57 protein-coding genes (2 of these 57 cut by a window edge) are annotated in these 53,560 nt (G+C 64.6%); 23 read left to right on the top strand and 34 right to left on the bottom strand.

What is annotated here, in order from left to right:
* The 5 genes from ACIQYU_RS14295 to ACIQYU_RS14275 form a co-directional block, all read right to left on the bottom strand.
* Nucleotides 1-499 carry the 5' portion of an SDR family NAD(P)-dependent oxidoreductase gene (locus ACIQYU_RS14295; protein ID WP_207836330.1) on the bottom strand. Its footprint begins 296 nt before the window's first position, so only the first 499 of its 795 coding nucleotides appear in the window; it begins with the start codon at nucleotides 497-499; its stop codon lies beyond the left edge, outside the window.
* 55 nt (nucleotides 500-554) lie between these two features.
* Complete coding sequence (locus tag ACIQYU_RS14290) at nucleotides 555-2,006, bottom strand: efflux transporter outer membrane subunit (RefSeq protein ID WP_233687063.1); 1,452 nt, start codon at nucleotides 2,004-2,006, stop codon at nucleotides 555-557.
* Nucleotides 2,003-3,064 (bottom strand): HlyD family secretion protein, encoded by a 1,062-nt coding sequence (locus ACIQYU_RS14285; protein ID WP_087500494.1) that lies wholly within the window; start codon nucleotides 3,062-3,064, stop codon nucleotides 2,003-2,005. Before ACIQYU_RS14285 ends, ACIQYU_RS14290 begins: the two co-directional genes overlap by 4 nt.
* 28 nt (nucleotides 3,065-3,092) lie before the next feature.
* The gene (locus ACIQYU_RS14280; RefSeq protein WP_343582694.1) at nucleotides 3,093-4,634 is read right to left on the bottom strand and encodes an MFS transporter; all 1,542 of its coding nucleotides are present in this window, start codon (nucleotides 4,632-4,634) and stop codon (nucleotides 3,093-3,095) included.
* Nucleotides 4,635-4,869: 235 nt separating this feature from the next.
* Complete coding sequence (locus ACIQYU_RS14275) at nucleotides 4,870-5,778, bottom strand: LysR family transcriptional regulator (protein ID WP_063913352.1); 909 nt, start codon at nucleotides 5,776-5,778, stop codon at nucleotides 4,870-4,872.
* A 270-nt stretch (nucleotides 5,779-6,048) separates the two neighbouring features.
* On the opposite strand from ACIQYU_RS14275, the gene ACIQYU_RS14270 reads away from it, so the two are divergent.
* Nucleotides 6,049-6,498, top strand: a complete 450-nt coding sequence (locus ACIQYU_RS14270; protein ID WP_063913353.1) for a universal stress protein — start codon at nucleotides 6,049-6,051, stop codon at nucleotides 6,496-6,498.
* An 85-nt stretch (nucleotides 6,499-6,583) separates the two neighbouring features.
* Here ACIQYU_RS14270 and ACIQYU_RS14265 read toward each other — a convergent pair whose 3' ends face one another.
* From ACIQYU_RS14265 to ACIQYU_RS14250, 4 genes are read right to left on the bottom strand one after another with little or no spacing between them, the layout of a single operon-like run.
* Nucleotides 6,584-7,444 carry an HlyD family secretion protein gene (locus ACIQYU_RS14265; protein WP_207836351.1) on the bottom strand — a complete coding sequence of 287 codons (861 nt, stop codon included), beginning with the start codon at nucleotides 7,442-7,444 and terminating at the stop codon, nucleotides 6,584-6,586.
* A 10-nt stretch (nucleotides 7,445-7,454) separates the two neighbouring features.
* Nucleotides 7,455-7,655 (bottom strand): DUF1656 domain-containing protein, encoded by a 201-nt coding sequence (locus ACIQYU_RS14260; RefSeq protein WP_008097766.1) that lies wholly within the window; start codon nucleotides 7,653-7,655, stop codon nucleotides 7,455-7,457.
* A 4-nt stretch (nucleotides 7,656-7,659) separates the two neighbouring features.
* Nucleotides 7,660-9,837 carry an FUSC family protein gene (locus tag ACIQYU_RS14255; protein WP_207836354.1) on the bottom strand — a complete coding sequence of 726 codons (2,178 nt, stop codon included), beginning with the start codon at nucleotides 9,835-9,837 and terminating at the stop codon, nucleotides 7,660-7,662.
* Nucleotides 9,834-11,363: an efflux transporter outer membrane subunit gene (locus ACIQYU_RS14250; protein WP_207836357.1), complete on the bottom strand. Its 1,530-nt coding sequence runs from the start codon at nucleotides 11,361-11,363 to the stop codon at nucleotides 9,834-9,836. The genes ACIQYU_RS14255 and ACIQYU_RS14250 overlap by 4 nt, the downstream gene beginning before the upstream one ends.
* Nucleotides 11,364-11,554: 191 nt before the next feature.
* Between ACIQYU_RS14250 and ACIQYU_RS14245 the strand changes: the two genes are divergently transcribed.
* Entirely contained in the window at nucleotides 11,555-12,502 is a 948-nt protein-coding gene (locus ACIQYU_RS14245; protein ID WP_015271759.1) for a LysR family transcriptional regulator, read from the top strand.
* Nucleotides 12,503-12,681: 179 nt separating this feature from the next.
* The gene (locus ACIQYU_RS14240; protein WP_207836363.1) at nucleotides 12,682-13,656 is read left to right on the top strand and encodes a D-glycerate dehydrogenase; all 975 of its coding nucleotides are present in this window, start codon (nucleotides 12,682-12,684) and stop codon (nucleotides 13,654-13,656) included.
* A 134-nt stretch (nucleotides 13,657-13,790) separates the two neighbouring features.
* Here ACIQYU_RS14240 and ACIQYU_RS14235 read toward each other — a convergent pair whose 3' ends face one another.
* On the bottom strand, nucleotides 13,791-14,693 hold the full coding sequence (locus tag ACIQYU_RS14235; RefSeq protein ID WP_233687067.1) for a DMT family transporter: 903 nt from the start codon (nucleotides 14,691-14,693) through the stop codon (nucleotides 13,791-13,793).
* A gap of 264 nt (nucleotides 14,694-14,957) precedes the next feature.
* On the opposite strand from ACIQYU_RS14235, the gene ACIQYU_RS14230 reads away from it, so the two are divergent.
* The gene (locus ACIQYU_RS14230; RefSeq protein ID WP_207836375.1) at nucleotides 14,958-15,833 is read left to right on the top strand and encodes a helix-turn-helix domain-containing protein; all 876 of its coding nucleotides are present in this window, start codon (nucleotides 14,958-14,960) and stop codon (nucleotides 15,831-15,833) included.
* Nucleotides 15,834-15,862: 29 nt separating this feature from the next.
* Here the strand turns inward: ACIQYU_RS14230 and ACIQYU_RS14225 are convergent, their stop codons facing one another.
* From ACIQYU_RS14225 to ACIQYU_RS14200, 6 genes are all read right to left on the bottom strand, one after another.
* Entirely contained in the window at nucleotides 15,863-18,265 is a 2,403-nt protein-coding gene (locus tag ACIQYU_RS14225; RefSeq protein ID WP_233687068.1) for a TonB-dependent receptor, read from the bottom strand.
* 219 nt (nucleotides 18,266-18,484) lie between these two features.
* Nucleotides 18,485-19,462 (bottom strand): FecR family protein, encoded by a 978-nt coding sequence (locus tag ACIQYU_RS14220; RefSeq protein ID WP_402800479.1) that lies wholly within the window; start codon nucleotides 19,460-19,462, stop codon nucleotides 18,485-18,487.
* Nucleotides 19,459-20,016, bottom strand: a complete 558-nt coding sequence (locus ACIQYU_RS14215; RefSeq protein ID WP_172827532.1) for an RNA polymerase sigma factor — start codon at nucleotides 20,014-20,016, stop codon at nucleotides 19,459-19,461. Before ACIQYU_RS14215 ends, ACIQYU_RS14220 begins: the two co-directional genes overlap by 4 nt.
* Before the next feature lie 22 nt (nucleotides 20,017-20,038).
* Complete coding sequence (locus ACIQYU_RS14210) at nucleotides 20,039-20,365, bottom strand: DUF3325 domain-containing protein (protein WP_207836388.1); 327 nt, start codon at nucleotides 20,363-20,365, stop codon at nucleotides 20,039-20,041.
* Nucleotides 20,365-21,942 (bottom strand): PepSY-associated TM helix domain-containing protein, encoded by a 1,578-nt coding sequence (locus ACIQYU_RS14205; RefSeq protein ID WP_402800476.1) that lies wholly within the window; start codon nucleotides 21,940-21,942, stop codon nucleotides 20,365-20,367. Before ACIQYU_RS14205 ends, ACIQYU_RS14210 begins: the two co-directional genes overlap by 1 nt.
* Entirely contained in the window at nucleotides 21,939-22,244 is a 306-nt protein-coding gene (locus ACIQYU_RS14200) for a DUF3649 domain-containing protein (protein ID WP_207836392.1), read from the bottom strand. Before ACIQYU_RS14200 ends, ACIQYU_RS14205 begins: the two co-directional genes overlap by 4 nt.
* 232 nt (nucleotides 22,245-22,476) lie before the next feature.
* Here ACIQYU_RS14200 and ACIQYU_RS14195 point away from each other — a divergent pair, with 232 nt between their 5' ends.
* Nucleotides 22,477-22,824: an HPF/RaiA family ribosome-associated protein gene (locus tag ACIQYU_RS14195; RefSeq protein ID WP_063913366.1), complete on the top strand. Its 348-nt coding sequence runs from the start codon at nucleotides 22,477-22,479 to the stop codon at nucleotides 22,822-22,824.
* 121 nt (nucleotides 22,825-22,945) lie between these two features.
* Nucleotides 22,946-23,236 carry a DUF3509 domain-containing protein gene (locus ACIQYU_RS14190; RefSeq protein ID WP_207836394.1) on the top strand — a complete coding sequence of 97 codons (291 nt, stop codon included), beginning with the start codon at nucleotides 22,946-22,948 and terminating at the stop codon, nucleotides 23,234-23,236.
* A 3-nt stretch (nucleotides 23,237-23,239) separates the two neighbouring features.
* On the opposite strand, the gene ACIQYU_RS14185 is transcribed toward ACIQYU_RS14190, so the two are convergent.
* The gene (locus tag ACIQYU_RS14185; RefSeq protein ID WP_087500522.1) at nucleotides 23,240-23,710 is read right to left on the bottom strand and encodes a phosphate-starvation-inducible protein PsiE; all 471 of its coding nucleotides are present in this window, start codon (nucleotides 23,708-23,710) and stop codon (nucleotides 23,240-23,242) included.
* A 447-nt stretch (nucleotides 23,711-24,157) separates the two neighbouring features.
* Here ACIQYU_RS14185 and ACIQYU_RS14180 point away from each other — a divergent pair, with 447 nt between their 5' ends.
* From ACIQYU_RS14180 to ACIQYU_RS14170, 3 genes are all read left to right on the top strand, one after another.
* Nucleotides 24,158-24,400 carry a hypothetical protein gene (locus ACIQYU_RS14180; RefSeq protein WP_233687072.1) on the top strand — a complete coding sequence of 81 codons (243 nt, stop codon included), beginning with the start codon at nucleotides 24,158-24,160 and terminating at the stop codon, nucleotides 24,398-24,400.
* A gap of 156 nt (nucleotides 24,401-24,556) precedes the next feature.
* The gene (locus ACIQYU_RS14175; protein ID WP_063913369.1) at nucleotides 24,557-24,820 is read left to right on the top strand and encodes a DUF3077 domain-containing protein; all 264 of its coding nucleotides are present in this window, start codon (nucleotides 24,557-24,559) and stop codon (nucleotides 24,818-24,820) included.
* Nucleotides 24,821-24,922: 102 nt separating this feature from the next.
* Nucleotides 24,923-25,186 (top strand): YebG family protein, encoded by a 264-nt coding sequence (locus ACIQYU_RS14170; RefSeq protein WP_063913370.1) that lies wholly within the window; start codon nucleotides 24,923-24,925, stop codon nucleotides 25,184-25,186.
* Between the two features lie 227 nt (nucleotides 25,187-25,413).
* On the opposite strand, the gene ACIQYU_RS14165 is transcribed toward ACIQYU_RS14170, so the two are convergent.
* Nucleotides 25,414-26,433: a Glu/Leu/Phe/Val dehydrogenase gene (locus tag ACIQYU_RS14165; protein ID WP_207836396.1), complete on the bottom strand. Its 1,020-nt coding sequence runs from the start codon at nucleotides 26,431-26,433 to the stop codon at nucleotides 25,414-25,416.
* 124 nt (nucleotides 26,434-26,557) lie between these two features.
* Between ACIQYU_RS14165 and ACIQYU_RS14160 the strand changes: the two genes are divergently transcribed.
* Nucleotides 26,558-27,364 carry a SirB1 family protein gene (locus ACIQYU_RS14160; RefSeq protein ID WP_207836398.1) on the top strand — a complete coding sequence of 269 codons (807 nt, stop codon included), beginning with the start codon at nucleotides 26,558-26,560 and terminating at the stop codon, nucleotides 27,362-27,364.
* Here ACIQYU_RS14160 and maiA read toward each other — a convergent pair.
* From maiA to hmgA, 3 genes are read right to left on the bottom strand one after another with little or no spacing between them, the layout of a single operon-like run.
* Nucleotides 27,358-27,990, bottom strand: a complete 633-nt coding sequence (gene maiA / locus ACIQYU_RS14155; protein WP_207836406.1) for a maleylacetoacetate isomerase — start codon at nucleotides 27,988-27,990, stop codon at nucleotides 27,358-27,360. The two genes, ACIQYU_RS14160 and maiA, sit on opposite strands and share 7 nt — an antisense overlap.
* A gap of 12 nt (nucleotides 27,991-28,002) precedes the next feature.
* A complete protein-coding gene (fahA, locus tag ACIQYU_RS14150) occupies nucleotides 28,003-29,295 on the bottom strand; it encodes a fumarylacetoacetase (RefSeq protein ID WP_207836409.1) in 1,293 nt (430 codons plus the stop codon).
* Between the two features lie 2 nt (nucleotides 29,296-29,297).
* Nucleotides 29,298-30,599, bottom strand: a complete 1,302-nt coding sequence (gene hmgA, locus ACIQYU_RS14145) for a homogentisate 1,2-dioxygenase (protein WP_207836411.1) — start codon at nucleotides 30,597-30,599, stop codon at nucleotides 29,298-29,300.
* Between the two features lie 174 nt (nucleotides 30,600-30,773).
* Between hmgA and ACIQYU_RS14140 the strand changes: the two genes are divergently transcribed.
* Nucleotides 30,774-31,556 carry an IclR family transcriptional regulator gene (locus ACIQYU_RS14140; protein ID WP_063913376.1) on the top strand — a complete coding sequence of 261 codons (783 nt, stop codon included), beginning with the start codon at nucleotides 30,774-30,776 and terminating at the stop codon, nucleotides 31,554-31,556.
* A 352-nt stretch (nucleotides 31,557-31,908) separates the two neighbouring features.
* Here ACIQYU_RS14140 and ACIQYU_RS14135 read toward each other — a convergent pair whose 3' ends face one another.
* The 4 genes from ACIQYU_RS14135 to ACIQYU_RS14120 form a co-directional block, all read right to left on the bottom strand.
* Nucleotides 31,909-32,823: an SDR family oxidoreductase gene (locus ACIQYU_RS14135; protein WP_207836413.1), complete on the bottom strand. Its 915-nt coding sequence runs from the start codon at nucleotides 32,821-32,823 to the stop codon at nucleotides 31,909-31,911.
* A gap of 140 nt (nucleotides 32,824-32,963) precedes the next feature.
* On the bottom strand, nucleotides 32,964-33,869 hold the full coding sequence (locus tag ACIQYU_RS14130; RefSeq protein WP_207836415.1) for an alpha/beta fold hydrolase: 906 nt from the start codon (nucleotides 33,867-33,869) through the stop codon (nucleotides 32,964-32,966).
* 176 nt (nucleotides 33,870-34,045) lie between these two features.
* Complete coding sequence (locus ACIQYU_RS14125) at nucleotides 34,046-34,732, bottom strand: LrgB family protein (RefSeq protein WP_024087732.1); 687 nt, start codon at nucleotides 34,730-34,732, stop codon at nucleotides 34,046-34,048.
* Nucleotides 34,722-35,108 carry a CidA/LrgA family protein gene (locus tag ACIQYU_RS14120; protein WP_207836417.1) on the bottom strand — a complete coding sequence of 129 codons (387 nt, stop codon included), beginning with the start codon at nucleotides 35,106-35,108 and terminating at the stop codon, nucleotides 34,722-34,724. The genes ACIQYU_RS14125 and ACIQYU_RS14120 overlap by 11 nt, the downstream gene beginning before the upstream one ends.
* Before the next feature lie 96 nt (nucleotides 35,109-35,204).
* Between ACIQYU_RS14120 and ACIQYU_RS14115 the strand changes: the two genes are divergently transcribed.
* Complete coding sequence (locus tag ACIQYU_RS14115) at nucleotides 35,205-36,101, top strand: LysR family transcriptional regulator (protein ID WP_207836419.1); 897 nt, start codon at nucleotides 35,205-35,207, stop codon at nucleotides 36,099-36,101.
* A gap of 127 nt (nucleotides 36,102-36,228) precedes the next feature.
* On the opposite strand, the gene ACIQYU_RS14110 is transcribed toward ACIQYU_RS14115, so the two are convergent.
* Nucleotides 36,229-36,684, bottom strand: coding sequence for a flavodoxin (locus tag ACIQYU_RS14110; RefSeq protein ID WP_207836421.1), 456 nt, complete (start codon nucleotides 36,682-36,684; stop codon nucleotides 36,229-36,231).
* A gap of 127 nt (nucleotides 36,685-36,811) precedes the next feature.
* Between ACIQYU_RS14110 and ACIQYU_RS14105 the strand changes: the two genes are divergently transcribed.
* Together ACIQYU_RS14105 and ACIQYU_RS14100 are read left to right on the top strand one after the other, a co-directional pair.
* Entirely contained in the window at nucleotides 36,812-37,240 is a 429-nt protein-coding gene (locus ACIQYU_RS14105; RefSeq protein WP_207836446.1) for a PAS domain S-box protein, read from the top strand.
* 59 nt (nucleotides 37,241-37,299) lie between these two features.
* Nucleotides 37,300-37,917, top strand: coding sequence for a hypothetical protein (locus ACIQYU_RS14100; RefSeq protein WP_207836457.1), 618 nt, complete (start codon nucleotides 37,300-37,302; stop codon nucleotides 37,915-37,917).
* Here the strand turns inward: ACIQYU_RS14100 and ACIQYU_RS14095 are convergent.
* Nucleotides 37,902-38,837: a MerR family transcriptional regulator gene (locus ACIQYU_RS14095; RefSeq protein ID WP_233687073.1), complete on the bottom strand. Its 936-nt coding sequence runs from the start codon at nucleotides 38,835-38,837 to the stop codon at nucleotides 37,902-37,904. The two genes, ACIQYU_RS14100 and ACIQYU_RS14095, sit on opposite strands and share 16 nt — an antisense overlap.
* Nucleotides 38,838-39,056: 219 nt before the next feature.
* Here ACIQYU_RS14095 and ACIQYU_RS14090 point away from each other — a divergent pair, with 219 nt between their 5' ends.
* The 4 genes from ACIQYU_RS14090 to ACIQYU_RS14075 are packed head-to-tail and all read left to right on the top strand — an operon-like array spanning nucleotide 39,057 to nucleotide 41,028.
* Nucleotides 39,057-39,617, top strand: a complete 561-nt coding sequence (locus ACIQYU_RS14090; protein ID WP_087503172.1) for an antibiotic biosynthesis monooxygenase — start codon at nucleotides 39,057-39,059, stop codon at nucleotides 39,615-39,617.
* Between the two features lie 33 nt (nucleotides 39,618-39,650).
* Complete coding sequence (gene folM / locus ACIQYU_RS14085; protein ID WP_063913386.1) at nucleotides 39,651-40,388, top strand: dihydromonapterin reductase; 738 nt, start codon at nucleotides 39,651-39,653, stop codon at nucleotides 40,386-40,388.
* Between the two features lie 9 nt (nucleotides 40,389-40,397).
* Nucleotides 40,398-40,694, top strand: a complete 297-nt coding sequence (locus tag ACIQYU_RS14080) for a DUF1244 domain-containing protein (RefSeq protein WP_003260708.1) — start codon at nucleotides 40,398-40,400, stop codon at nucleotides 40,692-40,694.
* Entirely contained in the window at nucleotides 40,687-41,028 is a 342-nt protein-coding gene (locus tag ACIQYU_RS14075) for a HopJ type III effector protein (RefSeq protein ID WP_207836460.1), read from the top strand. The genes ACIQYU_RS14080 and ACIQYU_RS14075 overlap by 8 nt, the downstream gene beginning before the upstream one ends.
* A 44-nt stretch (nucleotides 41,029-41,072) precedes the next feature.
* Here ACIQYU_RS14075 and ACIQYU_RS14070 read toward each other — a convergent pair whose 3' ends face one another.
* The 3 genes from ACIQYU_RS14070 to ACIQYU_RS14060 form a co-directional block, all read right to left on the bottom strand.
* On the bottom strand, nucleotides 41,073-41,981 hold the full coding sequence (locus ACIQYU_RS14070; RefSeq protein ID WP_333957018.1) for an alpha/beta fold hydrolase: 909 nt from the start codon (nucleotides 41,979-41,981) through the stop codon (nucleotides 41,073-41,075).
* Nucleotides 41,982-42,148: 167 nt separating this feature from the next.
* Nucleotides 42,149-43,360 carry an enoyl-ACP reductase FabV gene (gene fabV, locus ACIQYU_RS14065; protein WP_087503177.1) on the bottom strand — a complete coding sequence of 404 codons (1,212 nt, stop codon included), beginning with the start codon at nucleotides 43,358-43,360 and terminating at the stop codon, nucleotides 42,149-42,151.
* Between the two features lie 251 nt (nucleotides 43,361-43,611).
* A complete protein-coding gene (locus ACIQYU_RS14060; protein ID WP_207836471.1) occupies nucleotides 43,612-44,472 on the bottom strand; it encodes a LysR substrate-binding domain-containing protein in 861 nt (286 codons plus the stop codon).
* A gap of 135 nt (nucleotides 44,473-44,607) precedes the next feature.
* On the opposite strand from ACIQYU_RS14060, the gene ACIQYU_RS14055 reads away from it, so the two are divergent.
* From ACIQYU_RS14055 to ACIQYU_RS14040, 4 genes are read left to right on the top strand one after another with little or no spacing between them, the layout of a single operon-like run.
* Nucleotides 44,608-45,648 (top strand): agmatine/peptidylarginine deiminase, encoded by a 1,041-nt coding sequence (locus ACIQYU_RS14055; protein WP_207836473.1) that lies wholly within the window; start codon nucleotides 44,608-44,610, stop codon nucleotides 45,646-45,648.
* Nucleotides 45,645-46,541, top strand: coding sequence for an N-carbamoylputrescine amidase (gene aguB / locus ACIQYU_RS14050; protein ID WP_207836475.1), 897 nt, complete (start codon nucleotides 45,645-45,647; stop codon nucleotides 46,539-46,541). Before ACIQYU_RS14055 ends, aguB begins: the two co-directional genes overlap by 4 nt.
* Nucleotides 46,542-46,543: 2 nt before the next feature.
* Complete coding sequence (locus tag ACIQYU_RS14045; protein WP_402800460.1) at nucleotides 46,544-47,629, top strand: extracellular solute-binding protein; 1,086 nt, start codon at nucleotides 46,544-46,546, stop codon at nucleotides 47,627-47,629.
* 3 nt (nucleotides 47,630-47,632) lie between these two features.
* The gene (locus ACIQYU_RS14040) at nucleotides 47,633-48,730 is read left to right on the top strand and encodes an agmatine/peptidylarginine deiminase (RefSeq protein WP_233694108.1); all 1,098 of its coding nucleotides are present in this window, start codon (nucleotides 47,633-47,635) and stop codon (nucleotides 48,728-48,730) included.
* A 55-nt stretch (nucleotides 48,731-48,785) separates the two neighbouring features.
* On the opposite strand, the gene ACIQYU_RS14035 is transcribed toward ACIQYU_RS14040, so the two are convergent.
* Together ACIQYU_RS14035 and ACIQYU_RS14030 are read right to left on the bottom strand one after the other, a co-directional pair.
* Nucleotides 48,786-49,322: a cytochrome b/b6 domain-containing protein gene (locus ACIQYU_RS14035; protein WP_402800457.1), complete on the bottom strand. Its 537-nt coding sequence runs from the start codon at nucleotides 49,320-49,322 to the stop codon at nucleotides 48,786-48,788.
* Nucleotides 49,319-49,585: a PepSY domain-containing protein gene (locus ACIQYU_RS14030; protein WP_063913395.1), complete on the bottom strand. Its 267-nt coding sequence runs from the start codon at nucleotides 49,583-49,585 to the stop codon at nucleotides 49,319-49,321. Before ACIQYU_RS14030 ends, ACIQYU_RS14035 begins: the two co-directional genes overlap by 4 nt.
* Before the next feature lie 175 nt (nucleotides 49,586-49,760).
* Between ACIQYU_RS14030 and ACIQYU_RS14025 the strand changes: the two genes are divergently transcribed.
* Nucleotides 49,761-50,939 carry an acetyl-CoA C-acetyltransferase gene (locus ACIQYU_RS14025; protein ID WP_233687078.1) on the top strand — a complete coding sequence of 393 codons (1,179 nt, stop codon included), beginning with the start codon at nucleotides 49,761-49,763 and terminating at the stop codon, nucleotides 50,937-50,939.
* A gap of 146 nt (nucleotides 50,940-51,085) precedes the next feature.
* On the opposite strand, the gene ACIQYU_RS14020 is transcribed toward ACIQYU_RS14025, so the two are convergent.
* Both ACIQYU_RS14020 and metE read right to left on the bottom strand, forming a co-directional pair.
* A complete protein-coding gene (locus ACIQYU_RS14020) occupies nucleotides 51,086-51,805 on the bottom strand; it encodes an SDR family NAD(P)-dependent oxidoreductase (protein WP_402800453.1) in 720 nt (239 codons plus the stop codon).
* A gap of 173 nt (nucleotides 51,806-51,978) precedes the next feature.
* Nucleotides 51,979-53,560, bottom strand: partial view of a 5-methyltetrahydropteroyltriglutamate--homocysteine S-methyltransferase gene (gene metE / locus ACIQYU_RS14015; RefSeq protein ID WP_233694106.1) — the 3' portion only. It continues 710 nt past the right edge of the window; only the last 1,582 of its 2,292 coding nucleotides appear in the window; its start codon lies off the right edge, out of view; it ends in the stop codon at nucleotides 51,979-51,981.

Genomic DNA, 53,560 nt, shown 5'->3' with positions numbered 1-53,560 from the left:
CGCGCGACACCGCCAGCAACGCAGTCTTGGTCATGCCGTAATGAATCATCTCGGTCGGAATCTGCAGCGCCGACTCACTGGACAGGAACACCACCCGCCCCCATTTGCGCTCGGCCATACCCTGGGCATAGTGGCGCGACAGGCGAACGGCACTGAGCACATTGACGTCGAAGAAACGCTGCCAGTCCTCATCCCCGATCTCGAAGAACGGCTTGGGCTCGAAGATACCCAGGTTGTTGACCAGGATGTCGGTGTGCGGCACCTGGTTGAACAGCTGCTGCGCACCGGCCTGGGTGCCCAGGTCGGCAGCAATGCCGATGATGCGCGCCTGCGGCAGGCGCTCGCGCACGGCCTTGAGGGCTTCGTCGACCCGGGCCTGGGTGCGACCGTTGAGGACCACTTCGGCCCCCGCCTCGGCCAGGCCAGTGACAATGGCCAGGCCAATGCCGGCGGTGGAGCCGCTGACGATGGCGCGCTTGCCGTTCAGGGAAATGTGCATTTGTGCCTCCTCGGTAATCAGGACAATTGCCGGGGCTGCTTGGCAGCCCCAAAAATCACACTTTCTTCACAGGCTGCTCATCAAACGCCTGCCAGCCACCCCCCAGAGCCTTGTACAGCCCCACCAGCGCCTGCGACACCGCCGCCGAACTGTCAATCCACTGCTCCTCGCTGGCCAGCAATGCACCCTGCACCGTCAGCACATTGAGAAAGTCCACTGCCCCTTCCACATACTGGCGCTGGGCAGTTTCCAGGGCGATGCGGTTCTGCCGCACTGCCTCGGCCAAGTGATCGCGGCGCAGCTGGCTGGCGTTGTACAGGCGTAGCACATCGTCGATTTCATGCCAGGCGCCCAACACCACCTTGCGGTAGTTCAGCGCCGCTTCCTGCTGTTGCGCCTCGCGCAGTTCCAGGGTGCCCGTGAGCCGGCCACCCTCGAAGATCGGCAGCGACAGCTGCGGCCCGAAGGCGAAACGGCGCGAATCCCAGGCGCCGAAATCGGACAGCTGCATGGCCTGGAACCCGACACTGCCCGACAGCCGGATGCTGGGGTAGAAGTCGGCCTTGGCCACGCCAATGCTGGCGGTGGCGGCATGCAGGCGGGCCTCGGCCTGGCGAATGTCCGGGCGGCGCTCGGCCAGTTCGGACGGCAAGCCAATGGCGAACGTCTGCTGCGGCGCAGGCAGTTCGCCGCCCTGCAGCAACTCGGCCTGCAGGCTGCGCGGCGGTTCGGCGGCGAGCAGGCTGAGGGCGTTGATCAGGTCATCGCGCCGTGCTTCCAGGCTTGGCAGGCGCGACTCGATCGAGGCGACCTGGGCACTGGCCTGGGCCACGTCCAGGCGCGTGGCGACACCTTCGGCCTGGCGGTTTTCAGACAACTTCAGGCTGTGCTGGGCAACTTTGAGGTTGTCGCGGGTCACATCGATGGTGTGCTGCACGGCGCGCAGCTGGATGTAGTTGCCGGCGGTTTCCGCAAGCAATGCCAGCAGCACGCCACGGCGATCGTTCTCGGCCACTTCGACCGTGGCATCGGCAGCCTCGACCTGGCGCCGCACGCGGCCCCACAGGTCCAGCTCCCAGCCAGCCACCAGGTCGCCCTGCCAGAGGTTGAAGGCTTCCTTGCCCGCCTTGCCGGACGGGTCACTCAGGCCTTCGGCACTGTTGCGCGCGCGGCTGTAGCCAGCATTCACATCCACCGACGGTACTTCGTCGGCAGCCACGGTGCTGCGCAGGGCGCGGCTTTGCAGCAGGCGGGCGCTGGCCATCTGCAGGTCGAGGTTGCGCTCGGCAACGCGCTGGATCAAGGCACTCAGGCGGGCGTCGTGGAAGCTTTCCCACCAGCGCAGTTCCAGCGGTTCGGCCTGCGGCTGGCTGACTGCCGCCTCACCTTGCAGCGGCGCCCACTGCTGCGGTGCCTGGCTGTCAGGGCGCTGGAAGTCCGGGCCCAGCGTGCAGCCAGCCATCAACACGGCCAGCAGCAACGGGCTCAAGCGTAATGCCGGTTTCATCGTGCGCTTACCTCTTTGCCGTCGAGCTTGTCGCCACGGGTGTCGATGGTCGCTTCCACCGACATGCCAACGCGCAGGCGGGCAAGCAGCGGCTGGCCATCATCGAAAACGATCTTCACCGGGATGCGCTGCACCACCTTGGTGAAGTTGCCGGTGGCGTTATCCGGCTTTACGGCGGCGAAGGTCACGCCGGTGGCCGGGGCGATGCTTTCCACATGGCCTTGCAGCTTCTCACCGGCAAAGGTGTCGACGCTGATGCTCACCGCCTGGCCGGGCTGCACGTGGGTCAGCTGGGTTTCCTGGAAGTTGCCGACCACGTAGGCATGCTGCAACGGCACCACCGACAGCAGGCGAGCGCCCGGGTTGACGTAGGCACCGACACGCAAGGCGCGCTCGCCGACCATGCCGTCCACTGGTGCGGTGATGCGGGTGTAGGACAAGTCGAGCTGAGCCTTTTCCAGCCCCGCTTCGGCCCGCTTCAACTGGCCGTCGGCGCTGGCCACCTGGGCGGTAAGGATATCCACCTGCTTGCGCGCCGCGACCAGTGCCGCCTGGGCATTGGCCAGGCGCGCACGGGCCTGGTCGACCCCGCTGCGCGCCTGCTGGGCGTTCTGCACGGTGCCGGCACCCTGCTCGGCCAGGCGGCTGTAGCGGTTGACCTCATGGTCGGCGAACGCAGCTTCGGCCTGGGCCGCCTTCACCGCCGCCTCAGCCTGGGCAATCAGCGACGCCTGGCGCTCGAGGGTGGCGCGGGCATCGGCGCTTTGCGCCTGGGCCACCAGCAACTGCGCCTGTGCGGCATCCAGCGCGGCCTGGTAGTCACGGGCATCGATGGTTGCCAGCAACTGACCGGCCTTGACCTGCTGGTTGTCTTCCACCAGCACCTCCTTGATGAAGCCGGCGACCTTGGGCGCGACCACGGTGTAGTCAGCGATCACATAGGCGTCATTGGTGCTCTGGCGGTGGTCGCTGCCGAACATCCAGGGGCCGACGATGCCGGCCAGGACGGCCACGGCCAGCACCGAGCCGATGAACAGGGTTTTGCGGTTGTTGGTCATTTCAGTGGTTCTCGAATTCATCCAGGGTTCAGGCCACCGCGCGCGGCGGATAGACCCGGGTAGGCACGAAAGGAATCAGGCAGATCAGGGCTACGGCAATGCAGGCCATGACCAGATAGAGGTCGGCCGAGGTCAGCACCAGCGCCTGGTCGTGGATACGCCTGGCCAGGCCGGCTGCGTTATCGTCGACCAGCGGGGCGTTGCCCAGGCTGTCCACCAGGTGGTTGGAATGGAAGTGCCGGCGCAGGGTGCCCAAGGCGTCCAGCAGGCCACCGGCGATCACTGCGGCGATGCCCTTGACGGTGTTGAACCAGCTGGAGGCGAACGGGCCTTCCTGCGGGGTCATGCCGTTGGTGGACAGCATCAGCAACGGCAGCACCGCCATCGGCTGGCCGAACACCTGCAGCAGGTAGAACGGGTAGAAATCGCCACGGATCCACTGGCTGGTCAACAGGCTGCTGCCCACGCAGGACACCGCCAGCATCGCCAGGCCGATACCCAGCACCCAGCGGCAGTCCACCGCACGGATGTTGCACAGCGCCGCCGTCAGCGGCAGGGCGATGAGCTGTGGCATGGCGACCAGCATCATCAGCGGGCTGGTCTGCGCCGGGCGGTAGCCCTGGATCTGCGCCAGGTAGGCCGACGGGATGCTGCCCACGCCCGAGAGCACGATCAGCACGCCAGCCAGGGTCACCAGGGCGAAACTCAGGTTGCGCCGCGACAGCATGCGCAACTGGAAGAACGGCAGCGGCTCGGACCATTCGTTGTACATGAACAGCACCAGCAACAGCAGGCCACCGCCGAGCAGCCAGCAGATCAGCGGCGAATCGAACCAGCCCCAGCGGTCGCCCAGCGACAGGCCCAGCACGATGCAACTGATGGCCGGCAGGCCGAGCAGCAGGCCGCGCCAGTCGAACTGCTTGAAGCGCTCCAGGCGCAGCGGGTCCTGCGGCAGGCCCCAACCGACGCAGGCAGCGGCCAGCGCCGAGGGCAGGATGATCTGCCAGAACGCCCATTGCCAGCCGACGTATTCGGTCCACAGCCCTGCCAGCGGTGTGCCGAGGTTGGGGCCGAAGGTAGCGGTGAGGGCATAGCAGGCCAGGCCATAGACCTTGATGCCCGGCGGCAGGAAGCGCAGCGCCACGCTCATCAGCATCGGTGGCAACGCGCCAGAGGCGAAGCCCTGGAGCACACGCAGCAGCATCAGGCTGTGCAGGTTGGGGGCGAACGGTTGCAGCAGGCCGAGCACGGCGAACAGGCCGATGGCGCCCATGGTGAAGCGCCGCAGCGAGAACGTGGTGGCCAGCCATGGCGCGAAGGCCATGGCCGAGACCGAGGCGGCGCTGTAAACCGCCAGCAGCCAGGCGCCTTCGTCGGCACCGATGCCCATGGCCCCGCGGATATCGGCCAGGGAGATCTTGGTCACCGACTCGTTGAGGCCCGCGCACAGCACGGCCAGCAACACGCCGAACAGCCCGACCACTACCTGCAGGCCAAACGCAGTCTGCGCAGGCGCGGCCGGCGCGGGGGCGGCGGCAAGCGCGGCAGACGGGGCGGACAGGGAACTCATGGGCAGACATCTCCAGCAACAAATTTGCGACTGGAGCAAGTCTAAGAAGGTCGAATGCTGACGAAAACTGACTTCTCGGTAGGTTTATGTTGCGTTAGACGCAATTCACTTCAAAACCGAGTCGCCTGCTTCGCGGGTGAACCCGCTCCCACAGGTACAACACACCTCTCAAGGCTTGTGATGTCCTGTGGAAGCGGGTTCACCCGCGAAAAGGCCGGCCCAGGCGGAACATCACTCAAGGGTCGACACTGCAGCAAGCCTTCAGGGTCTGCCGCAACCAGCGATGCGCCGGGTCATTGTGAAACCGTGGGTGCCATGCCTGAAGCACGGTCACCCGCTCCAGCGGCACCGGGATCTGGAACGAGCGCAGCGGCAGCCCAAGCTTGTGCACGCTGTTGAGGATGTTCGCCGGCATCGGCAGGATCAGGTCGGAATCCGGCAGCGAGAACAGCGCCGAGTGAAAGCTCGGGGTGATCAGCGCCACCCGCCGCTGCACCTTGAAGTTGGCCAGCTCCACATCGATCGGCCCGTTGGCCCGACCACGGCGGGACACGCTGATCTGTGGATAACTGGCAAAGCTGGTCGGCGTGATCGGCTGCTCGAAGATTGGGTGGTCACGCCGCGCCAGGCCCACGTAGTAGGTCTGGAACAGGCTCTGCACCTTGATCTCCGGGCCCAGATCCACGGTCGAGCTGATGATCAGGTCGGTACGGCCGTCGCGCAGCACGCTGTCGTCATCGCCGCCGGGGCTTTCCGGCACGAAGCGCAGCACCGTGCGCGGCGCCTGCTCGTGCATGCGCCGCAGCAACTGGGCGCCGTAAAGGGCGATGAACAGGTCATTGGTGCGAATGTTGAAGGCCCGGTCGAGCTTGGGCAGGTCGACCTCGTCGGCACTGCGGAACACCTCGCCAGCCTGCTCCACCAGTGCCGCCACCTGCTCGCGCAGGGCCAACGCCCGCGGCGTCGGCACCAGGCCACGGCCGGCGCGGACAAGAATCGGGTCCCCCAATGCATCGCGGATACGCCCCAGGGTCCGGCTCATCGCCGCCGGGCTCAGGTTCATGCGCTGCGCCGCGCCAACCACGCTGCCCTCATCGAGCAGGGCATCGAGGGCGACGAGCAGGTTCATGTCCGGGAGTTGCATGGCCGTTTCCGTTACAGCTGTGAGGAATGGCGATGGTAGCAGGTTGGTGGAATGCACCAGACGCAATGCGCTCGTGCGTGGTGGGGCATTTATCCTGAGGGTGGGTTGAGCCAAGAATGAGGAACGGCAGGTTCGGCCTCTTCGCGGGTGAACCCGCTCCCACAGTGACTGCACAGATTCTGAATATTGTGGCACACCTGTGGGAGCGGGTTTACCCGCGAAGAGGCCAGAACAGACAACCCCTCAGCCAGCCTGGAACAAGGATTCCACATGCCCAGCCCCGTCCTGATCGCCATCGATGCCTCCCCTGCATCCACCGCCCTGCTCACCCTCGCCCGCCGCTACTGCCGCCCCGACGAGCACGAACTGCACGTGCTGCTGGCCATCGACTCTACCTTCGCCGTCCACGACCAGCCCGCGCCCTACACCGCCGAGGAACTGGAAGAATACCCCGCCGCCTGCGAAGAGCAGCACCAGGCCGACCAGGCCGTGGCCAAGGCGGTGCGCGAGCTGCAGCAAGCCGGCTTCGCCAGCCAGGGCTGCATGGTAGCCGGGCAGCCGGTCGAGGCGATCGTGGCCAAGGCGCAGGAACTGAATTGTGAACTGATCATCATGGGCCACCGCCACCTGTCGCGGCTGGGGCGGTTGCTGGACCCGTCGATCAGCGCCAAGGTGATTGATCGGGTGAAGGTGCCAGTGTTGGTAGGGGCTGCGAGCTAACTGCTCTGCGAGAAGTGTTCATTGCTCCTGGCCTCTTCGCGGGCAGCCCGCGAAGAGGCCAGGAGCCGCACTTCCTCACCCCGGCTCATCCCTCGCTCGGCTTCACCACCACCGTACAAGTCGTCCCCGCCGCCAGCAAAAACCCGTCCGGCACTTCATCGATATGAATGCGCACCGGCACCCGCTGCGCCAGTCGTACCCAGTTGAAGGTCGGGTTAACATCGGCGATCAACTCGCGGCTCTGCGGGTTGTCGCGGTCGTAGATGCCGCGGGCGATGCTCTCCACATGGCCCTTGATGCGCTCGCCGCTCATCATCTGCAGCTCGGCCTGGTCACCCACCTTCACATGCGGCAGCTTGGTCTCCTCGAAGAATCCATACACCCAGAACGAGTTTTCGTCGACCACCGCCATCACCGCTTCACCGGTGCGCGCATAGTCACCCTTGTGGATATTCAGGTTGGTCACGTAGCCGTCCACGGTGGCCACGATCTGCGTGCGCTTGAGGTTCAGCTCGGCTGCGGCCAGTTCGGCGAGGGCCTGCTGGTAGTCCGCCTGGGCGGAGTTGGCGATGTTGCTGGCGTCGTCGCGGTTTTCCTTGGAGATCACCAGGTTGTCCATGTCGGCACGGCGCTTGGCGTTGACCTTGCGCATCTCCCAGGTGGCCTTGCGCGATGCAACCTGCGCCTTGGCCTGGTCGACTGCCAGCTGGTAGTGCTCGGGGTCGATCTGGATCAGCAAGTCGCCCTTCTTCACCCGCTGGTTGTCCTTGACCGGCACGTCCACCACATAGCCGGGCACGTCGGCGGCGACGTTGATGATATCGGCACGCACGCGGCCGTCGCGGGTCCATGGCGTGGTCATGTAATGCAGCCACAACTGGCGACCGATCACCACGGCAGCGGTCAGCACCAGCAGGGTGGCGATCAGGCTGAAGAACTTTTTCATCGAAGGATTCTCACCAGTAGAGCGACAGCGCCAGGGCGCCGAACAGGCAGACGAACAGGCTCAGGCGCAGCAGCGCCGGGTGCCAGAAGAAGCGGTAGCCATCATGGCTGGCGATGAACCGGTCCAGGCCCCAGGCCAGGCCCAGGGCGAACAGGAACATCAAGGTCATGGTGGGCATGTACACGCCATGGAAGGCGATTTCACGGGGCATGGTTTCACGGAGCATCGTGCAGTCCTTTCGCCGGTGCCAACGGCGACTGTGGGTCGAGCAGGGAAGAACGGATGAAATGCAGGTAGCTTTGCGCGCGGCGCAGCACCGAGGTGTCGAAGTGACGAGCGAAGGGCTCGTCGGTGGCCTGCACACGGGCGATGGCGTGGTCCACTGCCACCAGCGCGCGTTCGTGGTTGCTGGCGCTGGGCTGCAGGAACAGCCGGGCCAGGGCACGGCCCATCACGCGGATCGCCTGGCGCCAGGGCTGCGACTCGGCGTAGGCCGGGTGCACCGGCGCACGGGCCTGCTCCTTGCGCAGCTCGATGACCGCGTGGCCGATCTCCAGCACGGTGAACATCCAGCCCATCAGCTGGCTCTGCACCTGCGGCTTGCCAGCGGCCAGGCCATAGGCCTGGTGCAGCAGGTCACGGGTGCGGCTTTCGAAGGCGGTGCCGATGCCTCGCAGGCGGCCGCTGATGGCAAACAGCACCTGCTCGCGCAGTTCCTGCTCCAGGCGGCTCCACAGCCAGCGGCTGTTGGGCGGCAGGATGATCGCCCCGGCCGCGGCACAGACGAACATGCCAATGACCATGCCGATATAGTCGTTGATGAAGGTGTACGGGTCATACACGGTGAGGTTGTTCGGCACCGAACCGATGGCGAAGAACACCAGCAGGCCGATGCCGTAGCCGGCATAGGCTGGCCGTGACGAGAGGAACGCGCCCAGCACGAACACCGGTGCCAGGACCATGCACAGCAGTGGGAAACCGTCGATCCAGGGGAACACGAAGAAGGTTTCGAAGAAGCCGACAAAGGCACCGATCGCTGTGCCGCAAGCCATCTGGAACGACATGCGCTTGGGGTTCGGCGAGGCCGCCGAGAGGCCCACGGTGACGGTGGCGATCAGGGTCATCATGGCGCCGCTGGGCCAGTCGCTGAACAGCCAGTAGCTGCCCAGCAGCAACAGCACCGCCGAGGCGCGCACACCGGCGGCCAACGACACCAGCCAGCTGGTCTGCGCCACGTAGGGCTCATCCCACTGCTCGCGTTCGTGCCGGTGCGCGGCCAGCGAGGCGTGGGTTTCGGCGTAGCTGTACATCTCGTCGACGAAGCGGTAAAGCAGCTCGAAGGCGGTGTGGAAGTCGAGCAGGTCGGACTCGCTCGGCTCGGTCGCCAGGTACTCGGCGCGCAGGCCGCGCACCTGGGCCTGCAGGCCTTCCTTGTAGGCGGCCAGCTCCAGGGTCAGGCGCAGCGCATCGGCGTCGGTCAGCGCCCGGCCCACGTAAGGTTGCAACAGTTCCACCAGGGTGTTCAGGCCCGGTTCGATGGCGCCGACGATCTGCAGCGGGCCACGGGCGCGCAGGCGCTCCAGCAAACGGTGCAGGGCATTGAAGCGCGTGGTGATGGCCATGAATTCGCTGTTCATGCGCACCAGGCGACCAGAACGCCGGCGCATGTGCGGGTCCTCGAAGGCGGTGACGTTGCGCAGGCTCTCAAGGCCCACTGCTTCAGCGACGAAGCGCACGTTGCTGCTCTCGAAGCGGTCCCGCTGGCTGTCGCCACGCAGGGCCTCGACCACCACCCCGGCGAACACGCCAAAGCGCTGGTACAGGGCGTTGCGCATGGCGGCACTGGCCGACTGCGGCAGGATCGCGGCGCTGACGAAGGTCGACACCAGAATGCCCAGGGCGATTTCCAGCACCCGCCATACCGCCGCCATGAACGCCTGGTCGGGGTGCTGCAGCACCGGCAGGCCGATCATCGCTGCGGTGTAGCCGGCCAGCACGAAGCCATAGGCGCGGAAAGTGCGGTAGCGCATGGCACCGGCCGAGCACAGGCCTACCCACAGGGCCAGGCTGGGCAGGAACAGCTCGGTGTTCTGCGGGAAGATGGCGATCAGCGCCACCATCATCGCCGAGCCGGCCAGGGTGCCGAGCACCCGGTAGAAGCTCTTGGCGAACACATGCCCGCTTTGCGGCTGCATGACGATGAACACGGTGATCATCGCCGTGCGCGGTTGCGGCAGCTCCAGGCGCATGGCCAGCCACAGGGTGATGAATGCAGCGGCCAGCACCTTGAAGATGTACACCCAGGTCACCCCGTCGGTGCGCGCCCAGGCAAAGAAGCCCCGGCGCCATTCCAGGCTCTGCAGCCAGCGCAAGGGCAAACTGGAAGTGCTCATTCGGCGTTATCCGGCTTCTTGTCGAAAATGGCCAGGGTGGCCGGGGTTTTCGGTGCTGCCTGGCGCTCCTCTTCCGGCACGTCCTGACCGGCCTGCAGGCCCCCGCCCAGGGCGGTGACCAGCTCGGCATGGGCAATCAGGCGGGCGGCCTGCACCTGCTGTTGCACCTGCTGCTGGCGGAACAGCAAGGTCTGGGCGTTGAGCACGTTGAGGTAGTCGGTAAGGCCACGCTGGAAAGCGACCATGGCGATGTCGTAGGTTTTCTGCGCGGCCGCGACCGACTCGGCGGCGAAGTGCGACTGCTCTTTCATCGACTCGCGGCGGATCAGCTGGTCGGAGATGTTCTTCAGCGCACCGACCACGGTCTGGTTGTAGCGCGCCACGGCCACGTCATAGCCCGCCGAGGCCACGCCCAGCTGCGAGCGCAGGCGGCCACCGTCGAAGATCGGCAGGCTGATGGCCGGGCCGACGTTGTAGTTGAACTTGCGCCCGGTGAGGAATTCCAGCGGGCCACCGCCGGTGGCCATGAAGCCAAGGCTGCCGACCAGGTCGACGTTGGGGAAGAAGCCGGCGTGGGCAACATCGATGCCACGCGCCTGAGCGGCTACCTGCCAACGGCTGGCAACCACGTCAGGGCGCTGGCCGACCAGTTCGGCCGGCAGGTTCGACGGCAGCTTAAGTGGCGCGGCCAGGGCCAGGCTCGGGCGCTGCAACTGCGCACCCTCCCCCGGGCCCTTGCCGGCCAGGGCGGCCAGCTGGTTGCGGGCCAGGGCAATTTCTTCGTCGAGGCTGTCGAGCTGGCGGTGGGTTTCCGGCAACGGCGCTTCAGCCTGGCTGACTTCGAAGTGGGTGCCGATGCCGGCATCCAGACGGCGCTTGGCCAGGGCCAGGATCTGCTCCTGCTGTTCCAGCTCGGCCTTGACGATATCGCGCTGGGCGAAGTGCAGGCTCAGCTGAATGTAGGCGCGCACCACGTTGTTCTGCAGCTCCAGCTGCGCCTGGCGGGCTTCGGCCACGCTCATGTGCGCCTGGTCCACGGCCTGCTCGCTGGCATTGCGTTCACGGCCCCACAAGTCGAGCGCGTAGCTGAAGCCAATCGCGGCGTTGTTGTCCCAGGTGTTGGCGCCGGACAGCGCGCCCGGGCCGTAGAACTGGTCTTCAGGCCAGTTGTGGCGCTTGAGCGTGGCCTGGCCATTGGCCTGGAGCTTTTCCGCCGACTCGACCACACCGGCCATGGCCCTGGCTTCGCGTACCCGCGCCGCAGCCATGGCCAGGCTCGGGCTGCCGGCCACGGCCAGGGCAACCCAGCGGTCCAGCTGTGGGTCGCCATAGGCGCGCCACCACTGCTGGTCGGGCCAATGGGCGTCGGTCGCGGCTTCACGTATGGCCGCGTCGGTGGTCAGGGTGTTGGCTTGCAGCGTCTTGCTTTGCGGGGCAATGCCCCAGGTTCCGATACAGCCGCTCAAGGTGAGGGCAAGGGCACAGGCACTGAACGCATTGAGCGTTCTGATGATGCGACGCGGCACAGCTGCGATTTCCCGAGGAAGAGGTGAAGAGGCCGGGCAATTCTAGGGGGCGTCAGCACTGGCGATAAGCGTGGATTCCTGCGAATCTTTGTTACCAAAACGGCGATAATCCGCCTTTGGTCGAAGGCAACTTTTCATCTCTTTTACGTTACTTCGTGACACAATTTTGTCCTCTACATCGAGAGTGACCCATGGACACCCTGCAAAACATGCGTGCTTTCAGTTGCGTAGCCCAACTCGGCAGCTTTACCGCTGCCGCCGGGCAACTGGATACGACCACCGCGAACGTGTCGCGGGCGGTCTCCAACCTGGAAGCCCATCTGCAAACAAGGCTGCTCAACCGTACCACCCGCCGCATTGCGCTGACCGAAGCCGGCAAGCGCTATCTGATGCGTTGCGAACAGATTCTTACCTATGTCGAAGAAGCCGAGGCCGAGGCCAGCGATGCCCATGCCCGCCCGGCCGGGATGTTGAAGGTGCACTCGATGACCGGGGTCGGTCAGCACTTCGTGGTCGACGCCATCGCCCGCTATCGCGAATCGCACCCGGACGTGACCTTCGACCTGACCATGGCCAACCGCGTGCCCGACCTGCTCGACGAGGGCTATGACGTGTCCATCGTGCTGGCCACCGAACTGCCCGACTCAGGGTTCGTGTCCCAACGGCTGGGCATCACCTACAGCATCGTCTGCGCCTCGCCCGCCTACATCGCCCGCCACGGCGTGGCGCACAAGCCTGCCGACCTGCTCAAGCACGCCTGCCTGCGCATGGTCAGCCCGGTGATCCCGCTGGAGAAATGGCTGTTCGACGGGCCGGAAGGCCAGGAAATGGTCAACATCACCAGCTCGCCGTTCATGGTCAATACTGCCGATGCCATGAAGACTGCGATCCGCAGCGGCATGGGTGTGGGCGTGCTGCCGATCTATTCGGCCATCGACGGCCTGCGCGACGGCAGCCTGGTGCGGGTACTGCCCGAGTACCGGCTGCAGGAGCTCAACCTGTACGCCATCTACCCGTCGCGGCAGTACCTGGATGCCAAGATCAAGACCTGGGTCGAGTACCTGCGCAACTCGCTGCCGGAGATTCTCGCGGCGCATGAGGCAGACCTGAAAACCCATCAGGTGATGATCGCCAACTAAAAAGCTGCTGTATTGCGGGGGCGGACAATGGTAGGTTGCTAACCATTGCCGACCTCTTCGCGGGTAAACCCGCTCCCACAGGTACACCACTGCCTTCCACGCCTGTGCAATACCTGTGGGAGCGGGTTCACCCGCGAAGAAACCACCACCGCCCCACCGCCTTGCAGAGACGTAGCCCGATGAAAAAGACCGTCCTGGCCTTCAGCCGTATCACCCCGGCCATGGCCGAACGCCTGCAGCAAGACTTCAACGTGATCATCCCGAACCCCAAGCTCGGCGATATCAACGCCCAGTTCAACGAAGCCCTGCCCGAGGCCCATGGCCTGATCGGCGTTGGCCGCAAGCTCGGCCGGGCGCAGCTTGAAGGCGCGGCCAGGCTGGAGGTGGTATCCAGCGTGTCGGTCGGCTACGACAACTACGACCTGGACTACTTCAACGAGCGCGGCATCGCCCTGACCAACACCCCCGACGTGCTGACCGAAAGCACCGCCGACCTGGGCTTTTCGCTGATCATGGGCTGCGCCCGCCGCACCGCCGAGCTGGATGCCTGGACCAAGGCCGGCAACTGGCAGGCCACCGTGGGCCCGGCCCACTTCGGCAGCGATGTGCATGGCAAGACCCTGGGCATCGTCGGCATGGGCAACATCGGTGCCGCCATTGCCCGTCGCGGCCGGTTCGGTTTCAACATGCCGGTCATCTATTCCGGCAATAGCCGCAAGACCGCGCTGGAGCAAGAGCTGGGGGCGCAGTTCCGCAGCCTGGAGCAACTGCTGGCCGAAGCCGATTTCGTCTGCATCGTGGTGCCGTTGTCCGATGCCACCCGCAAGCTGATCGGTGCGCGTGAGTTGCAACTGATGAAGCCGAGCGCGTTCCTGATCAACATCGCCCGCGGGCCGGTGGTGGATGAAGCTGCGCTGATCGATGCACTGCAGAACGGTACCATTCGTGGTGCGGGCCTGGACGTGTACGAGAAAGAGCCGCTGAGCGATTCGCCGCTGTTCAAGCTGCCCAATGCGCTGACCTTGCCGCACGTTGGCTCAGCTACCGCCGAAACCCGCGAGGCCATGGCCAACCGGGCAATCGACAACCTGCGCGCGGCCCTGCTGGGTGAGCGGCCGCGGGACCTGGTGAACCCGCAGGTGTGGAAGGGCTGATAGCCCTCTACTGCCTGCACCGGCCCTTTCGCGGGTAAACCCGCTCCCACAGGTATTGCACAGGCTCTGAGGGCTGTGGGGTAGCTGTGGGAGCGGGTTTACCCGCGAAGAGGCCGGTGCAGGCAACACATTACCTATTTGGCCACCACAACACCCTCAGCCAACTTGACTCTGGGCTTGCGAAACACCAGCACATTCCCCGCCATCACCGCCACCAGCCCCAACAAGGCCGGCGCCGTCCACTGATATCCCTCGGCCACCGCCGACACATTCAACGCCACCAACGGGAACAGCACCGTGCAGTACGCTGCCCGCTCCGGCCCCATGCGCCCGACCAGGGTCAAGTAGGCGGTAAAGGCGATCACCGAGCCCGGCACCACTAGGTACAGCAACGAGCCGATGTAGCGCACGTTCCACTCCATGCTGAACGGCACGCCACTGACCACACAGAACACCGCCAGCATCGCTGCCCCGTAGACCATGCCCCAGGCATTGGTGGTCATGGGCTTGAGCCCGGCCTTCTGCTGCATGCTCGACAGCATGTTGCCGGCCGAGAAGCATAGCGTGCCGAGCAGGGCCAGGCCGAGGCCGTACAGGGTTTCGCGGCTGGCCGCCTGGTGCGACAGCTCCGGCCAGAACAGCAGGCCCAGGCCGAGCAAGCCCAAGGCGCCGCCGCCGAGCACATTGCTGGCGATCTTCTGGCCAAAGAAGATCCGTGCGTTCAGCGCGTTCCACAGGGTGGCGGTGGAGAACACTACGGCGATCAGGCCGCTGGCGATCCACTGGCTGGCACTGAGGAAGCAGATGAAGTTGACGCAGAACAGGCACAGGCCCTGGGCCAGGCAGATCTGGTGGCCACGTCGGTTCATCGGCTGCAGGCGCCGGGTGAGCAGCAGGAAGGCGAACAGGATCAGCCCGGCCAGGGCAAAGCGGTAGACGATCGAGACCGGAATGGCGACCACGCCCAGCTGGAGTTTCAGGGCGATCCAGGTGGTGCCCCAGATCAGGACGGTGAGCAGGTAGAGTGACAGGTTCATGGCGGCGGTTCCTTGGGCCTTTCAAGATCGGTGCCCGGCGCTTCGCGGCTAAAGCCGCTCCCACAGGGACCACGCTGCTCTCGAGGCTGGCGCGGTCCCTGTGGGAGCGGCTTTAGCCGCGAATCGAGGGCGCAGCCCTCGCCGAGGCATTTCAGTGTTCTCCTGTCGAACACCCACGCGCTTGCACAAACTTGCGCATTTGTCCTGCCGGTAGCTGTAAGCCTGCCCAAGGCGCAGTAGGATGGCTGGCAAGAGGAACCGCCCATGACCCCACTCACCCAGCTGCAAGTGTTCAACGCCATGCACGCCTCGCCCCACGCCCGGCTGGAGCTGAGCGCGCACCTGGGCGACGGGCTGGCAGCGGCGTTGTGGAGCAACCGCGATGATGCCCGCGACTACCAGGCACCGAGCCATCACACCCTGTCGTGCTACATCGCCGACGGCACTGGCACCTTCCGCCGCCAGCGCCCGGGCGACAAAGGGGCGCCCGACAAGCTGTGCGTGATGCCGGCCGGGCACGAGTCGAACTGGGTGGTCAATGGCGCGATCCGCCTGGCACACCTGTATGTCAGCGAGGCGCAATTCGCCCTGGGCTGCGTGCGCCTGCTCGACCGTGAACCGCGTGAGCTGCAACTGCAGGAAGCGACCTTTCTCGATGACCCGCAACAAGCCACGCGCTTTCGCCAGCTGATAACCCTGGACTGGGATGAACCTGGCGAACGCCTGCTGGCCAGCAGCCTTGCACACGAGATCGTCGACCATGCGCTGCTCAGCCAGGTCGGGCTGCGCCAGGGCCTGCGCCTGAAAGGCGGGCTGGCACCGAACCTGCGCCGGCAGCTGGTCGACTACATCGAAGCGCACCTCGACCAGCCCATCACCCTGGGTGAACTGGCCTTGCGCTGCAACCTGTCCGAATACCACTTTGCCCGCATGTTCCGCGCCAGTTTCGGGCTGCCGCCGCACCAGTACCTGCTGGCCCGGCGGCTGCATCGGGCCTGCCAGCTGTTGCGGCTGGGGGGGATGCCGTTGGGGGAGATTGCCCTGTTGTGCGGGTTTGCCAGTGCCAGCCATTTCAGCAACCGGTTCCGCCAGGCGGTCGGTGCAACACCGGGCGAATACCGTTTAGCCTTCAATTCGTGAAACTGGGGCCGCTTTGCGGCCCCAAATACCTAGAACTCGAAGGTACTGGACAAGCTCACCTGCCGCGCATCGCCAATGGCCACAAAGTACTGGTTCACCGCCGAGCTGTAGTAAACCTTGTCGAACAGGTTCTTCACGTTCAGCTGCAACAGCACCTTGTGCTCGTCGAGCCTGGTCTCGTAGCTGGCAAAGGCATCGGCCACGGTATAGGACGGCAGGTCGAAGGTGTTGGTCGGGTTGCCAGCGCGCTCGCCCACGTACCGCGCCCCCGCGCCAATGCGCAGGCGATCGCCACCGAACAGGCTGCCATAGTCATACACCGCCGACAGCGAACCACTGTGCCGGGCCACGTTTTGCAGGCGGTTGCCCTTGAGGTCCGGGTCCTTGGTCACTTGCGCATCGGTGAAGGCGTAGCTGCCGATCAGGCTCCAGCGCTCACTCAGCTGGCCGGTCAGGTCCAGCTCGACGCCCCGTGAGCTGACCTCCCCGGCATTGCTGTACACCGTTTCGCGCGTACTGGTGTCAAAGTTGGAAACGAGCACGTTGCGCTTGGTGATATCGAACAACGCCAGAGTCCCCGTGACACGGCCAGGCATGTCGAGTTTGGCGCCCAGCTCCCATGATTTGCCTTCCTCCGGGGCAAAGCTGCCGTCGAGGGTCTGGGTAAGGCCACCGCCAATGCTCAAGGGTGCAATCGTCGAGTTGGGCTTGAACGATTCGCTGTAGCTGGCATAGAGCGACAGCTGCTCATCGACCTTGTAGACCACACCGGCATGCGGTACCCAGCTCTGGCCGCTGGTGTCGGTGTTGACCAGGAACGGCCGGCCGCGCCCGGCCAACTGGTCGTATTGCTGGAAGCGTGCGCCAGCCACCAGGATCCAGTGGTCGTCCAGGTGCAGGGCATCCTGGAAGAACAGCGAATCAGTACGCAGCTTGTCGGTCTGGTCGCTCTCCTTGGCACCGACTTGGGTGCCCTCCACTTCCTGACCGTAGACCGGGCTCACATAGCTGAAGGTGGATCGGGCCGTCTGCCGGATCAGGTCGCCGCGGAAGATCTTGCGGTCCTCATGATCGACACCGAACAGCAGGTCGTTCTGCATCCCGGCCAGTTCCACATTACCGGCCAGGCTCAGCGTGGCGAACTGGTCACGGCTCATGGCGTTGTGGGTGCCGTCGATGCTGCGCGCCAGCGTGCCGCTTTCTTCATTTACGCCGGTCACCCGCACCTGGCTGGCATCATAGGTTTCGCGGTTGAAGCTGTAGCCGAAGTGCAGCTTCCAGTCATCGGCCAGTTGGTGGTCGACTTCCAGACGGTACAGGTCGGAACGCCCCTCCATGTCGTTGAACGGCTCGTCAAGGCGCCGCGTGGCCGGGATGTCCAGCGGGTGGCCGTTGTTGCCGAACGCCGTACCACGGTCGAAGGGGGAGAGAAATTCGCGGTGCTCGTAGGCCAGTACCACCTGGGTATCTTCACCCAGCCAGGCCAGCGACGGCGCCACCAGCGATTCGCGGTGCACGCCGTAGTTGCGCCAGTAGTCCTCATCCTCGTGATCGACGATCAGGCGATAGGCGAAGTTGCTGTCGCCCAGCGCACCGGTGCTGTCGAGCCCGCCGCCGCTGCCGTTCTTGCCGCTGCCGTAGGTGGACCCGCGCACGGTCAGGGCGTTGTACTGCTCGAGTTGCGGGCGCTTGCTGACCACGTTGATCACCCCGCCCGGGTCCTGGATGCCGTACAGCAGCGAGGCAGGGCCCTTGAGTACTTCGACCCGCTCGGTGCTGGCGCTGAGGTTGCGGCCCTGCACGACGGGCATGCCATCGCGCATGATCGAGCCGTCGCGGTTGTCGCCGAAGCCGCGCTTCATCACCGTGTCGGAGGTACCGCCGAAGTTGTTGCCCTGGGTGATGCCGCTGACGTTGGCCAGGGCGTCGTCGAGGTTGCGCGGGGCCTGGTCACGGATGACCTGGGCCGGTACCACATTGATTGCCTGGGGGATGTCCTGGCTCGGGCCCTGCCCGCGCATGATCGAGGCGGTAGCCGGGGGCTGGTAGCTGTAGTCGTCCAGTTGCGAGGTCACGGTGGTGGCCTGCAGGTTGAGGGCGCCGGAGGTGTCCACCGCCTCAAGGGTGAGGGTGCGTGCATCGACGCGGCGCCAGGCCAGCCCGGTAGTGCCCAGCAGCTGTTGCAGGGCCTGCTCGGCGCTGAACCTGCCGTTCAGCGCCGGCGCCTGCACGCCGGGCAGTTCCAGGGTGTAGACCACGCTCTGGCCGGTGGTGCGGCTGAAGGCGCTGAGTGCCTGGACCAGGGGTTGCGCCGGCTGGGCAAAGGCGTACGCCTGCTGTTGCTCGGCGGCGCAGGCCAGGGGGGCGACAGCGAGTGCCGGGAGCACGGAAAGGCCTAGCCAGAGGGGGACACAACGCGGGGTGAACTTCATGGACGCTGACCTGTGAGAGGGATTTGACTGCGAATGAATCGCACTTCCACTCATTACACGGATGCCACGTCCTGTTACCTCACCTGTTGACTGAAAAATATTTTCTGCCTGTGCCGGCCTCTTCGTGGGCTTGCCCGCTCCTACAGGGACTGCACAAATTCGAATCCGGTGCAGTACCTGTGGGAGCGGGCAAGCCCGCGAGGAGGCCGGCACAGGCGCCTACCGGACCAGGGTCAACCGCCCCAGCACAGTCTGCCGCGAAAAGCCCATTACCTTGCCCAGCGAATCCAGCGCCAGCAACGGCTCGGCCACCGGGAAACTACCACTGACCTTGCGCTGCCCCAGCTCACCATCGAGCAACAGGATGCGCCCCGGGTAATAGCGCCCCAGGTCCTCGACCACCTGCGCCAGCGGCACCTGGTAGTAATTCAGCCAGCCCTGTCGCCAGGCCAGGCGGTTGTCGCTGTCCACTGCCTGGGTATCGCCCACCCGACCGGCAGCGTAGGCCACCTGTTGGTTGGCCGTCAGTTCACGCGATATGGCGCCCGGTGCCGGGCTCACCGCCACCCGCCCGCTGCGTACCGTGACGTGGGCACCATCGTCCTGCTCGCGCACTTCGAACTGGGTGCCGAGCACCCGCACCTCGCCACCGCCAGCTTCGACCAGGAATGGCGCGCCGGTATGCGTAACCTGGAAGAACGCTGCACCATGCAGCAACCGCACGCGGCGCTCGCCATGGGCGAAATCCACCGCAATCGCACTACCCGCATCCAGCGTCACTTGTGACTGGTCAGCCAACGTTACCTGGCGAACTTGCCCGGTGCTGCTGTAGTCGGCTCGCAGGTCCTGCAACCAGTATCCCGGGTGCCAACCACCGGCGACACCAAAGGCCAGTAGCAGGCAGGCCGCCACTGCAATCGCCCCGACCCGCCACCGGCGCGTGGCCGGTGGCCTGGCCATGGCATCCAGGTAGCGCTGCAGGCCTTCATGCTCTTCATCAGCCAGGCGCGCCGCCGGGATGGCACTTCTCTGCCACAGCGCCTGGGCCTGTTCGTAGGCTGCGCGATGCCCGGGGTCGGCCAACAACCAACGCTTGAACGCCGCCCCCTCGGCCTGCGCGGGCTGCTCGTTGATTCGGCTGAGCCATTGCAGCGCGGCCCGGGACTGCGCCTCGGTGATCTGCGGTAAACGGCTCATCGACGGGCACTCCCTGGCCGGCGTGGGGTGGACGCGGGCTCGGCAACACTCGCCTTGCACGCTTCGAGGGCGCGCATCATATGCTTTTCCACAGCACTCTGGGACAGTTGCATGGCCTTGGCGATCTCGCCGTACTTGCAGCCGTGGATGCGGTTGAGCAGGAAGATCTGCCGGGTGCGTTCAGGCAAGGCACGCAAGGCAGCTTCGATGCGCTGCAAGTCGTGGTCGACCTCCACGGCCTGCTCCGGCGCCTGGGCCATGGCCGCTGCATCCACCGGCAACACAGCTTCGGCCGCACGTTCACGGCTGCCTTCGCTGCGCAGGTGGTCGATGGCCAGGTTGCCGGCGCAACGCAGCAGGTAGGTGTCCAGCGCCTCGACCTTGACCTCAGGGCGGCGCCAGAAGCGCAGGAACAGCTCCTGGACCAGGTCCGATGCCGTGGCCCGGCAGCCGACCCGGCGGCTCACCAGTGCCTCCATGCGTGCCCGCTGGGCCAGGAACACCTGGACGAAGCGCGCACGCCCGCCGCCGCTTTCGGCATCCGCCTCGGTCATGTCGCCCGGCTCGCTCACCGGGTCACTCGGCGAACACGGCCAGCAACGGCCCCAGCACCACGCTGGCGGCCGCCAGGCCCAGCAGCAGGCGGGGCTGGTATGGCAGGCCGAACACCCACAGGGTCACCCCGGCCATCAGCACTGCAGTCCACTCCACCAGGCCATGGGCCATGCCGCGCAGGTGCACGCTGAGCAGCAGCGAAAGCACCAGCAGCAGCCAGCCGGCGCTGCGCAACAGGCGCAACTGCCCCGGGCGCGGCTTGCGCCCGAGCAGGTCGGTGAAATGTTTCTCCATGGCCAGGCACAGGGCAACGAAGCCTGCGAAGGCGATCAGTGCATTACCCAGCATCAGCTTGCCTCCGCCGTTTCAGTGCTCGGTTTTTTTGCTGCACGAGGGGCGCGCTTGGCCACTGGCTTGGGGCTGCGCAACATCTTGCCGGCCAGCCAGGCCAGGAACAGGCCGGTGCCTAGCGCGGTCAGGTCGAAGCCGGCCATGGCCCAGTCACCCGCCTGCAGCGAATGGTTCAAGCCCTGGCCGGTGGTCAGGCCATTGAGCAGCGGCAGCAAGGCGAAGGCCAGCGCGCCGAGTACCAGTTGCTCGCCCCAGGCCCGGCGCCCGCTGCGCAGCACGGCATGCACCAGCGAAAGGCCCCAGGTGATGAAAAAGGCATTGACCTCCCAGTCGGCCCGGCCTTCGACGCCCATGGGGATCAGGCGGTTGGCCCAGAAGAAGCCCGCCACGGCCAGCAGCAGGCCGCTCATGCTGGCGATATTGAGCACTTCGACCAGGCGCAGTCCACCCGGCAGCCGTTCGCTCCTGGCATGCTTGAGCTGGCGCTTGCCCAGCCACATCACCAACCCGGTACCGATCACCGCAGTACCGGCCACGCCAAAGAAGAAGTACAGCCAGCGCAGCCAGGGCCCGGCGAAGTTGCCCATGTGCAGGCCGGCAAAGCTGAAGGCGGTCATCATCGCCCCGCTCTCCGGCTTGCCCTGGCTCAGCAGCGCACCACTGGCACCATCGAAGGTCCAGTTGGCGCTGCGCCGGTAGGCCACATGGTCGGCCGCAGACTGAGTGAAGGTGACGCGGGCATTGCTGTCGCCGGCATTGTCCACCTGGATACGGCCGATACGCGCGCCCGGTTGCAGGTCCTGCACCTTGGCATACAGGCTCGGCAACGGTACCAGCGGCGCGGCCACATGGGCCGCCTTGGGCGCATCGTTACGGCCGAACAGGTCGTTGAAGTACTTGCCGGTGTCATTGCCGTAGCTGGCCATGATGCCGGCCGGCATCACCAGGTACATGAACAGCACCAGGCTGCTGTAGCTGATCATCAGATGGAACGGCAGCACCAGCACGCCGATGGCGTTGTGCCCGTCCAGCCAGGAGCGCTGGCCCTTGCCGGGGCGGAAGGTGAAGAACTCCTTGAAGATCTTCTTGTGGGTGATGATGCCGGTGACCAGGCCCAGCAGCATGATGAAGGCACAGAACGTCGACAGCCAGCGGCCGAAGGGGTGAGGCATCTGCAACTGGAAGTGGAAGCGGTAGAAGAACTCGCCACCGCGACTGTCGCGTGCCTCGACCGGCTGGCCGCTCTGGGTATCGAGGGTCTTGCTGGCGAAGCCGCGCGGCCCGCCATTGGGGTCGCGATAGCCCACGCTCAAGGCGGCCTCGCGTGCGTTGGGCATGCGGATCAGCCAGGTGCCCGAGTGCCCGGCGTTGTCCTGCAGGTAACGCTGGACCACCTCCAGGCTATGGATTGGGTCCAGTGCATGGCTGCGCACTTCGGGCTGCGACCAGTGGGTAATTTCTTCCTTGAAATACGACAGCGTGCCGGTGAGGAAGATGGCGAACAACAGCCAGCCGAAGATCAGTCCGGTCCAGGTGTGCAGCCAGGCCATGGCCTGGCGGAAGCCTTCTTTCATGGGGTTTTCATCCAGTAGGCCAACCCGCTGATCACCCCCAGCAGCACGCTTGGCGCCAGCACGCCCAGCCAGGCGCGCAAAGCGCTGCGGCAGGCGAAGCACCAGATGAACGCCAGCAGGTAGAAGACGAATGACAGCAGCAGACCGGTGAGCGTGGCATCGACCTGTGGCAGTGGCGCTACCAGGGCAATACAGACGCTGGCCATGGACGCCAGCAGGTAGCCGCCCAGCAGCGCGGCCAGGCTGCGTGAGGTCACGGCCATGCGATAGCTGAGCGAGAGGCCGGCGGTTTTGCGCGTCATGGCGAAGGTCCGGGCGTTTACGGGGCTGCAATAATAATGATTTCAATTCTCATAAGCAAAGGCCGAGCGATGCGCCGCCTGTCGCCTTGAATGCAACAAGAAATTTATTTTCAAAAAGGGCTTGAATTCGTCACGCCATTGCCTGACCTTAGAGTCAAGAGACGCAGAAATACCAAGGGTCTCAAAGGCCTAGGCGCGTCTCCATGCGAGCAAGCTGAATAAGGATTGAATCATGCAAATCCAGGTCAACAGCAGCAACCATTTCGAAGGCAATGCCCGGCTCGACCAGTGGGTCCGCAGCACACTGCAGAACTCGCTGGAACGTTACGAGGACGACCTCACCCGCATCGAGGTTCACCTGCGCGACGAGAACGGCGCCAAGCCCGGACCGCATGACAAACGCTGCCAGATGGAGGCTCGCCCCAAAGGCCATCAACCGATTTCGGTGACCCACACCGCCACTTCGCTGGACCAGGCGGTCGACGGTGCCGCCGCCAAGCTCAACCACGCGCTGGAACACTTCTACGGCAAACTGCGCAGCAAGCGCGGCGCCCTGGAGCTGAGTGATCCGGACGCCTGATCGGCAATGCAAAACGCCCGGCCTGATGCCGGGCGTTTTCGTTTGTATCGATCGCTGGCGCTGAACCAACCGGCGATACTCCCGGTCAACTGCTGCATCCATTCAGCGCAGAAGCAAGACCATGAGCAACCCATTCGAACGAATCAGTGCTGCATTCGCCCCCGAATACCGGGTCAACCTGAGTATTGCAAACCTCGACGGCAGCATCATGCTGACCCTGTCCGACGACGCCGGCGTGGTCGCCAAGCGCCTCATCACCCAGGCCCAGCGCAATGACCCGGTGCGCCTGCAGCGGGTAATCGACAGCATCCGCCTGGGCCTGGCCATCGAACTCAGCCAGAACCCCATGCAGGTGCTGGCCGCATTGACCCGCGATGCACGCCACGAGCCGCGCCACTTCATGGCCACCTGAGGGCTACTTGCCCTCCTCCACTTCCTTGCCGCTGGCATCCAGCGCCTTGGTCGAGGGGTAGCGGTAAGAGGCGTAGCGCACCACCAGGATCGCGAACGCCAGCAACAGGATGCCACCGCACACGTACAACAGCCCTGCGTCCGGCGCCTTGTGGTGCGAGACGTCGCCGATCAGCAGGCGGGTCAGCGCAGTGATGGCCACGTACAGCAGGAAGCGGATCGGCATGTGGTTGGTCTTGAAGTAGATACCGACCATCGCCCCCAGTTCCAGGTAGATGAACAGCAGCAGGATGTCATCGACACTGACCCCACCCTTGCCGAGCATGTCCATGAACGTCATCACCGCCGCATAGGCGGTGATCGCGCCGATGCCGAACAGTGCCAGGTAATGGAATGCCTCGACGCACAGGTTGCCCAGCGAGTCGGCCGAGCCGTGCAGGCCCTTGCGCAGCTTTTCTGCCCATTTGATGTTCACGATGTTCCATTCCCCGATACGTCTTGAAGGATGATGCGTCACCGCTGTGACGCTTGTGCCATGCAGTTAAAGGGCCAGGCCCCTGCCTTGGAAGGCGACCGATTGCCGCAAGGCACCTTGAGGCGTGGCAAGTTGCCAGAAACACGGCCCTGTGCTGGGAAAAATCAGATTTAACCCCTTCCTTGTAGGGCATTTCCCAAAGATACTCCCTGCCATTGTGGTGTTCGGGGATGAGCACTAGTCTCGGATCGTCGCTGCCAAACAGCGACCGGCTTTGACAGGCCGCCCTGAACTAACCACATGGCTTTGCCTTTATGGCAGCTGTCATGGGGCACCTCGTGTGCGCCGGCTTTTGGTTCTGTTCACCGGTCTGTCAACCCATGCACAGCTGCCGCCTTCCTGTTTGACAGCAGGAGGTGGTGGCCCAAACTTGAACAGGCCTTCATCATGCTGAAAGTAGTCCCCGATCCACCCCACACCCCCCATTCCCTTGAAGACACCCTGATCCAGGCTACGGACTATGCGTTGTGCGCAGCCACCGTGGTGCATCAGGCCTTGTTGCTTCAGCCCAAGTCGCCAGCATCGATTTTGATGATGACCTCAATGCATGAGCTGGAGACGTTGCGGGCTTTGCTTGAGTCGGCACTAGTTCAGGTGCAGAGGCCCGCTGAGCCTCGGACTTTGCACTGAGGTTTGAGTGTTGCGTTGTCTGGGCTGGCCTCTTCGCGGGTAAACCCGCTCCCACAGGATCTCCACAGGCCCTGAGGTAGATGCAGTACCTGTGGGAGCGGGTTCACCCGCGAAAGGGCCCGTCCAGGCAGTCGAGAATTTTCAGGGGATTCAAAAATGACCACAGAAGACACCCAATTCACCGTCGGCAAAACCACCTTCTTCCAAGGTGAAAACGGCACCCACCCACTCTTCCGCATCGAGCCAGGCATCCCTTGCCGGGACGCCCGCGAGCAGTCCTCAGAGCTGATGGGCTATGTACGCGAACTGACCATCACCGGCCTGATGGACGAGAAACCGATGATGATCTGGGCTGCGCACTACTTGAGCGCGATGGCCAAGGCGCTGATGGATGATGCTGAGTTGGGCATGAAGCAGTAAGCCCTTTGCGCCACGCTACAATTTCTGCTTGCGAACCAATCAACATTGCCATTACTGTATATGGATACAGTGTCAACCCAGCAAAAGGCATAGAGGTGATGAATGGCCGTCGAAGTGGTGTACCGCAGCAGCCGCGACCCGGAGCGCTTGTTCATGGATAAGGCCGAAGCAGACCGTCACGACAAGATGCTCGAACTGGCCGAGCGCCTGGCCGAAGTACTGCACAAGGCAGTGCCCTCGCTGACCGAGCAGCAGGTCGAGGAAGCCGGTATCTACATGGCCAGGAACCGCGATGTATTCGCCCGGGCGTTCAAGAGCCAGCCGGATGCGTTGGCCGAGTTGCTCGAAGCGCCAGCGGCCGAGTAATTGCCTGCACTGGCCGCTCCAGCAGGTACGGCACAAGCGCTGGGCTGGAGGTATTCCTGTGGGAGCGGCTTTAGCCGCGAAGAATCCAACGCGGTGCATGGCACCGGCTGCGCCGGTGTTCGCGGCTAAAGCCGCTCCCACAGAGTCCCTGCTAATTCAATGAGTTATGTGCAACTCCATGAGAGCGGGCGTGCCCGCGAAGAGGCCAGCAAAGCCGGTATCAACCTTCAGCCGTAGAGCAACCGCTCCGCCAGCATCTGCGCCACCCGTGCCGGCGAGCGCTTCTCTGCCTGCGCATGGCCAAACACTTCGGTCAGCCGCGAAGGTATCCGCGCCAGGTGCGCAGTGATGGTGCCCAGGTCTTCGCCACGATGCTTGAGCGCCACATAGATCAACCCACCGGCATTGATCACGTAGTCGGGTGCATACAGTATCCCGCGCGACTCCAGCTGGTCGGCTACCTGCAAGGTGGTCAACTGGTTGTTCGCCGCCCCCGCCACTGCCGCGCAACGCAACTGCATCACGCTCTGCCCGTTCAACACCGGCCCCACGCCGCAAGGGGCAAAGATGTCGCAAGGGGTGCTGATCAACGCATCGTTGGTCACCGGATGGGCATTGAACTGCTCCACCGCCAGCCGCACCCGCCCAGGGTCCAGATCACTCACCAGCAGGTCCGCACCCGCCGCATGCAGTTGCTCCGCCAGCGCATAACCGACATTGCCCAGCCCTTGCACCGCCACCCGCAGCCCTTGCAGGTCATCACTGCCAAGGCGGAACGAAGTGGTCGCACGAATGCCGGCAAAAACCCCCATCGCCGCATGCGGTGAGGGGTCACCCGAGGCCGTGGTGCTGGTCACATGCGGAGTACTCTGGGCAATGCAGTCCATGTCCAGGGTCGAGGTGCCACTGTCCACGGCGATGATGAAGCGCCCTTGCAAGGTGTCGATGAAGCGGCCAAAGGCCTCGAACAGCGCAGCACGGTTTTCCACATGCGGGTTGCGCATGATCACCGCCTTGCCGCCCCCCAGTGGCAGGCCGGCCAGCGCCGCCTTGTAGCTCATGCCCTGGGCCAGGCGAATGGCGTCGGTCATGGCGCTTTCATCATCGGCGTAAGGCAGGTAGCGGCAGCCGCCCATGGCCGGGCCCAGCTGCTCGCTGTGGATCACCACCACGGCCTTCAGGCCGGTGGGCGGGTGGGTGAACAAGTGCAACGACTGGGTACGGGTGCTTTGCATCAGCGCGAACATCGACAGGCTCCCCTACGAGGTGCTCCTTCCAGTATAGGCACGGCCCTTGGGCTGGCGCCGCCGCCGGACCACTGGACGAAACCGCGCGCCGCGGCTAATACTCAAGCGTGTGTGGAGAAGCCCCATGAAGCCACGTCAAGCCTGCCTGGCCTGCCTGGAACGCGAGCCCGTCGCCTTGCTGGAAGCCGCATTGTGGATTGCCGCCGAGCACGACCCCAGCGTCGAGCCCGCGGCCAGCCTTGCCAAGCTGCATGACCTGCAGCGCGAGATCAGCGCCAACCTGCCGATGCTGCCGCTGTGCGAACTGGCCCAGCCACTGCTGCGCCAACTCACTGCCCTGGGCTTCCAGCAGGATGAATACCACCCGCTGCGCCCGCATGCCGCGATGATGGACAAGGTGCTGCAGCGCCGCCGTGGCCAACCGCTGACCCTGGCCATCCTCGCCCTGGAACTGGCCTGGCGCCTCTCCATCCCCCTTGAGGGCGTCGGCTTCCCCGGCCATTTCCTGCTGCGCGTACCAGGTGCCGATCACCTGCTCGACCCCTGTGGTGGCCGGCGCCTGTACCCTAACGATTGCCGTGAGCTGCTGGCGCGCCAGTTCGGCCCGCAGGTAGCGCTGACTGCCGAGCACATGCGCAGCGCCAGCCCGCAGCAGATGCTGCAACGCCTTTCGCGCAACCTGCGCCAGTTACACATGAGCAACGACGACCACCTGGCGGCGCTGATCGATGCCGAGCGAGTCATGCAACTGGGGCCGGTACAGGTCAGCGACTACGTGACCCGTGCCTCGCTCTACCAGCACCTGGATTGCCCGCAGGCCGAGCGCTTCGACCTGGAGCATGCGTTACTGCTGACGGAAGACCCGGTCCAGCGCCTGAAGCTGTCCGAACGTATCGGTAAGCTTCCGGCGGCGAACCGTTCCATTCACTGAGCCGGGCTGTCCGGCTGCTGTGCGGGGTGGGCCTGGGCGAACGCCGGGTGACCGGCCGCCAGGGCGGCAACCCGCAGGATGCGCGGGAAGCTGTCGAGGTCGATGTTGAAGCGTTCGGCCGCGTACAACTGCGGGATCAGGTAGACATCCGCCAGGCCCGGCTCATCACCGAAGCAGAAGCCGTGATCGCCAATCAGTTGCTCCACTGCCGCCAGCCCCTGGCTGATCCAGTGGCCGATCCACTGGTTGACCTGGCTCTCGTCCTGGCCGGCCTGACGCAGCCGGTTGAGCACGCTGACGTTGTGCAATGGATGGATGTCGCAGCCGATGATCGCCGCCACGCCCCGCACCTTGGCGCGCGCCTCGGCCGTGGCAGGCAGCAGCGCGGGCTGTGGATAAACCTCTTCCAGGTACTCGATGATCGCCGGCGACTGCACCAGCAGCTCACCGCCGTCAGTGCGCAAGGCCGGCACGCGGCCCTGCGGGTTGACGGCGACATAGCCTGCACCACGCTGCTCACCCTGCAGCAGGTTGACCGGCAGGGACTGGTAGGCCAGCCCCTTCAGTGCCAGGGCAATGCGCACCCGGTAGGACGAGGTGGAACGGTAATAGGTGTACAGCTCCATGCCCCTGCCTCCTCAGTTGGCCGCGATGACCGTGCCACGGCATTCGCCGAAGCCGATGCTGGCCACACCATCACGCGCACAGCGGGCACGCAGGATGATCTCGTCGCCGTCTTCGAGGAACTTGCGCACCTCGCCGCTGGCCAGCTCCACCGGGTGCTTGCCGCCTTCGGTGATCTCCAGCAGGCTGCCGAACGAACCTGGCGTGGCGCCCGACAGCGTGCCCGAACCGAACAGGTCGCCCGGTTGCAGCTGGCAGCCGTTGACGCTGTGGTGCGCGACCAACTGCGCCACGGTCCAGTACATGCTGCGGGTGTTGCTCAAGGTCAGGCGGTGCGGGGCAAGGCCCTGCTCGCGCATGCGCTCGGTCAGCAGCAGCACCTCCAGCTCGATATCGTATGCACCGGCGGCCTGGTCGCGCTTGTCCAGCAGATACGACAGTGGCTGCGGGTCGCCTTCCGGGCGTGCCGGCTGGGCACAGCGGAACGGCTCCAGCGCTTCGGCGGTGACCACCCAGGGCGAGACGGTGGTGATGAAACTCTTGGACAGGAACGGGCCCAGCGGCTGGTATTCCCAGGCCTGGATATCGCGCGCCGACCAGTCGTTGAGCAGGCACAGGCCGGCCACGTGCTCGGCGGCATCGCCTACCGGAATCGCCTGGCCCATGTCATTGCCCTGACCGATCCAGATGCCCAGTTCCAGTTCATAGTCCAGGCGCGCGCAGGGGCCGAAGCTCGGCTCGGTGTGCCCGGCCGGCAGGGTCTGGCCCTTGGGCCGGCGTACATCGGTGCCGGACGGGCGAATGGTCGAGGCGCGGCCGTGATAACCGATCGGCACGTACTTGTAGTTGGGCAGCAGCGGGTTGTCGGGGCGGAACAGCTTGCCCACGTTCTTGGCGTGCTCGATGCCCACGTAGAAGTCGGTGTAGTCACCGATCTGCGCCGGTACATGCAGCTGGCAAGCGCTGGCCGGATACAGTGCAGCCTGCAGCGCCGCCTGGTGTTCGCTGTGCTCGCCCAGCAGCACCAGCAGGCGCTCGCGCAGGGCAACACGGGCACCGCGGCCGAGGGCGAAGAATGCGTTCAACGCCCCACCACGGGTGGCCTCGACGGCGGCCTTGGCGGCACCGTCGAACAGGCCGGCGGCAAGCACCGCCTCCAGGTCGAGGATCGCGTCGCCGATGGCCACGCCACAGCGCCTGGCTTCACCCGGCCGGCTGAAGATGCCCAACGGCAGGTTCTGCAGCGGGAAGTCGCTGTGCCCGTTGGCGTGCTCGACCCAGCTACGGGCAATGGCGGTCTGGTTCATGGTTATCTCCGGTTCGGGTTGAAGGTGCTCGGCAAGGTGGCCCAGCAACTATCGTAGTCGGCCTGCAACTGCGGGCATTCAAGGGCTTGCAGGCTCGGGCGCAGCACTTGGCTGGTCTCGAACATGAAGGCCATGGTGTTGTCGATCTTGTGCGGCGCCAGGTCGGCGGCAATAGCCTTTTCGCAGGTTTCGGCGTCGGGGCCATGGGCGCTCATCACCCCGTGCAGCGAGGCACCGCCCGGCACGAAGCCCTCGGCCTTGGCGTCGTAGGCACCGTTGATCAGGCCCATGAACTCGTTCATCAGGTTGCGGTGGAACCATGGTGGACGGAAGGTGTTTTCGGCCACCATCCAGCGTGGCGGGAAGATCACGAAGTCCATGTTGGCCAGGCCATGCACGCTGGTCGGCGAGGTCAGCACGGTGAAGATCGACGGGTCCGGGTGGTCGAAGCTGACCGTGCCGATGGTGTTGAAGCGGCGCAGGTCGTACTTGTACGGCACGTTGCTGCCGTGCCAGGCGACCACGTCCAGTGGCGAGTGCTGCAGTTCGCAGGCCCAGTGTTCGCCAAGAAACTTCTGCACCAGTTGCACCGGGCCATCGGCCTCTTCGTAGTGCGCCACCGGGGTGAGGAAGTCGCGCGGGTTGGCCAGACCGTTGCTGCCGATCGGGCCCAGGTCCGGGATGCGCAGCGGCGCGCCGTGGTTTTCGGCAATGTAGCCACGGGCCTGGCCGTCGAGCAGTTCGACGCGGAACTTCATGCCACGCGGGATCACCGCAATTTCCAGCGGCTCGACCTCCATCACCCCCAGTTCGGTGGCGATGCGCAGGCGGCCCTGTTCCGGCACCAGCAGCAGTTCACCGTCGGCGTTGAAGAACACCCGTTCCATTGAGCGGTTGGCGCGGTAGATGTAGATGCTTACTCCGGCCGGTTTTTGCGCGGCGGCGTTGGCCACCATGGGCAGCCAGCCTTCGATGAAGTCGGTAGGCTCGGCGGGGATCGGCTGGGGGTTCCAGCGCAGGCGGTTGGGGGTGATGGCCCCCAGCGGGCCGGTCAGCGGCTGGCGCGCCAGGCGCTCGAAACGCGGGTGCAAGGCAGACGGGCGAATACGGTACAGCCAGGTGCGGCGCTGCTCGCTGCGGGTCATGGTGAACGCCGTGCCCGAGAGCAACTCGGCATACAGCCCATAGGGCGCCTTCTGCGGCGAATTCTGCCCGACCGGCAAGGCCCCCGGCAGCGCTTCGCTGGCAAACTCGTTGCCGAAGCCGCTGAGGTAGTGAAGGTCGGGTGACGTATCGCGATTCATCGATGCCTCCGGGCTCTGGCCGAGCCGTTGCTGGCAGCTGGCTGCTGGCCCGGGGCGGGGTGGCAGCGCGTCTGCATTGTTTTTATCGTAATCAGATTACGAATAACGTAATTTGCTACGGACAATGCGTCAAGCTATAAAGGCGCGACTCGAAGAATCCGGAAGAAGATGTCCATGGCCAAAGCCAGCTCCCCCGCCGACAACGGCAAGCAGAAAGTCCGCTCGGCGGAGGTCGGCACCGACATCCTCAAGGCCCTTGCCGAGCTCTCTCCGTCCACCTCCCTGTCGCGCCTGGCAGAACATGTGCAGATGCCGGCGAGCAAGGTGCACCGTTACCTGCAGGCATTGATCGCCAGCGGTTTTGCCGAGCAGGATGCGGCCACCAACCATTACGGCCTGGGGCGCGAGGCACTGCGGGTAGGGCTGGCGGCGCTGGGCAGCATCGATGTGCTGAAGATTGCCGCGCTGCCATTGTCGCAACTGCGCGATGAACTGAACGAAAGCTGCTTCGTTGCCGTATGGGGCAACCAGGGCGCGACAGTGGTCAGCATCGAGCCGGCAGTGCGCGCGGTCACCGTGGTAACGCAGATCGGCTCGGTACTGCCGCTGCTCACGTCGTCTACCGGGCTGGTGTTCGCCGCCTACCTGCCCGAGCGCGAGACCGTGGAGTTGCGTGACCGGGAACTGGCCGCCCTGCAGCACAGCGCCGCCGACTACCAGGCGGTACTGGCGGGCATTCGTGAACGTGGCCTGCACCATGTACACGGGCTGTTGATGCCGGGCGTGGATGCGCTGTCGGCACCGGTGTTCAATGCCATGGGGCAGATCGCTGCGGTGATGACCGTGGTCGGGCCTACGTCGATCTTCCATGCCGACGAGCATGGCCCGGCGGCGCAACGGCTGCTGGCGGCAGCGCGGGAAACCAGCTGGCGCATGGGCTATTCGCCCGCAGGTTGAGCGCCTGCGGCACTATTGCCCGATACGTAAAGGTGAATGTCATAAGCGGCTATTTTTCCTACAGGATCAGGCGCTTATTCTTAACTCACTGGCCGGCATGAAGGGCTCTCCCCCCCGCCTTTCAGGCCTGCGAGGTTCACCGACGTAGATTTTGAAGCTCCTTGATCTGACGTCTCGATTGGCCGCTGCGGCTTGCAGCGGCCTTTTTTATCTGCCCTGAAAAATTCTTCGCCCGTGCTGGCCTCTTCGCGGGTAAACCCGCTCCCACAGGTACACCACAAGCCTCTGGGGTAGTGATATCTCTGTGGGAGCGGGTTTACCCGCGAAGAGGCCAACACAGGTAGTACAAAGCTCAGCCCAGCGGATACTTCTGCAAGTTCGCCATCATCTGCTGCAACGCCTGCAAGCTGTCCTGAGGGTGCACCGCCCCGTCGAAGTCGCCAATCCGTGCCCAGTTCTCCGCCACCTGCTCCGGGGTAAAGCCTTCACGCGGATCGAAGCCTACCCCCAAGCTGCGCTCCCACCGCACCTTGCCCACCCAGCCGCCGCCCACTTCGAACAGCTCACCGCTGCCCTGGCACTGTTCGCTGCCCAGGTACACCACCAGTGGGCTGACCAGCTCAGGCTTGAGCCGCTCGAACACCTGGGGCGGGATCAGCCCTTCGGTCATGCGGGTGCCACCCGTGGGAGCGATGGCATTGACCAGGATGCCATGCTTGCGCCCTTCGATTGCCAAAGTACGCGTCAGCCCATACAGGCCCAGCTTGGCCATGCCGTAGTTGGCCTGGCCGAAGTTGCCGTAGATGCCGGACGTGGAAGCGGTGAAGATCACCCGCCCCCAGTTCTGCTCGCGCATGTGCGGCCAGGCGGCGCGGGTGACCTTGTAAGCCCCCTCGACATGCACCTGGTAGACCTGCTCCCAGTCGCTGTCCTCCATCTTGTGGAAGGTCTTGTCACGCAGGATGCCGGCATTGTTCACCAGCACATCGACCCGGCCGAAGCTGTCCAGGGCCTGCTCGACAATACGCGCGCCGTGGCTGACCGAATCATGGTTGGCAATGGCATGGCCACCGGCTGCACGAATCTCCTCTACCACCCGGTCGGCAGCGGAGGCGCTGGCACCTTCACCATGGGTGGAGCCGCCGAGGTCGTTGACCACTACCCGGGCGCCACGCGCAGCAAACAGCAGCGCATGGGCGCGGCCCAGGCCGCCGCCGGCTCCGGTGACGATCACCACGCGATCTTGCAGACGGACAGGCTCGCTCATGCTTATGGCTCCAGGCAGATTCAGGTCAGCCGAGTGTCCGCCGCCAGCGGCGGGTGAACAATCAAGCTCACGCAGGCTGAATGCCTGGCAATAACGCAGCGCGATGGTTATGGGGCCGGCTTGCCGGCGATGAGGCCCTGTCAGTACCACGCCACTTTCTGCTGGTGATAGCTCGGCGGTTGTTCACGAAAGGCCAGGTAATGGCGCAGCACCTGCACCGGCGCTTCGGTATGCGGGTAATGGCCGATGCCCTGCAACTGCACGGTGTCCGGCTCCGGCACCAGTTGCCGGTAGCGCTCCACCATGTGCGCGCCGGACAGCGGGTCGACCATGCCATTGATGAAGCGCAGCGGCACGCCTTCATGCTGCATCGCGCCAACCCAGCGGTCGCGGTGCAACCTGCGCTCCGGCACGTATCCCACCAGCTTGTGCAGGATGCGCGTGCCACGGTTGGCGGTGATCAGGCTCCAGAAGTCATCCAGCACGCTTTCACTGGGGTGGGAGCAAGGGCCGTAGACCTGGGTCACGTTGCGCACCAGGTCGTCGCGCCCGAACGAGCGCCCTACCAGCCAGCCCAGGCGGCTGAGCAGCAGCTTCTGGATCAGCAGCATGCGGCAGCTTTCGGGGAACAACCCGCTGTTGAGGAACGCGCAGCTGGCAATACTGGCGCGCTGTTCATGATGCCGCGCCAGCAGTTCCTGGGCCACACTGCCGCCGTAATCGTGGGCCAGCAGATGCACCGGCTGGTCGACCCTCAGCTCGGCGAGCAAGGCCTGCTGCAGGTCGGCCTGCTCCATCAGGCTGTAGACGTGATCGACCGGTTTGGCCGAATCGCCAAAGCCAAGCATGTCGCAGGCGATAACCCGGAAGCGCTGGGCCAGAGGCCCCCACAGGTAGTGCCAATCCCAACTGGCGGTGGGGAAACCGTGCAACAGAAGCAGGGGCTCTCCTTGCCCTGCGGTCCAGTAGCGGATGCTCTGGCCCCGGAAATCGAAACTCTGTCCCCGGGTACGCCAGACGCACAATGGAATTTCGGCCATAGGCATCAGAACGGTCCCGGTGAAGTGGTGTTGGCGGAATAGAGCAAGGCTGCGGTCATTGCATGTCACCTCGGCACTTACATGTGCTCTCTATGTCGAGGCTGAGTCTAGCCAGCAGCCCATGGGCTGGAACTTGCGTTGCCAGCCAGCTTGATGACTTGGCGAGTCAGTGGCACGAACGGTCAGAGCAGCATGGCCAGCAGCGGTGCCGCGAACAGGTTGAGCAGCCCGGTCAGGACCATGACCAGGCCGGCCACCGAGCCTTCCTCGCGGCCCACCTCCTGTGCCCGGCTGACCCCGGCGCCATGGGCACCGACACCAAACAGCGCGCCCCGTGCCAGCGGCGTGCGCAACGGCAACCAGCGCAGCAGCACGCCGCCGAACATGGCACCCAGCACACCAGTGAACATCACGAACACCGCCGTCAGTTCCGGTACGCCACCCAGGTCATGGGCCAATGGCATGGCAAAGGGCGTGGTGATCGAACGCGGCACCAGCGACAGGCTGGTCGCACTGTCCAGCGCCAACATATGAGCCAACCCCCAGGAACTGGCGATCGAAGCACTGCTGCCAGCGACCATGCCCACCATCAGTGCCGGCCAGTGGCGCGCCAGCATGGCCCGTTGCTGCCAGATCGGCACCGCGAAGGCCACGGTCACCGGGCCAAGCACACTCATCAGCCAGTGGGTGTTGCGGGCGTACTCGGCATAGGCGGTGTGCAGCGGCACGGCCACCGCCAGCAACAGTACCGGCACGAGGATCAGCGGCGACAGCAGGTAGCGCCCGCTGCGCCGGTACAACCAGCGGCTGCCCAGGTAGGCCAGCAAGGTCAGGGCCAGCCAGAACAGCGGCATGGGTTCAAGGCTCATGGCGCAACCTCCAGCGGCACACCAGTTCCACGGTCAACGCGGTCACCACCATTACCATCAGGGTGCTCACGGCAATCACCAGCAAGATGCGCCAGCCCTCGGCACGGATCAGGGCGCCGTAATCGAGCAGGCTCATCAGCGCCGGGATGAAGAACAACAGCATCTCAGCCATCAGCCAGCCGGCGCCCAGTTGCAGCATGGCCGGCTTGAGCACACCCGAGGCGAACAGCAACAGCAGCAGTGCCAGGCCCATCACGCCGCCGGGAATCGGCCAGCCCAGCCAGGTGGCAAGCTGGCCGCCGAGCAGGAACAGGGCACAGAGGATCGCCAGCTCGACAAGCAGGCGCAGGGCTTTTTTCAATAACGCAGGTTTCATGGGGGGATCCTCGACAGGCCCTCATTTTAAGATTCGGCTGCCTAGGCCAGAAGCGAATTGTTAGACTGAACACCATTCCAGAATGGAATTGCGATCATGGAATTCAAACAGCTGCGCAGCTTTATCGAAGTGGTCCACCGCGGCGGTTTCACCCAGGCGGCGCAGACCTTGCACATCAGCCAGTCGGCAGTGAGCAAACAGGTGGCCCAGCTGGAGCAAGATGTGGGCCAGCCGCTGCTGGAGCGCCAGGCCTCGCAGCTACACCTGACCGCTGCCGGACGCATTGTGCTGGAGCGAGGCGAAGCCTTGCTGCGCCAACGTCAGGCGCTGCTCAGCGAACTGGACGACCTCAGCCAGATGGGCCGCGGCGAACTGCGCCTGGGCTTGCCGATGCTGGGCAGCGACGCACTGTTTGCCGGGTTGTTCGCCGAGTATCGGCGGCGTCACCCGAACATCGCGATCCAGTTGCTCGAAGGCGGCAGCCGCAACATCGAACAGGCGGTCAGGAGTGGCGAACTGGAACTGGGTGGTAGCCTGACGCCCAGTGACGAGGCGTTCGACTACCAGCCGTTCTGCAACGAACCGCTGGACGCCCTGCTGCCGGTCGGCCACGCGCTGGCGGGCGAGGACAGGGTGGACCTGCAGCAGCTGGCCGATACCCCGTTCCTGCTTTACCAGCGCAGCTTCGTGCTCAATGACCGATTGCTGAAGGCGTGCCAGCAGCAGGGTTTCACCCCGAAAGAAGGCGGGCGCAGTGGCCAGGCGGACTTCCTCGCGGCGCTGGTGGCGGCGGGCCAGGGCGTGGTGTTGCTGCCCCGTGTGGTGGCGAAAGCGCTGGAACGCCCCGGGGTGGTGCGTTTGCCGCTGCGCTCGCCAGAGGATTTGCGTTGGGATATCGCGTTCATCTGGCGGCGTGGGGCGTACCTGTCACGGGCGGCGCAGGCGTGGTTGGCGTTGGTGAACGAGTGGCCGGTGCTCGACAGCAAGGAATGAGTTGCCCTTGCTGGCCTCTTCGCGGGTAAAACCGCTCCCATAGGAACACCACAGCCGCTGAAATCTGTGCAGTACCTGTGGGAGCGGGTTCACCCGCGAAGCGGCCGGTACAGGCGAAAAATAACCGTCAGGCTTTAAGTGTACTCACCAACTCAGCCAACCAAGGCTCTGCATCCGCCTCCGGGGTCACCGTCTCGCTGGCATCCAGGCGCAGCATCGGTTGCACTTCCCGCACGCCCAGTTCGGCGAACAGCTCGCGCATCTGCTCGCCACCACCACAATAGGTATCGCCATAGCTGGAGTCGCCCAGCGCAATCACCGCACCCGGCAGGCCACGCCAGGCCGCGGGCAGGGTATCGCGAATGCTGCTGTACAACGGCATGAGGTTGTCCGGCAGCTCGCCCATGCCTGTGGTCGAGGTCACAGCCAGCAAGGCATCGGGGGCAAAACCTTCAAGGTCCTGCAAGGTAGCGCGCGCCGCATGCCAGGCCTCCAGGCCCGCAGCCTTGAGCAGCGTTTCAGCGTGACGGGCGACTTCTTCGGCGGTGCCGTAGACCGATCCGGAAATAATGGCGACTTTCATCGGGTAGAGGATTCCGAAACTGAGTGAAAACGTAGGATACTAGCATCCGGCGCTGGCAAAAGGCCGCCTCTACCAAAGTCACCATCCTCAGCCTGCTTCGCACCCTTGTTTACTCAATGGCCCGAACATGATCAACGCGCAACTGCTGCAATCCATGGTCGATGCGTCCAATGACGGCATCGTGGTCGCCGAACAGGAAGGCGACGACACCATCCTCATCTACGTGAACGCCGCCTTCGAACGCCTGACCGGCTACAGCCGTGACGAAATCCTCTACCAGGATTGCCGCTTCCTGCAGGCCGACGACCGTGACCAGCTTGGCCGCGCCCGCATCCGCAAGGCCCTGGCCGAAGGCCGCCCGTGCCGCGAAGTGCTGCGCAACTACCGCAAGGATGGCAGCGCCTTCTGGAACGAGCTGTCGATCACCCCGGTAAGGCACGACGCTGAACAGCGCACCTACTTCATCGGTATCCAGAAAGACGTCACTCGCCAGGTCGAACTGGAGCGGGAACTGGCCGAACTGCGCGTTCGTCCGAAACCCGACGAACGCGCCTGAACCAAGTACGTCACGCACGGTCAATTCCGTTGAAGAAATCGCCACCACCGAGTTCGATCATGCAAGCAGAAGCGCTCCTGACCCAGGACGAACTGGATTTCATACAGAACATGCAGCATTCGCCACAGTTGAACCTGGCTGACCCCATGTCGAGCCTGCTGGTCAATGGCGACCGCCGCATTCAGAGCTTGCTCACCCGCCTGGTGGCCAACGAGCAGGTAACCTTGCAGGCCCAGTTCAACAACCAGCAGATCAGCTTCCCGCTGCAACTGGTGGAGGACGAGTTCCACGCCCTGCACCTGCAACTGGGCTCACCGGAAATCTACGAGGACGGCCCCATGCTGCGCCCCTGGCGCCTGTCGATGGAGCAGCCGAGTGCACTGCTCGATACCCATGGGCAGGAAAGCGGCCTGTGGGTTCGCGATATCTCGTTCAAGGGTACATTGCTGGAAGTCCGTGGCCTGCCAGCGGCACCAGCCCGCTTCGAACTGCGCTTTGCCCCTGGCGGCATCCCTCCCATCGAACTGCATGGCGTGCTGGGCCGGCGCATCGGCCAGGACCTGGCCGCCTACGACCTTAGCCAAAGCCCCACCGAAGAGATCGAACGCCTGCGCGACTATATCCTCCAGGCCCATCGCCGCGCCCACCCCGAGCTTCACACTCAGGTATCGAGCTGACCGGCCAGAAACTGCCGCAAACGCTGGCGCATCACGCCGCCCTGCGCGCCCAGGCAGGCGATCGGGCTGCCAGCCAGGCTGTCCTGTGCCAGTTCCGCCGCTTCACCCGCCAGTAACAACGGGCACTCCAGCCCTGCCACCAGGCGCGTCAGGCGCCGGGTGAGTTCCATCGTGGGCGACTGGTGGGAAAACAGCACCAGGGCATCCGGCTTCAAGCGCTCGCAGACCAGTGCCAGTTCCGCCAGCGGCTGCCCGCTCGCCAGTGGCGTCACGCCAACTTCATCGCTGCCCAGAGTCAGGCTGGTCACCAGCAATTCCAGCTCGTGGCACTGCCCCGGCAACGGCGCCAGCAGCACCCTGCGGCTGCGCGGTGCACGGGCAAGTTGCAAGCGGGCTAACACCCGGCCACGCAGGAACTGATCGAGGAACAACCACTCGCTGACCTGCCCGTAGCCACCTTTCCCGACCGCCAGGTCATGCCATACCGGCATGAACACTTCGCTGAATACCTGGTCCAGGGTGCAGGCGGCAAACACCTCGTCGAACAGGCGGTCCAGGCCGGCCACGTCAAAACATTGCAGCGCCTGGCGAATCTGCTGCTGCCAGCGCACCCAGGTGTCCGTCGCGCCACCTGCCTGCCCGGCCAGGGCATGGCCGCGCGCGAGGATGCTGGCGACCTTGCTCACCGCCACACCACGCTCCAGCCAGCCAAGGATGCGGCGGATGTCATCGATGTCGGCCTGGGAATACAGGCGGTGGCCACTGTCGGTGCGAGTTGGCTGGATCAGGCCATGGCGGCGCTCCCAGGCACGCAAGGTCACGGCGTTGACGCCGGTCAGGCGGGAAACTTCACGGATCGGAAACAGGTCCTGCTGCGCGAGGCCCGCATCGATTACCGGACTACGTCCCTGTTCGTTCATCTGCACGGGGTACCCTGTGTGCGCAAGTTGAACACCTAGTTTACTACGACAATACCAGACGCTGGGCCGCGACCGTTTGCCAGCTGACAGTTACCGAGCATCGCACATGGGCGATAATCCGCGCCCGATTCTTGCATGTATGCCTGCGTCGCCCAACACCCCGGGCCACGCAGCCAAAGGGGCCGGTTACCCGCCAGCCCCGTTGCCAGGAGATACACGATGTCTACCCCACCCGTCACCCTGATGGTGTCGCGCCGCGCCGCCCATGGCCGCTACCAGGACCTGCTGGCCTGGCTGCATGAAGGCGAACAGCTGGCCACCGACTTCCCCGGCTACCTTGGCTCGGGCATCCTCGCGCCACCCCGCGATAGCGACGAGTTCCAGATCATCTTCCGCTTCAGCGACGAACCGACCCTGCATGCCTGGGAGCATTCCGCCTCGCGCCGAGCCTGGTTGCAACGCGGCAACGGCCTGTTCGAACGCCCCAAAGAGGCGCGCGTGAGCGGCATCGACGACTGGTTTGGCACCAATATGGTGCAAAAACCGCCGCGTTGGAAGCAGGCCGTGGCCATCTGGCTGGCCTTCTTCCCGGTTTCACTGGTGTTCAACCTGGTGTTCGGCCACTGGCTGGCAGCACTGGACCTGGTGCCTCGGGTACTGCTCAGCACCCTGGGCCTGACACCGGTGATGGTCTACCTGTTCATCCCCCTGTCCACCCGCCTGCTGGCCGGCTGGCTGCATGCCTCCCCGGCCACTGCTGGCGCCCTGCGCAGCCGCTGAGGCCAGGCCGTACACGCGGTAGACAGTTCGGGTATGCTGGGCGGCAACCAAAGGACAGACAAGTTGACCGCCCCGAACATGAACAGCCCCATTCTCGTTACCGGAGCCAGCCAGCGCGTCGGGCTGGCCCTGGCCCTTGAACTGGCACAGGCCGGCCATACGGTGGTCAGTGCCAGCCGCAGCGTCCAGCCACAGGCGGCCCACCCGAACATCGTGCAGTTCCAGGCCGACCTGTGCCAGGCGGCCGACCGCCAGGCCCTGATCGACTACCTGCACAACCATTACGACGGCCTGCGCGCCATCATCCACAACGCCTCGCTGTGGCTCGACGATGGCCTCGACAACCTCGAGACCATGTTCCGCCTGCACGTCGAAGCGCCCTACCACCTCAACCTGGCCCTGGGCGACCTGCTGGCCAAGGTGGAAAAGGCCGACATCATCCACATTTGCGACGAAACCTCATCGCGCGGCAGCAAAAGCCACATCGGCTATGCCGCGACCAAGGCCGCGTTGCAGAACATGGTGCTGTCGTTCGCCGAAAAATATGCGCCCAAGGTGCATGTGAACGGTATCCTGCCCGGGCTGCTGATCCTCAAGGAAGGGGGTGACGAAGCCTACCGCCAGCAAACCCTGAAAAAGGCCCTGCTGGAGTTCGAACCCGGCGCCGGCCCGCTGATCGAAACGGTCAAGTACCTGCTCGCCAGCCAGTACAGCACCGGCAGCCAGGTGGTCATCAACGGTGGCCGCCACCTGAAGAACCGCATGACCTGAGAGAAGCCCATGACCCCACAGCAACAGCTCGAACTCGAGGCCGCCGCGTTCCGGCGCCTGGTCGAACACCTGCAAAAGCGCACCGACGTGCAGAATATCGACCTGATGAACCTGTCCGGCTTCTGCCGCAACTGCCTGTCCAAGTGGTACAAGGCCGCGGCTGACGAGCGCCAGCTCGACCTGAGCCTGGATGACGCCCGCGAAGCGGTGTACGGCATGCCCTACGCCGAGTGGAAAGCCCAATACCAGAAAGAAGCCAGCGCCGACCAACAGGCGGCGTTCGAAAAAGGAAAACCCCGTGACTGACCTGAACACCCTGCGCGCCAGCCTGGCCAGCGGCCAACACGTGTTTGCCGACACCCTGGCGTTCATTGCCGACAACTACAACTACCAGCCTCAGGCCTTCGACAATGGCGGCGTGGCGAATGCGGCCGGGCAGAACGAAGGTTCCTGCAAGACCCTGGGGCTGGCGCTGCTGGAAGGGCTGAGTGACCAGGAAGCACTGCTGGCCTTTGGCGAACACTACCGTGACGTGGTGGCCACGCCCGAGGGCAGCGACCATGGCAATATCCGCGCGCTGATCAAGCATGGGCTGGCGGGCGTCAAGTTTGCCGAGCTGCCGCTTGCGCGCAAGGCTTGAGATAGCCGGGGCCGCTTTGCGGCCCCAGATTTTCCACCCCACCATCAATCCATGATGGTTCCCGGCACCCCACCCGCCAACCCACCCTGCTGCAACCACTGCAAGGCCACCGGCCACAGGCTTTCGCGAAACCGGTCATGGAAAAACGCGAAATGGCCAATTTCATCGACCGAGATATCCACAGGCGCAATGCGCAGGTGCTGGCGTTCGCCGCCCTGCAGATAACCCAGCAAACGCTCGGTCGCCGCCACGGTACCAAAGGGGTCATCGGTCAGGCTGATGGCCAGCGTTGCCGCCCGCACCTGGGCGAACGGTAGTGCCTCCAGCGCACGCCCGCTGGGTCGGTGCTCATAGCGTGGGGTACGGGTGGTCCAGTCGTGCACCACGCCGGATGGCGTGTCCTCCAGCCAACCCAGGCGCTTGCCGGGAAAATAACCGAACACCCGGGTGAGCAGCGGCATGACCACATGCCACTTGCCGAACAGTTGCCAGCGCTGGTCGGCCGCGTAATCGCGCCAGTAGGCGAATTGCGCGCCGACCATCACCACCCGGCGTACCTTGCTCGCCGACGGTGCCAGCCCCACTGCGCAGCCGCCAAAACTGTGCCCCACCACGTCCACCGGCTGGCCGGGGAAATGTTCTGCGGCGTGCACCAGCATGGCTTCGAAATCCAGCCGGCCCCAGTCGCTCCAGGAAGCCTGGAAGCCGCGCAGCGAGGCCGGCCGGGATTCGCCGATGCCACGGTAGTCGTAGGTCAGCACATCGCAACCCTGGGCGAACAGGTAGTCGGCGAAACGCGAGTAGTAGCGGCAGCGTACCGAGGTGGCAGCGTTGATGATCACCAGCGGGCGCTGGGGGTCAGGTCGGGCGTGGCGCCAGCGGAAGCCGCCGAGGCTGTAACCGTCGGCTGCGGTGTGGCGAAAGGCAGTGGCGGGCTGGGTGAGGCTGCTCATGGCACATTCCCTGTTGTCGTGCGCCAAAGCTAGCAAAGATTTTATAGCCTGTACCGGCCTCTTCGCGGGTAAACCCGCTCCCACAGGTTCCCCACTCCCTTCAGGCTTGGTGAGATGCCTGTGGGAGCGGGTTTACCCGCGAAGAGGCCGGTACAGGCTAAAGCCGATTACAGCTCGATGCAGTCGAACTTCACATCGGTAGCCACGTCTTCGTCGTAGTTGACGTCAGCGCGCTCGAAGCCGAACAGGTTGAGGAACTGCTTCTTGTAACCGGCATAGTCGGTCAGCTCGAACAGGTTCTCGGTGGTCACCTGTGGCCACAGGGCCTTGCAGGCATCCTGCACGTCATCACGCAGTTCCCAGTCGTCCAGGCGCAGGCGGCCTTTCTCGTCGACCTCGGCCGGCGCGCCGTCGGCACGGTACATGCGGTCACGGTACATGCGGTCCAGCTGGTCCTGGGTGCCTTCGTGAACACCCTTCTCCTGCATGATCTTGAACACCATCGACAGGTACAGCGGCATCACCGGGATGGCCGAGCTGGCCTGGGTAACCACCGACTTCAGCACCGCCACGTTGGCGCCGCCCTTGATTTCGCCGGCCAGTTTCTTGTCCAGGCGCAGGGCGGTTTCGTCCAGGTCCTGCTTGGCCTGGCCCAGCGCACCGTGCCAGTAGATCGGCCAGGTGATTTCGGTGCCGATGTAGCTGAAGGCCACGGTGCGGGCGCCTTCGGCCAGCACGTTGGCGCCAGCCAGGGCGTCGATCCACAGCTGCCAGTCCTGGCCACCCATGACGGTGACGGTGTCGGCGATTTCCTGCTCGGTAGCCGGCTCGATGCTGGCCTCGATGATGGTGTCCTTGTTGGTGTCGATGGCGGTCGACTTGTACGGCTGGCCGATCGGTTTCAGGGCCGAACGCACCAGTTCACCGGTCTGCGGCAGCTTGCGCACCGGCGAGGCCAGCGAGTAGATGACCAGGTCGACCTTGCCGCCCATTTCGTTCTTGATCAGCTCGATGACCTTGGCGCGGGCTTCGTCGGAGAAGGCGTCACCATTGATCGACTTGCTGTACAGGCCTTCGGCCTTGGCGAACTTGTCGAAGGCGGCAGCGTTGTACCAGCCAGCGGTGCCGGCCTTGGTCTCGGTGCCTGGCTTTTCGAAGAACACGCCCAGGGTGTCGGCCTTGAAGCCGAACGCCGCGGTGATGCGGGCTGCCAGGCCGTAGCCGCTGGAAGCACCGATGACCAGGACCTTCTTCGGGCCATCCTCGCGCACGCCCAGCTTGCGGGTGGCTTCGATCTGGTCACGGACGTTGAGCTCGCAGCCCTTCGGGTGAGTCGTGGTGCAGATGAAACCGCGGACCTTAGGATGAATGATGGCCAATGTCTGTACCTCGTCAGGTTTATGCCGGGGGAAGCGCCGCCATGGGCGATTCCGATTGATCAGAGGGTGAGACTACCCCCGCAGGTTATCCGACACATATTACGGGGTGATCTTGGGGATGCAAAACCGAGGTTTTCCTTCGCCGTCCTCTTCGCGGCTGAACCCGCTCCCACAGGAACCGCGCAAATCCTTTGGGCTGCGCAATACCTGTGGGAGCGGGTTCACCCGCGAAGAGGCCGGCACTGGCAACATCAATCTGACAAGAGAGCCTCTTTCAGCCACTCCAGGAATTGCCGGGCCAACGGATCATCCTGGCTATCCCGATGCACCAGGCAAGCCCACGCCGGCCCACGCACGCGCTGCGCCGACAACGCCTGCAAACGCCCCTCCTCCACCGCCCGCCGCGCCAGCAACTGGCTGACCAGGGCCACCCCCAACCCCTCGCTCGCCGCATCCAGCAGCAGCCCGGGGTCGGAAAAGTTCAGCCCCTTGCCCTGCTGCCCCACGTCCTCGCCCCCCTCCAGCTGCCAGTGGCTCCAGTCCATCTCGCGCTCGCCATGCAAGGTGGTGCGCCGCGACATCGGCGTTTGCAGCAATGCCGGGTGGCAGGCCGGGTACAGCTGGTCCTGGTGCAGCACGCTGAAGCTGCACTCGGCCTGGGCACTGAGGTCGTCGCGGATGGCCAGGTCGATGGTCTCGGTCGCCATCTCCGGCACTTCGAAACTGGTGAACAACCACAAGTCGACATCCGGGCAGCGCTGATGAAAGTCGGCCAGCCGCGGCAGCAGCCAGTGCCTGGCAAAGGCCGGGCTGGTGTTGACCACCAGCTGGTTGGGCTTGCGGTACTGGTCGAGCCGGCGAATGCCAACGGCGAGGTGCTGCAGCAGCGATTGCGTGGTGCTGAGCAGGTCGTGCCCGGCGTCGGTCAGGCTCACGCTTCGGCCACTGCGGTGGAACAGCGGCTGCTCCAGGTAGGTTTCCAGGCTGCGAATCTGCTGGCTGATGGCCGACTGGGTCAGGTTCAGCGCTTCGGCGGCCTTGTGAAAGCTGCCCAGCCGCGCAGCGGCCTCGAAGCCGCGCAAGGCATTCAGGGGTGGCCAGTGTTTGAGCATGTTTGATAAGCCCTGCTGATCAGATGTGCGCTAAATCTATCGTTTGTCGTCGGCCAGGCCTAGCCATAGCATGGACCTCAACACCCGCGACGGCGGGCTTCGTTGATAAAAATCCTTAATAGATCGGAGTTCACTATGCACCTGTCCCTCGACAGCGGCTGGCGCATGCCCGCCGAATGGGCCCGCCACGCTGCAACCTGGATGGTCTGGCCGCACAACCAGGCCCTGTGGGAAAGCGGCTGGCACGTGCACCTGGCCGACGTACAGCAGGACTACGCCCGGGTCGCGGCGGCCATCGCCCGCTTCGAGCCAGTGAAGATGGTGGTCGACCCTTCGGCCTTGCAAAGCGCCCGCGCCCTCTGCGGCGCCAATATCGAGCTGGTCGAAATGACCGTGGACGACAGCTGGTGCCGGGACAGCGGCCCGAGCTTCATCTGCCACCCACAGCATGGCCTGGCCGGTTTGAGCTGGCGCTTCAACGCCTGGGGTGGCAAGTCTCGACACGGCCAGGACCGCAGCCTTGGCCGGCGCATCCTCGACCACCTGGGCCTGGACGGTTTCAGCACATCGCTGTGCAACGAAGGCGGGGCGATTCATGTGGACGGCGAAGGCACTCTGATCACCACCGAGTCGGTGCTGCTCAACCCCAACCGCAACCCTGGTGTGAGCAAGGCCGAGTTCGAGGCCTGCTTCGCCCGCTACCTGGGCATCCGCAAGACCATCTGGCTACCAGGCGACCCACAGTACATCACCGGCGACATGACCGACGGCCACATCGACGGCGTATGCGCCTTCGCCCGCCCTGGCGTGCTGCTGGTCGACGCCATCCATGACCAGCACTCGGTGTACGCCGAAGTGGTGCGGGAAAACCGCCGCGCCCTGGAACTGGCCACCGACGCCCAAGGCCGGCACTTCGAACTGCTCGATCTGTATGAAGCCAGCGCCGCCGTCGACCAGGACGCCGAGGTATTCTGCGCCTCGTACACCAACTTCTACATTGCCAACGGCGCGATCATCATGCCGGCCTATGGCATCGCCGCCGACCAGGAAGCCGCCGCGCAACTGGCCCACGCCTTCCCGGGGCGGGAGATCGTACCGGTGCGCATCGACCACATTGCCCATGGCGGTGGCGGCATTCATTGCATCACCCAGCAACAGCCCGAGGTGCAGCCATGAACCTGCTGCGCGTCGCCACCACCCAGATGCCGTGCAGCTGGGACCTGCCCGGCAACCTCGACCGCGCCGAACAACTGGTACGCCAGGCCGCCGCCGAAGGCGCCCAGGTGATCCTGCTGCAGGAACTGTTCGCCACCCCGTACTTCTGCATCGAACAAGACCACCAGCACCAGGCCCTCGCCCAGCCCTACCCCGCCAGCCCGATCCTGCAGCGCTTCGCCGCACTGGCCGGCGAGCTGGGCGTGGTGCTGCCGCTGAGCTGGTATGAGCGCGCAGGCAATGCTTTCTTCAACTCGTTGACCGTGGCCGATGCCGACGGCCGCCTGCTTGGCGTATACCGCAAGACCCACATCCCCAACGCCATCGGCTACCAGGAGAAGGAATACTTCAGCCCCGGCGACACCGGCTTCAAGGTCTGGGACACCGCCTTTGGCCGCCTGGGCATCGGTATCTGCTGGGACCAGTGGTTCCCCGAGACCGCCCGCTGCCTGGCACTGATGGGCGCCGAAGTGCTGCTGTTCCCCACCGCCATCGGCTCCGAGCCCGGCTGTGCCGACCTGGACTCGCGCGACCACTGGCAGGTAGCCATGCGCGGCCATGCCGCCGCCAACCTGCTGCCGGTGGTAGCGGCCAACCGCGTGGGCGAGGAGGTCGCCGCCAGCGATGCCGGGTTGGCCATGCGCTTCTACGGCTCGTCGTTCATCTGCGACCACAAGGGCGCCATGCTTGCCGAAGCCGACCGCGACAGCAGCGGCATCTGGCTGCACGACCTGGATCTGGCCGGCATGCGGGAAGACCGCCTGAGCTGGGGCATCTACCGCGATCGCCGCCCGGAAATGTACGCCACGCTGCTGACCCTGGACGGCCGCCTCCCACACACCCTGAGGGCCTGAGCATGAAACGCCACACTCTAGCTGCATTGGCGCTGGCCGTCTGCGCCTGCCAGGCCCAGGCCGAGCAGCCCGTGCTGCACCTGTACAACTGGGCCGACTATTTTGCCGAGGACACCCTCAAGCAGTTCACAGCCGAAACCGGCATCCAGGTAATCTACGATGTGATGGACGGCAGCGAAGTGCTCGAGGCCAAGCTGATGTCCGGGCGCAGTGGCTACGACCTGGTCTTCCCCGGCGATACCGTCGCCGAGCGCCTGATGCGCGCCGGCAGCCTGCAGCCACTGGACCACAGCCGCCTGGAGGCCCTTGACGACATCGAGCCCGGGCTGCGCAAGCTGCACGCCCGGTACCCCAGGGCCCGCCAGGCGACCGTGCCCTACACCTGGGGCACCATCGGTCTGACGGTGAATGCCGACAAAGTCCGCCAGCGCATGCCCGATGCGCCGCTGGACAACCTCGACCTGCTGTTCAAGCCGGAGCTGGCCGCCAGGTTCGCCGACTGCGGCATTTCGGTCATCGACTCGCCCGACGAAGTGCTGGCAGTGGTCCTCAACTACCTGGGCCGCGAGCCACGCAGTGCCAAGCGCGAAGATCTGGCTGCAGCCAGTGAACTGCTCAAGGCGATTCGCCCGTACGTACGCAAATTCCAGTCGCAACCAGTGACCGAACTGGTCAACGAGAACCTGTGCCTGTCACTGGGCTACAGCGGTGATGTGATCCAGGCGCAGCGTACCGCCGAGGCCGCGGGCAAGCATCTCGATTTCCAGTACCGCGTGCCGCGCCAGGGCACCACAGTGTGGATGGATACCATGGCCATCCCGGCCGATGCCAAGCACCCGGAATACGCCTATCGTTTCATCAATTTCGTCATGCGCCCGGCGAACATGGCGGCCATCAGCAACTTCACCGGCTACCCCACCGCCAGCGCCAAGGCACGCCAGGCGGTGGACCCGCGCATGCGCGACAACCCCGATATCTACCTCGACCAAGCCACTTATGCCCGGCTGATCCCGGGCCGCGATATCCCACAGGCCGACATGCGCGCACGCATGCGCGTGTGGACACGTTTCAAGACTGCACAGGACTGAGCCATGCCAAGCCGTAGAACCTTCCTGCAACTGTCGCTGGTCGCCAGCCTCGGCCTGCCGCTGGGCCTGGCCCGTGCCGAAGAACCCGGGCGCTGGTTCATGCCGGACGAAGGCGAGCCGCAGCAGCGCGCGTTCATCGCCTTTGGTGCCCAGGATGCGATCTGGGAGGATTTCACCGCCGATGTACAGGCCGCCCTCGGTCGCATCGCCCAGGCCATCGCGCGCTATCAGCCGGTGACAGTGTTCTGCCGGGCCAGCGAGCGCAAGCTGGCCGAGCAGCACTGTGGCAGCCATCGCACACGTTTCGTCGAGTGCGAGCTGGACGACATCTGGATGCGCGACATCGGCGCCAACTTCGTCGTCGATGATGACGGAGCCCTGGCGGCGGTAGACTTCAACTTCAATGGCTGGGGCAACAAGCAGCGTCACAGCAACGATGTCCAGTTGGCCAGACGCGTCACCACGCTGGCCGGCGCCCGCTACCAGCGCAGCGCCCTGGTGGGTGAAGGCGGCGCCATCGAAGTGGACGGCCACGGCACCGGCATCATGACCGAGAGCAGCTGGGTCAATGCCAACCGCAACAAAGGCTGGAGCAAGGCGCAGGTCGAGGCAGAGCTCAAGGAGCGCCTGGGGCTGAGCAAGATCATCTGGCTACCGGGCATCGCCAGCCAGGACATCACCGACGGGCACGTGGACTTCTATGCCCGCTTCGTGAGGCCAGGGGTGGTGATTGCCAACCTGGATAACGACCCGGACTCGTATGACTACGCCGTGACGCGCCAGCACCTGGAGATCCTCAAACGGGCCACCGATGCCGAGGGCCGCAAGTTGCAGGTGCATGTCGTGTCGCCGCCGCTGCACGGGCGGCGTAACAGGTTCAGCAAAGGCAATGACGACTTTGCCGCGGGGTACATCAATTACTTCGTGCTCAATGGCGCGATCATTGCGCCACAGTTTGGCGATGGGGCGGCGGACGAGAAAGCGCGGGGGCTGCTGACGGCGTTGTATCCGGGGCGGGATATCGTGCAGCTGGATATCGATGCCATTGCTGCCGGGGGTGGGGGGATTCACTGTGTGACCCATCAGTGCCCGGCGGTGTAGCAGATGCTGCCTGTGCTGGCCTCTCGCGGGCAAGCCCGCGAAGAGGCCGGCACTATCAATCGCGGGGCTGCCGACGGCGCCCGGTGATCATCGACCACGGCAGGTTTTCCCGCATGCGCACGCTCTCGTAGATAGCGCCCAGCACATGCACGCAAACCAGCACCAGCACCGCGTTGGCCAACCAGCTGTGCAGGTCCAACGGCCAGTCGACACCAAACAGCGCGTCCACCTCCTGTGAGGCCCACCCGGTCAGGCCCAGACCGGCGATGCCGGTCATCATCAGCACCATCACCAGGGCGCCAATCGGCGAATGCCCCATGTGAGGGTCAAGCTCCCCATGCAGCAGCGTCCGGGCATGCCCGACCAGGCTTGCCGGGGTTGGCCAGAAGTCGGCCCAGCGCGCGCTGCGTGGCCCGACAAAACCCCAGATCACACGCACCACCACAACGGCCAGTGCGTAATAGCCCAACCATTGGTGCCAGTCTTCTCCCGCTTCGTTGAAGAAGTAGTTGGCGAAAAACACCACGGCCATCGACAAGTGGCACAGCCGCAGTAGGGGATCCCACAGCTGCACCGTGCCGTCGCTGTTCACTCGTGGTACTCGCTCTTGACTGCCTTGCCAGTCACTGGGTCATGGTAGATCTCGACCTTCTTGCCATCCTTGTCGAAACCATAGATCTCGTAACAGTTGCCCTTGGTGACTTTGAACTTGTTGATCTTGTAGCCCTGCTCCTTGAGCTGCGCCTGGAATTTTTCCTGATCCTGCCAGGTGCTTTTGTCGGCGGTGGTGCATTCGGTGGCGGCGAATACTGTGCTGCTGCCAATCAAAAGGGTCAGCGCGATCAATGTACGCATGGGCGTGAACTCCATCCAGATGAATGTAGTAGCGCATCCCTTAGCATAGTTCTGCACGCCGCTTTACGCTCATTCATTTGCTTTGCACATCAATCGCAAAGAAAAACAAACTTAACAAATGAGCCAAAGCCACCGATGCTTGAGGCATTACGCCCATCGCACGGAGAACAACAACATGAACGACGTGGTCATCGTCGCTGCAACCCGTACCGCCATCGGCAGCTTCCAGGGCGCCTTGGCCACTGTGCCTGCAGTAGACCTCGGTGCCGCCGTGATCAAGCGCCTGCTGGAGCAGACCGGTCTGGCCCCGGCGCAGGTTGACGAAGTCATCCTCGGCCAGGTGCTTACCGCCGGCGCCGGGCAGAACCCGGCACGCCAGGCTGCGATCAAGGCCGGCCTGCCCTTCAGCGTACCGGCACTGACCCTGAACAAGGTCTGCGGCTCGGGCCTCAAGGCGCTACACCTGGCCGCTCAGGCCATCCGCTGCGGTGACGCCGAGGTGGTAATCGCCGGCGGCCAGGAGAACATGAGCCTTGCCCCCTACGTAATGCCCTCGGCCCGCACCGGCCAGCGCATGGGCCATGGCCAGCTGATCGACAGCATGATCACCGACGGCCTGTGGGATGCCTTCAACGACTATCACATGGGTATCACCGCCGAAAACCTGGTGGACCAGTACGGCCTCAGCCGGGAGCAGCAGGACGCCTTCGCCGCCGAGTCTCAGCGCAAGGCGGTGGCCGCGATAGAGGCCGGCCGCTTCGATGATGAAATCACCCCGATCGTGCTGCCGCAGAAAAAGGGAGAACCCAAAGTCTTCGCGCGGGACGAGCAGCCGCGTCCGGATACCACTGCCGAATCCCTGGGCAAACTGCGCCCGGCGTTCAAGAAGGACGGCAGCGTTACCGCCGGCAACGCCTCAAGCCTGAATGACGGCGCCGCCGCCGTGCTGCTGATGAGCGCCGCCAAGGCCAAGGCCCTGGGCCTGCCGGTGCTGGCCAGGATCGCGGCCTATGCCAGTGCCGGCGTAGACCCGGCGATCATGGGCATTGGCCCGGTTTCGGCCACCCAGCGCTGCCTGGACAAGGCCGGATGGCAACTGGCCGAGCTAGACCTGATCGAAGCCAACGAAGCCTTTGCCGCGCAGGCGTTGGCCGTGGGCAAGGCGCTGGAATGGGATGCCGCGCGGGTCAACGTGAATGGCGGGGCGATTGCCCTCGGCCACCCGATTGGTGCGTCCGGGTGCCGGGTGCTGGTGACCCTGCTGCACGAGATGATCAAGCGCGATGCCAGGAAAGGCCTGGCGACACTGTGCATTGGTGGCGGCCAAGGGGTAGCCTTGGCAATCGAGCGGTGATCTCGGATTGATATGAGCAGGCCCGGCCTCTTCGCGGGCTTGCCCGCTCCCACAGGTGCAGCTCAAATTTCGAGGTTTGTGCAGTACTTGTGGGAGCGGGCAAGCCCGCGAAGAGGCCGGGCCTGCTTACTGAGTAACCTCAGGCTTCAGAACCGCTCATCGGCAATAGCCGGTAGGGTCAGTTCGCGCACATAGCTCGCCGCCGACAACTCCAGCAGCGTGCGCACCATCAGCACCACGTCATGCAGCGGTATCAGCCCCCCTTCCCCACGCGCTGCAGCCTCGGCCAACGGCACATCCAGGCCATCCTCGGTATTCAGGTAGCCCAGGTTCAGGCACGTCACCCCAAGCCCCTGCCCGCGATAACCTTCACGCAATGCCTCGGCGATGCCGCGCAGGGCGAATTTGGAGGCGGCGAAAGTCACTTCAGGGCGACCACTCTGGGGCAGGCCCGAGGTGGAACCGGTAAGGATGATCCGTGGTTTTCCGCTTTCGAGCAGCAACGGCAGCAAGCGCTTGATCAGCAGGATGGTCGCGGTGATGTTGCAATCGACCATGCGCTGCAATTCCACATCACGATCATCGAGGAAGCTGTAGTGCGCCTCGAAGGCCTCCGCTTCCCACAGGCCGAGGTTATAAATGAGCGTATCCACGCCACCCTCGGCCAGCACGCGGAAAATTGCCTCGACGGCGGCGACCGGCTGGCCGAGATCGGCCTCGATCCACTGGGCCAGGACATCCTTGCCAACGCTCACTGCCGCTGGCTTGTTGCGCGACACACCAATCAAGGTGTCGCCCGGTTTACCCAAACCTTCCATGAACGCCTTGCCCAGGCCCTTGCTGGCGCCGACTACCAGAACTCGCATCGCATCACTTCCTGTCGATTTGATTGAAGTCGGCATTCTAGGAGTTTGTAGTGCCTGTGTCGGCCTCTTCGCGGGTGAACCCGCTCCCACAGGCGCACCACTGCATTCAAGATATGCACGGTCCCTGTGGGAGCGGGTTTACCCGCGAAGAGGCCGGTACCGGCAGTAAATGATCAGGCGGTAGCGCGCAACTCACGAGCAGCGGCAACCATATTGATCAGCGCGGCCTCGGTCTCCGGCCAGGCACGGGTCTTCAGCCCGCAATCCGGGTTGACCCACAGACGCTCGGCCGGGATACGCCGGGCAGCCTTGCGCAGAAGCTTGACCATCTCCTCACGGGTCGGCACCCGTGGCGAGTGAATGTCATACACACCCGGGCCGATCTCGTTGGGGTAGGCAAAGCGCTCGAACGCCGCCAGCAACTCCATGTCCGACCGCGAGGTTTCGATGGTGATCACGTCGGCATCCATCGCCGCGATCGACTCGATCACGTCGTTGAACTCGCTGTAGCACATGTGGGTGTGGATCTGGGTTTCGTCACGCACCCCCGAGGCACACAGGCGGAAGGCCTCGGTGGCCCACTCCAGGTAGTGGGCCCAGGCACCGTGGCGCAGCGGCAGGCCTTCACGGAAAGCCGCTTCGTCGATCTGCACAATCCTGATACCCGCCGCTTCCAGATCGACCACTTCGTCACGGATTGCCAGAGCCAGCTGGCGCGCCTGCACTTCGCGGCTCACGTCTTCACGCGGGAACGACCACATCAGCATGGTCACCGGGCCGGTCAGCATGCCCTTCATCACCTTGCTGGTCAGGCCTTGGGCGTACTTGATCCATTCCACGGTCATGGCCTTCGGCCGACTCAGGTCACCAACGATCACCGCAGGCTTCACACAGCGCGAACCATAGCTCTGCACCCAGCCGAAGCGGGTGAATGCATAGCCATCGATCTGCTCGGCGAAGTACTCGACCATGTCGTTGCGCTCGGCCTCACCGTGTACCAGCACATCCAGGCCCAGGTCCTCCTGGGTTTTCACCGCATGGCGGATCTCGCTGTGCATGGCCTCGACGTAATCGGCCTCGGTCAGCTTGCCCTGCCTGTAGGCCTGGCGTGCCAGGCGAATCGCCGAGGTCTGCGGGAACGAGCCGATGGTGGTGGTCGGGAACGCTGGCAGGTCGAGCCCCGCACGTTGCTTGACGATACGTTGGGCAAACGCCGACTGACGCTGGCTGTCAGCGGGCTTGATGGCCGCCAGGCGGGCTTGCACGGCAGGCTTGTGAATACGCGGCGAAGCGGCGCGGCTGGCCTGCACGGCCTGGCTCTGAGCCAGTGCTGTGGTCACGTCGTCGGCTTGCGGAACATTGATGGCCTTGGCCAGCAGCGCCACTTCCTGGCACTTCTGCACGGCAAAGGCCAGCCAGCTGTGCAGTTCGGCATCGAGCTGGTCCTCACGGGCCAGGTCCACCGGGCTGTGCAGCAGCGAGCAGGACGGCGCCACCCACAGCCGCTCGCCCAGGCGTTCATGGGCATGGCGCAGTACCGCCAGCGCCTTTTCCAGGTCGCAGCGCCAGACGTTGCGGCCGTTGACCAGGCCCAGCGACAGCACCTTGTAGGCCGGCAGGCGATCGAGGATGGTCGGGTACTGCTCGGGCGCCCGTACCAGGTCAATGTGCAGGCCATCGACTGGCAGGTTGGCGGCGAGGCCCAGGTTGTCTTCCAGGCCGCCGAAGTAGGTGGCGATCAGCTTTTTCAGTGGC

The sequence above is a fragment of the Pseudomonas sp. NPDC096925 genome, assembly GCF_044762545.1.
Classification (GTDB): domain Bacteria; phylum Pseudomonadota; class Gammaproteobacteria; order Pseudomonadales; family Pseudomonadaceae; genus Aquipseudomonas.
The sequence above is the reverse complement of the archived record's forward strand: the minus strand, read 5'-3'. Positions and strand labels throughout refer to the sequence as shown.

Excerpts from the sequence above, each read along its gene's own strand:
- ACIQYU_RS14125 (WP_024087732.1), bottom strand. The coding sequence starts at position 34,732 with ATGAGCCTTGAACCCATGCCGCTGTTCTGGCTGGCCCTGACCTTGCTG.
- ACIQYU_RS14115 (WP_207836419.1), top strand. The coding sequence starts at position 35,205 with ATGGAATTCAAACAGCTGCGCAGCTTTATCGAAGTGGTCCACCGCGGC.
- ACIQYU_RS14245 (WP_015271759.1), top strand. The coding sequence starts at position 11,555 with ATGGACACCCTGCAAAACATGCGTGCTTTCAGTTGCGTAGCCCAACTC.
- ACIQYU_RS14130 (WP_207836415.1), bottom strand. The coding sequence starts at position 33,869 with ATGCCTATGGCCGAAATTCCATTGTGCGTCTGGCGTACCCGGGGACAG.
- ACIQYU_RS14110 (WP_207836421.1), bottom strand. The coding sequence starts at position 36,684 with ATGAAAGTCGCCATTATTTCCGGATCGGTCTACGGCACCGCCGAAGAA.
- ACIQYU_RS14260 (WP_008097766.1), bottom strand. The coding sequence starts at position 7,655 with ATGCCCCGTGAAATCGCCTTCCATGGCGTGTACATGCCCACCATGACC.
- ACIQYU_RS14070 (WP_333957018.1), bottom strand. The coding sequence starts at position 41,981 with ATGAGCAGCCTCACCCAGCCCGCCACTGCCTTTCGCCACACCGCAGCC.
- ACIQYU_RS14215 (WP_172827532.1), bottom strand. The coding sequence starts at position 20,016 with ATGACCGAGGCGGATGCCGAAAGCGGCGGCGGGCGTGCGCGCTTCGTC.
- hmgA (WP_207836411.1), bottom strand. The coding sequence starts at position 30,599 with ATGAATCGCGATACGTCACCCGACCTTCACTACCTCAGCGGCTTCGGC.
- ACIQYU_RS14060 (WP_207836471.1), bottom strand. The coding sequence starts at position 44,472 with ATGCTCAAACACTGGCCACCCCTGAATGCCTTGCGCGGCTTCGAGGCC.
- ACIQYU_RS14120 (WP_207836417.1), bottom strand. The coding sequence starts at position 35,108 with ATGAAACCTGCGTTATTGAAAAAAGCCCTGCGCCTGCTTGTCGAGCTG.
- ACIQYU_RS14240 (WP_207836363.1), top strand. The coding sequence starts at position 12,682 with ATGAAAAAGACCGTCCTGGCCTTCAGCCGTATCACCCCGGCCATGGCC.
- aguB (WP_207836475.1), top strand. The coding sequence starts at position 45,645 with ATGAACCTGCTGCGCGTCGCCACCACCCAGATGCCGTGCAGCTGGGAC.
- ACIQYU_RS14180 (WP_233687072.1), top strand. The coding sequence starts at position 24,158 with ATGCTGAAAGTAGTCCCCGATCCACCCCACACCCCCCATTCCCTTGAA.
- ACIQYU_RS14055 (WP_207836473.1), top strand. The coding sequence starts at position 44,608 with ATGCACCTGTCCCTCGACAGCGGCTGGCGCATGCCCGCCGAATGGGCC.
- ACIQYU_RS14020 (WP_402800453.1), bottom strand. The coding sequence starts at position 51,805 with ATGCGAGTTCTGGTAGTCGGCGCCAGCAAGGGCCTGGGCAAGGCGTTC.
- ACIQYU_RS14290 (WP_233687063.1), bottom strand. The coding sequence starts at position 2,006 with ATGAAACCGGCATTACGCTTGAGCCCGTTGCTGCTGGCCGTGTTGATG.
- ACIQYU_RS14170 (WP_063913370.1), top strand. The coding sequence starts at position 24,923 with ATGGCCGTCGAAGTGGTGTACCGCAGCAGCCGCGACCCGGAGCGCTTG.
- ACIQYU_RS14205 (WP_402800476.1), bottom strand. The coding sequence starts at position 21,942 with ATGAAAGAAGGCTTCCGCCAGGCCATGGCCTGGCTGCACACCTGGACC.
- ACIQYU_RS14255 (WP_207836354.1), bottom strand. The coding sequence starts at position 9,837 with ATGAGCACTTCCAGTTTGCCCTTGCGCTGGCTGCAGAGCCTGGAATGG.
- ACIQYU_RS14095 (WP_233687073.1), bottom strand. The coding sequence starts at position 38,837 with ATGAACGAACAGGGACGTAGTCCGGTAATCGATGCGGGCCTCGCGCAG.
- ACIQYU_RS14100 (WP_207836457.1), top strand. The coding sequence starts at position 37,300 with ATGCAAGCAGAAGCGCTCCTGACCCAGGACGAACTGGATTTCATACAG.
- ACIQYU_RS14225 (WP_233687068.1), bottom strand. The coding sequence starts at position 18,265 with ATGAAGTTCACCCCGCGTTGTGTCCCCCTCTGGCTAGGCCTTTCCGTG.
- maiA (WP_207836406.1), bottom strand. The coding sequence starts at position 27,990 with ATGGAGCTGTACACCTATTACCGTTCCACCTCGTCCTACCGGGTGCGC.
- ACIQYU_RS14210 (WP_207836388.1), bottom strand. The coding sequence starts at position 20,365 with ATGCTGGGTAATGCACTGATCGCCTTCGCAGGCTTCGTTGCCCTGTGC.
- ACIQYU_RS14025 (WP_233687078.1), top strand. The coding sequence starts at position 49,761 with ATGAACGACGTGGTCATCGTCGCTGCAACCCGTACCGCCATCGGCAGC.
- ACIQYU_RS14275 (WP_063913352.1), bottom strand. The coding sequence starts at position 5,778 with ATGCAACTCCCGGACATGAACCTGCTCGTCGCCCTCGATGCCCTGCTC.
- ACIQYU_RS14040 (WP_233694108.1), top strand. The coding sequence starts at position 47,633 with ATGCCAAGCCGTAGAACCTTCCTGCAACTGTCGCTGGTCGCCAGCCTC.
- ACIQYU_RS14220 (WP_402800479.1), bottom strand. The coding sequence starts at position 19,462 with ATGAGCCGTTTACCGCAGATCACCGAGGCGCAGTCCCGGGCCGCGCTG.
- ACIQYU_RS14160 (WP_207836398.1), top strand. The coding sequence starts at position 26,558 with ATGAAGCCACGTCAAGCCTGCCTGGCCTGCCTGGAACGCGAGCCCGTC.
- ACIQYU_RS14285 (WP_087500494.1), bottom strand. The coding sequence starts at position 3,064 with ATGACCAACAACCGCAAAACCCTGTTCATCGGCTCGGTGCTGGCCGTG.
- ACIQYU_RS14090 (WP_087503172.1), top strand. The coding sequence starts at position 39,057 with ATGTCTACCCCACCCGTCACCCTGATGGTGTCGCGCCGCGCCGCCCAT.
- fahA (WP_207836409.1), bottom strand. The coding sequence starts at position 29,295 with ATGAACCAGACCGCCATTGCCCGTAGCTGGGTCGAGCACGCCAACGGG.
- folM (WP_063913386.1), top strand. The coding sequence starts at position 39,651 with ATGCTGGGCGGCAACCAAAGGACAGACAAGTTGACCGCCCCGAACATG.
- ACIQYU_RS14165 (WP_207836396.1), bottom strand. The coding sequence starts at position 26,433 with ATGTTCGCGCTGATGCAAAGCACCCGTACCCAGTCGTTGCACTTGTTC.
- ACIQYU_RS14080 (WP_003260708.1), top strand. The coding sequence starts at position 40,398 with ATGACCCCACAGCAACAGCTCGAACTCGAGGCCGCCGCGTTCCGGCGC.
- ACIQYU_RS14030 (WP_063913395.1), bottom strand. The coding sequence starts at position 49,585 with ATGCGTACATTGATCGCGCTGACCCTTTTGATTGGCAGCAGCACAGTA.
- ACIQYU_RS14190 (WP_207836394.1), top strand. The coding sequence starts at position 22,946 with ATGAGCAACCCATTCGAACGAATCAGTGCTGCATTCGCCCCCGAATAC.
- ACIQYU_RS14045 (WP_402800460.1), top strand. The coding sequence starts at position 46,544 with ATGAAACGCCACACTCTAGCTGCATTGGCGCTGGCCGTCTGCGCCTGC.
- ACIQYU_RS14195 (WP_063913366.1), top strand. The coding sequence starts at position 22,477 with ATGCAAATCCAGGTCAACAGCAGCAACCATTTCGAAGGCAATGCCCGG.
- ACIQYU_RS14270 (WP_063913353.1), top strand. The coding sequence starts at position 6,049 with ATGCCCAGCCCCGTCCTGATCGCCATCGATGCCTCCCCTGCATCCACC.
- ACIQYU_RS14175 (WP_063913369.1), top strand. The coding sequence starts at position 24,557 with ATGACCACAGAAGACACCCAATTCACCGTCGGCAAAACCACCTTCTTC.
- ACIQYU_RS14200 (WP_207836392.1), bottom strand. The coding sequence starts at position 22,244 with ATGACGCGCAAAACCGCCGGCCTCTCGCTCAGCTATCGCATGGCCGTG.
- ACIQYU_RS14280 (WP_343582694.1), bottom strand. The coding sequence starts at position 4,634 with ATGAGTTCCCTGTCCGCCCCGTCTGCCGCGCTTGCCGCCGCCCCCGCG.
- ACIQYU_RS14235 (WP_233687067.1), bottom strand. The coding sequence starts at position 14,693 with ATGAACCTGTCACTCTACCTGCTCACCGTCCTGATCTGGGGCACCACC.
- ACIQYU_RS14105 (WP_207836446.1), top strand. The coding sequence starts at position 36,812 with ATGATCAACGCGCAACTGCTGCAATCCATGGTCGATGCGTCCAATGAC.
- ACIQYU_RS14135 (WP_207836413.1), bottom strand. The coding sequence starts at position 32,823 with ATGAGCGAGCCTGTCCGTCTGCAAGATCGCGTGGTGATCGTCACCGGA.
- ACIQYU_RS14140 (WP_063913376.1), top strand. The coding sequence starts at position 30,774 with ATGGCCAAAGCCAGCTCCCCCGCCGACAACGGCAAGCAGAAAGTCCGC.
- ACIQYU_RS14265 (WP_207836351.1), bottom strand. The coding sequence starts at position 7,444 with ATGAAAAAGTTCTTCAGCCTGATCGCCACCCTGCTGGTGCTGACCGCT.
- ACIQYU_RS14230 (WP_207836375.1), top strand. The coding sequence starts at position 14,958 with ATGACCCCACTCACCCAGCTGCAAGTGTTCAACGCCATGCACGCCTCG.